The 53,120-nt window shown below is 67.1% G+C and carries 67 protein-coding genes (2 of these 67 running past the window's edge); 19 read left to right on the forward strand and 48 right to left on the reverse strand.

What is annotated here, in order from left to right:
• The 14 genes from BLP73_RS14910 to rplO all read right to left on the reverse strand — a co-directional run.
• On the reverse strand, window positions 1–549 hold the 5' portion of the coding sequence (locus BLP73_RS14910) for an ATP12 family chaperone protein (protein ID WP_090746387.1). The gene continues 165 nt to the left of window position 1, outside the view; the window shows 549 of its 714 coding nt (coding positions 1–549); it begins with the start codon at window positions 547–549; its stop codon lies beyond the left edge, outside the window.
• Window positions 546–1,202, reverse strand: coding sequence for an HAD-IA family hydrolase (locus BLP73_RS14915; protein WP_090746390.1), 657 nt, complete (start codon window positions 1,200–1,202; stop codon window positions 546–548). The genes BLP73_RS14910 and BLP73_RS14915 overlap by 4 nt, the downstream gene beginning before the upstream one ends.
• Entirely contained in the window at window positions 1,199–2,257 is a 1,059-nt protein-coding gene (locus tag BLP73_RS14920) for an RluA family pseudouridine synthase (protein WP_090746394.1), read from the reverse strand. The genes BLP73_RS14915 and BLP73_RS14920 overlap by 4 nt, the downstream gene beginning before the upstream one ends.
• Window positions 2,254–2,628 (reverse strand): fluoride efflux transporter FluC, encoded by a 375-nt coding sequence (locus BLP73_RS14925; protein WP_090746397.1) that lies wholly within the window; start codon window positions 2,626–2,628, stop codon window positions 2,254–2,256. The genes BLP73_RS14920 and BLP73_RS14925 overlap by 4 nt, the downstream gene beginning before the upstream one ends.
• Before the next feature lie 32 nt (window positions 2,629–2,660).
• A complete protein-coding gene (locus BLP73_RS14930; protein ID WP_090746399.1) occupies window positions 2,661–3,992 on the reverse strand; it encodes a replication-associated recombination protein A in 1,332 nt (443 codons plus the stop codon).
• A gap of 62 nt (window positions 3,993–4,054) precedes the next feature.
• The gene (locus BLP73_RS14935; RefSeq protein WP_090746404.1) at window positions 4,055–4,645 is read right to left on the reverse strand and encodes an acyl-homoserine-lactone synthase; all 591 of its coding nucleotides are present in this window, start codon (window positions 4,643–4,645) and stop codon (window positions 4,055–4,057) included.
• Between the two features lie 56 nt (window positions 4,646–4,701).
• Window positions 4,702–5,313 (reverse strand): helix-turn-helix transcriptional regulator, encoded by a 612-nt coding sequence (locus tag BLP73_RS14940; RefSeq protein WP_090746407.1) that lies wholly within the window; start codon window positions 5,311–5,313, stop codon window positions 4,702–4,704.
• Window positions 5,314–5,627: 314 nt separating this feature from the next.
• Window positions 5,628–6,047 carry a 50S ribosomal protein L17 gene (rplQ, locus tag BLP73_RS14945; protein WP_090746410.1) on the reverse strand — a complete coding sequence of 140 codons (420 nt, stop codon included), beginning with the start codon at window positions 6,045–6,047 and terminating at the stop codon, window positions 5,628–5,630.
• 109 nt (window positions 6,048–6,156) lie between these two features.
• Complete coding sequence (locus tag BLP73_RS14950; RefSeq protein ID WP_090746413.1) at window positions 6,157–7,173, reverse strand: DNA-directed RNA polymerase subunit alpha; 1,017 nt, start codon at window positions 7,171–7,173, stop codon at window positions 6,157–6,159.
• Window positions 7,174–7,287: 114 nt separating this feature from the next.
• Window positions 7,288–7,677, reverse strand: a complete 390-nt coding sequence (gene rpsK / locus BLP73_RS14955) for a 30S ribosomal protein S11 (RefSeq protein WP_090746416.1) — start codon at window positions 7,675–7,677, stop codon at window positions 7,288–7,290.
• A 12-nt stretch (window positions 7,678–7,689) separates the two neighbouring features.
• Window positions 7,690–8,058, reverse strand: coding sequence for a 30S ribosomal protein S13 (gene rpsM / locus BLP73_RS14960; RefSeq protein WP_090746419.1), 369 nt, complete (start codon window positions 8,056–8,058; stop codon window positions 7,690–7,692).
• 156 nt (window positions 8,059–8,214) lie between these two features.
• Entirely contained in the window at window positions 8,215–8,802 is a 588-nt protein-coding gene (locus BLP73_RS14965) for an adenylate kinase (protein WP_090746422.1), read from the reverse strand.
• A gap of 45 nt (window positions 8,803–8,847) precedes the next feature.
• Complete coding sequence (gene secY / locus BLP73_RS14970; RefSeq protein ID WP_090746425.1) at window positions 8,848–10,218, reverse strand: preprotein translocase subunit SecY; 1,371 nt, start codon at window positions 10,216–10,218, stop codon at window positions 8,848–8,850.
• Window positions 10,219–10,325: 107 nt separating this feature from the next.
• On the reverse strand, window positions 10,326–10,805 hold the full coding sequence (rplO, locus tag BLP73_RS14975) for a 50S ribosomal protein L15 (RefSeq protein WP_090746428.1): 480 nt from the start codon (window positions 10,803–10,805) through the stop codon (window positions 10,326–10,328).
• 235 nt (window positions 10,806–11,040) lie between these two features.
• Between rplO and BLP73_RS14980 the strand changes: the two genes are divergently transcribed.
• Window positions 11,041–11,652: a hypothetical protein gene (locus tag BLP73_RS14980; RefSeq protein ID WP_090746431.1), complete on the forward strand. Its 612-nt coding sequence runs from the start codon at window positions 11,041–11,043 to the stop codon at window positions 11,650–11,652.
• A gap of 58 nt (window positions 11,653–11,710) precedes the next feature.
• Here the strand turns inward: BLP73_RS14980 and rpmD are convergent, their stop codons facing one another.
• From rpmD to tuf, 21 genes are all read right to left on the reverse strand, one after another.
• Window positions 11,711–11,896: a 50S ribosomal protein L30 gene (gene rpmD, locus BLP73_RS14985; protein WP_090746433.1), complete on the reverse strand. Its 186-nt coding sequence runs from the start codon at window positions 11,894–11,896 to the stop codon at window positions 11,711–11,713.
• Between the two features lie 12 nt (window positions 11,897–11,908).
• A complete protein-coding gene (gene rpsE, locus BLP73_RS14990; protein ID WP_090746437.1) occupies window positions 11,909–12,475 on the reverse strand; it encodes a 30S ribosomal protein S5 in 567 nt (188 codons plus the stop codon).
• 125 nt (window positions 12,476–12,600) lie between these two features.
• Window positions 12,601–12,960 (reverse strand): 50S ribosomal protein L18, encoded by a 360-nt coding sequence (gene rplR, locus BLP73_RS14995; RefSeq protein ID WP_090746440.1) that lies wholly within the window; start codon window positions 12,958–12,960, stop codon window positions 12,601–12,603.
• A 12-nt stretch (window positions 12,961–12,972) separates the two neighbouring features.
• Window positions 12,973–13,506 (reverse strand): 50S ribosomal protein L6, encoded by a 534-nt coding sequence (rplF, locus tag BLP73_RS15000; protein ID WP_090746443.1) that lies wholly within the window; start codon window positions 13,504–13,506, stop codon window positions 12,973–12,975.
• Window positions 13,507–13,516: 10 nt separating this feature from the next.
• Window positions 13,517–13,909 (reverse strand): 30S ribosomal protein S8, encoded by a 393-nt coding sequence (rpsH, locus tag BLP73_RS15005; protein ID WP_090746446.1) that lies wholly within the window; start codon window positions 13,907–13,909, stop codon window positions 13,517–13,519.
• Window positions 13,910–13,925: 16 nt separating this feature from the next.
• Entirely contained in the window at window positions 13,926–14,231 is a 306-nt protein-coding gene (rpsN, locus tag BLP73_RS15010; RefSeq protein WP_090746449.1) for a 30S ribosomal protein S14, read from the reverse strand.
• Between the two features lie 18 nt (window positions 14,232–14,249).
• Window positions 14,250–14,810, reverse strand: a complete 561-nt coding sequence (gene rplE, locus BLP73_RS15015) for a 50S ribosomal protein L5 (RefSeq protein WP_090746451.1) — start codon at window positions 14,808–14,810, stop codon at window positions 14,250–14,252.
• Window positions 14,810–15,115: a 50S ribosomal protein L24 gene (rplX, locus tag BLP73_RS15020; protein WP_090746454.1), complete on the reverse strand. Its 306-nt coding sequence runs from the start codon at window positions 15,113–15,115 to the stop codon at window positions 14,810–14,812. The genes rplE and rplX overlap by 1 nt, the downstream gene beginning before the upstream one ends.
• Window positions 15,115–15,483, reverse strand: a complete 369-nt coding sequence (rplN, locus tag BLP73_RS15025; protein ID WP_090746457.1) for a 50S ribosomal protein L14 — start codon at window positions 15,481–15,483, stop codon at window positions 15,115–15,117. Before rplN ends, rplX begins: the two co-directional genes overlap by 1 nt.
• Before the next feature lie 77 nt (window positions 15,484–15,560).
• The gene (rpsQ, locus tag BLP73_RS15030; protein WP_090746459.1) at window positions 15,561–15,806 is read right to left on the reverse strand and encodes a 30S ribosomal protein S17; all 246 of its coding nucleotides are present in this window, start codon (window positions 15,804–15,806) and stop codon (window positions 15,561–15,563) included.
• 12 nt (window positions 15,807–15,818) lie between these two features.
• On the reverse strand, window positions 15,819–16,025 hold the full coding sequence (rpmC, locus tag BLP73_RS15035) for a 50S ribosomal protein L29 (RefSeq protein WP_090746462.1): 207 nt from the start codon (window positions 16,023–16,025) through the stop codon (window positions 15,819–15,821).
• Window positions 16,026–16,217: 192 nt separating this feature from the next.
• Window positions 16,218–16,631: a 50S ribosomal protein L16 gene (gene rplP / locus BLP73_RS15040; protein WP_090746465.1), complete on the reverse strand. Its 414-nt coding sequence runs from the start codon at window positions 16,629–16,631 to the stop codon at window positions 16,218–16,220.
• Window positions 16,632–16,644: 13 nt separating this feature from the next.
• Window positions 16,645–17,355 carry a 30S ribosomal protein S3 gene (rpsC, locus tag BLP73_RS15045; protein ID WP_090746468.1) on the reverse strand — a complete coding sequence of 237 codons (711 nt, stop codon included), beginning with the start codon at window positions 17,353–17,355 and terminating at the stop codon, window positions 16,645–16,647.
• Window positions 17,355–17,735, reverse strand: a complete 381-nt coding sequence (rplV, locus tag BLP73_RS15050) for a 50S ribosomal protein L22 (protein ID WP_042247864.1) — start codon at window positions 17,733–17,735, stop codon at window positions 17,355–17,357. The genes rpsC and rplV overlap by 1 nt, the downstream gene beginning before the upstream one ends.
• Before the next feature lie 5 nt (window positions 17,736–17,740).
• Window positions 17,741–18,019: a 30S ribosomal protein S19 gene (gene rpsS / locus BLP73_RS15055; protein WP_090746471.1), complete on the reverse strand. Its 279-nt coding sequence runs from the start codon at window positions 18,017–18,019 to the stop codon at window positions 17,741–17,743.
• Window positions 18,020–18,022: 3 nt separating this feature from the next.
• Window positions 18,023–18,862, reverse strand: coding sequence for a 50S ribosomal protein L2 (gene rplB / locus BLP73_RS15060; protein WP_090746473.1), 840 nt, complete (start codon window positions 18,860–18,862; stop codon window positions 18,023–18,025).
• A 94-nt stretch (window positions 18,863–18,956) separates the two neighbouring features.
• Entirely contained in the window at window positions 18,957–19,253 is a 297-nt protein-coding gene (locus tag BLP73_RS15065; protein WP_090746476.1) for a 50S ribosomal protein L23, read from the reverse strand.
• On the reverse strand, window positions 19,250–19,870 hold the full coding sequence (gene rplD / locus BLP73_RS15070) for a 50S ribosomal protein L4 (RefSeq protein ID WP_090746479.1): 621 nt from the start codon (window positions 19,868–19,870) through the stop codon (window positions 19,250–19,252). Before rplD ends, BLP73_RS15065 begins: the two co-directional genes overlap by 4 nt.
• A complete protein-coding gene (rplC, locus tag BLP73_RS15075; protein WP_090746481.1) occupies window positions 19,870–20,760 on the reverse strand; it encodes a 50S ribosomal protein L3 in 891 nt (296 codons plus the stop codon). The genes rplD and rplC overlap by 1 nt, the downstream gene beginning before the upstream one ends.
• Window positions 20,761–20,771: 11 nt before the next feature.
• Window positions 20,772–21,080, reverse strand: a complete 309-nt coding sequence (rpsJ, locus tag BLP73_RS15080; protein WP_090746484.1) for a 30S ribosomal protein S10 — start codon at window positions 21,078–21,080, stop codon at window positions 20,772–20,774.
• A 317-nt stretch (window positions 21,081–21,397) separates the two neighbouring features.
• Window positions 21,398–22,573: an elongation factor Tu gene (gene tuf / locus BLP73_RS15085; protein ID WP_090745876.1), complete on the reverse strand. Its 1,176-nt coding sequence runs from the start codon at window positions 22,571–22,573 to the stop codon at window positions 21,398–21,400.
• A 203-nt stretch (window positions 22,574–22,776) separates the two neighbouring features.
• On the opposite strand from tuf, the gene BLP73_RS15090 reads away from it, so the two are divergent.
• Window positions 22,777–23,631, forward strand: coding sequence for a DUF533 domain-containing protein (locus tag BLP73_RS15090; protein WP_090746487.1), 855 nt, complete (start codon window positions 22,777–22,779; stop codon window positions 23,629–23,631).
• Between the two features lie 91 nt (window positions 23,632–23,722).
• Window positions 23,723–24,631 carry an SDR family oxidoreductase gene (locus BLP73_RS15095; RefSeq protein ID WP_090746489.1) on the forward strand — a complete coding sequence of 303 codons (909 nt, stop codon included), beginning with the start codon at window positions 23,723–23,725 and terminating at the stop codon, window positions 24,629–24,631.
• On the opposite strand, the gene parC is transcribed toward BLP73_RS15095, so the two are convergent.
• Complete coding sequence (gene parC, locus BLP73_RS15100) at window positions 24,628–26,889, reverse strand: DNA topoisomerase IV subunit A (protein ID WP_090746492.1); 2,262 nt, start codon at window positions 26,887–26,889, stop codon at window positions 24,628–24,630. The two genes, BLP73_RS15095 and parC, sit on opposite strands and share 4 nt — an antisense overlap.
• A gap of 130 nt (window positions 26,890–27,019) precedes the next feature.
• Here parC and BLP73_RS15105 point away from each other — a divergent pair, with 130 nt between their 5' ends.
• From BLP73_RS15105 to betC, 9 genes are all read left to right on the forward strand, one after another.
• Window positions 27,020–27,562: an SH3 domain-containing protein gene (locus BLP73_RS15105; RefSeq protein WP_217630699.1), complete on the forward strand. Its 543-nt coding sequence runs from the start codon at window positions 27,020–27,022 to the stop codon at window positions 27,560–27,562.
• A complete protein-coding gene (locus BLP73_RS15110) occupies window positions 27,559–28,383 on the forward strand; it encodes an SDR family NAD(P)-dependent oxidoreductase (RefSeq protein WP_090746499.1) in 825 nt (274 codons plus the stop codon). The genes BLP73_RS15105 and BLP73_RS15110 overlap by 4 nt, the downstream gene beginning before the upstream one ends.
• A 25-nt stretch (window positions 28,384–28,408) precedes the next feature.
• A complete protein-coding gene (locus BLP73_RS15115) occupies window positions 28,409–28,609 on the forward strand; it encodes a twin transmembrane helix small protein (protein WP_090746502.1) in 201 nt (66 codons plus the stop codon).
• Window positions 28,609–29,181, forward strand: coding sequence for a cob(I)yrinic acid a,c-diamide adenosyltransferase (locus BLP73_RS15120; protein WP_090746505.1), 573 nt, complete (start codon window positions 28,609–28,611; stop codon window positions 29,179–29,181). Before BLP73_RS15115 ends, BLP73_RS15120 begins: the two co-directional genes overlap by 1 nt.
• A gap of 105 nt (window positions 29,182–29,286) precedes the next feature.
• Window positions 29,287–30,045: an electron transfer flavoprotein subunit beta/FixA family protein gene (locus BLP73_RS15125; RefSeq protein ID WP_090746508.1), complete on the forward strand. Its 759-nt coding sequence runs from the start codon at window positions 29,287–29,289 to the stop codon at window positions 30,043–30,045.
• On the forward strand, window positions 30,045–30,971 hold the full coding sequence (locus BLP73_RS15130; RefSeq protein ID WP_090746511.1) for an electron transfer flavoprotein subunit alpha/FixB family protein: 927 nt from the start codon (window positions 30,045–30,047) through the stop codon (window positions 30,969–30,971). The genes BLP73_RS15125 and BLP73_RS15130 overlap by 1 nt, the downstream gene beginning before the upstream one ends.
• A 166-nt stretch (window positions 30,972–31,137) precedes the next feature.
• Window positions 31,138–32,013, forward strand: a complete 876-nt coding sequence (locus tag BLP73_RS15135) for a 3-hydroxybutyryl-CoA dehydrogenase (protein WP_090746514.1) — start codon at window positions 31,138–31,140, stop codon at window positions 32,011–32,013.
• 79 nt (window positions 32,014–32,092) lie between these two features.
• Complete coding sequence (gene choX, locus BLP73_RS15140) at window positions 32,093–33,025, forward strand: choline ABC transporter substrate-binding protein (protein WP_090746517.1); 933 nt, start codon at window positions 32,093–32,095, stop codon at window positions 33,023–33,025.
• 3 nt (window positions 33,026–33,028) lie between these two features.
• A complete protein-coding gene (betC, locus tag BLP73_RS15145; protein WP_090746520.1) occupies window positions 33,029–34,519 on the forward strand; it encodes a choline-sulfatase in 1,491 nt (496 codons plus the stop codon).
• A 40-nt stretch (window positions 34,520–34,559) separates the two neighbouring features.
• Here betC and BLP73_RS15150 read toward each other — a convergent pair whose 3' ends face one another.
• From BLP73_RS15150 to BLP73_RS15175, 6 genes are all read right to left on the reverse strand, one after another.
• A complete protein-coding gene (locus tag BLP73_RS15150; protein WP_425415699.1) occupies window positions 34,560–34,976 on the reverse strand; it encodes a DUF2852 domain-containing protein in 417 nt (138 codons plus the stop codon).
• A gap of 84 nt (window positions 34,977–35,060) precedes the next feature.
• Window positions 35,061–35,672, reverse strand: coding sequence for a TetR/AcrR family transcriptional regulator (locus BLP73_RS15155; protein WP_090746526.1), 612 nt, complete (start codon window positions 35,670–35,672; stop codon window positions 35,061–35,063).
• Entirely contained in the window at window positions 35,672–35,950 is a 279-nt protein-coding gene (locus BLP73_RS15160) for an HPr family phosphocarrier protein (protein ID WP_090746529.1), read from the reverse strand. The genes BLP73_RS15155 and BLP73_RS15160 overlap by 1 nt, the downstream gene beginning before the upstream one ends.
• Window positions 35,947–36,369, reverse strand: a complete 423-nt coding sequence (locus tag BLP73_RS15165; protein ID WP_090746533.1) for a PTS sugar transporter subunit IIA — start codon at window positions 36,367–36,369, stop codon at window positions 35,947–35,949. The genes BLP73_RS15160 and BLP73_RS15165 overlap by 4 nt, the downstream gene beginning before the upstream one ends.
• A 31-nt stretch (window positions 36,370–36,400) precedes the next feature.
• Window positions 36,401–37,369, reverse strand: coding sequence for an RNase adapter RapZ (rapZ, locus tag BLP73_RS15170; RefSeq protein WP_090746536.1), 969 nt, complete (start codon window positions 37,367–37,369; stop codon window positions 36,401–36,403).
• A gap of 22 nt (window positions 37,370–37,391) precedes the next feature.
• Window positions 37,392–37,805 carry an HPr kinase/phosphorylase gene (locus BLP73_RS15175; RefSeq protein WP_090746539.1) on the reverse strand — a complete coding sequence of 138 codons (414 nt, stop codon included), beginning with the start codon at window positions 37,803–37,805 and terminating at the stop codon, window positions 37,392–37,394.
• A 206-nt stretch (window positions 37,806–38,011) separates the two neighbouring features.
• Here BLP73_RS15175 and BLP73_RS15180 point away from each other — a divergent pair, with 206 nt between their 5' ends.
• Entirely contained in the window at window positions 38,012–39,607 is a 1,596-nt protein-coding gene (locus BLP73_RS15180) for a phosphoenolpyruvate carboxykinase (protein WP_090746544.1), read from the forward strand.
• A 93-nt stretch (window positions 39,608–39,700) separates the two neighbouring features.
• Here BLP73_RS15180 and BLP73_RS15185 read toward each other — a convergent pair whose 3' ends face one another.
• The 4 genes from BLP73_RS15185 to BLP73_RS15200 all read right to left on the reverse strand — a co-directional run bounded on the left by BLP73_RS15185 (window position 39,701) and on the right by BLP73_RS15200 (window position 44,884).
• Window positions 39,701–41,692, reverse strand: a complete 1,992-nt coding sequence (locus BLP73_RS15185) for a PhoX family protein (RefSeq protein WP_090746547.1) — start codon at window positions 41,690–41,692, stop codon at window positions 39,701–39,703.
• Between the two features lie 170 nt (window positions 41,693–41,862).
• On the reverse strand, window positions 41,863–42,789 hold the full coding sequence (gene argF, locus BLP73_RS15190) for an ornithine carbamoyltransferase (protein WP_090746550.1): 927 nt from the start codon (window positions 42,787–42,789) through the stop codon (window positions 41,863–41,865).
• A 93-nt stretch (window positions 42,790–42,882) separates the two neighbouring features.
• Complete coding sequence (gene phbB / locus BLP73_RS15195) at window positions 42,883–43,608, reverse strand: beta-ketoacyl-ACP reductase (RefSeq protein WP_090746552.1); 726 nt, start codon at window positions 43,606–43,608, stop codon at window positions 42,883–42,885.
• A 103-nt stretch (window positions 43,609–43,711) separates the two neighbouring features.
• A complete protein-coding gene (locus BLP73_RS15200) occupies window positions 43,712–44,884 on the reverse strand; it encodes an acetyl-CoA C-acetyltransferase (RefSeq protein WP_090746555.1) in 1,173 nt (390 codons plus the stop codon).
• 370 nt (window positions 44,885–45,254) lie between these two features.
• Between BLP73_RS15200 and metG the strand changes: the two genes are divergently transcribed.
• On the forward strand, window positions 45,255–46,973 hold the full coding sequence (metG, locus tag BLP73_RS15205) for a methionine--tRNA ligase (RefSeq protein WP_090746557.1): 1,719 nt from the start codon (window positions 45,255–45,257) through the stop codon (window positions 46,971–46,973).
• A 71-nt stretch (window positions 46,974–47,044) separates the two neighbouring features.
• Entirely contained in the window at window positions 47,045–47,968 is a 924-nt protein-coding gene (rocF, locus tag BLP73_RS15210; protein WP_090746560.1) for an arginase, read from the forward strand.
• Between the two features lie 593 nt (window positions 47,969–48,561).
• Here the strand turns inward: rocF and BLP73_RS15215 are convergent.
• A complete protein-coding gene (locus BLP73_RS15215; protein ID WP_090746562.1) occupies window positions 48,562–49,113 on the reverse strand; it encodes a LabA-like NYN domain-containing protein in 552 nt (183 codons plus the stop codon).
• Between the two features lie 111 nt (window positions 49,114–49,224).
• Between BLP73_RS15215 and folK the strand changes: the two genes are divergently transcribed.
• The 4 genes from folK (at window position 49,225) to BLP73_RS15235 (ending at window position 53,108) form a co-directional block, all read left to right on the forward strand.
• Window positions 49,225–49,824: a 2-amino-4-hydroxy-6-hydroxymethyldihydropteridine diphosphokinase gene (folK, locus tag BLP73_RS15220; protein WP_090746565.1), complete on the forward strand. Its 600-nt coding sequence runs from the start codon at window positions 49,225–49,227 to the stop codon at window positions 49,822–49,824.
• Window positions 49,825–49,895: 71 nt separating this feature from the next.
• A complete protein-coding gene (gene rpoZ / locus BLP73_RS15225) occupies window positions 49,896–50,252 on the forward strand; it encodes a DNA-directed RNA polymerase subunit omega (protein WP_090746568.1) in 357 nt (118 codons plus the stop codon).
• Between the two features lie 40 nt (window positions 50,253–50,292).
• The gene (locus tag BLP73_RS15230; RefSeq protein ID WP_090746571.1) at window positions 50,293–52,407 is read left to right on the forward strand and encodes a RelA/SpoT family protein; all 2,115 of its coding nucleotides are present in this window, start codon (window positions 50,293–50,295) and stop codon (window positions 52,405–52,407) included.
• Between the two features lie 41 nt (window positions 52,408–52,448).
• Window positions 52,449–53,108, forward strand: a complete 660-nt coding sequence (locus BLP73_RS15235; RefSeq protein ID WP_090746574.1) for a DUF2062 domain-containing protein — start codon at window positions 52,449–52,451, stop codon at window positions 53,106–53,108.
• Here BLP73_RS15235 and BLP73_RS15240 read toward each other — a convergent pair.
• Window positions 53,102–53,120 carry the 3' portion of an NAD(P)-dependent oxidoreductase gene (locus tag BLP73_RS15240; RefSeq protein WP_090746577.1) on the reverse strand. 884 nt of this gene lie beyond the right edge of the window, so 19 of the gene's 903 nt are visible here — the last part of the coding sequence; its start codon lies off the right edge, out of view; the stop codon is at window positions 53,102–53,104. The genes BLP73_RS15235 and BLP73_RS15240 overlap by 7 nt on opposite strands.

Raw genomic sequence — 53,120 nt, forward strand, 5'->3', positions numbered from 1 at the left:
GATCACCCCGAGGCCGATCACGAGCGAGCCGGGCAGCGTCACCAGGTCATGCGCCGCGGTCAGCCCGAAAAGGTCCAGCGCCGCAAGGCGCGCTCGCAGCGCCGCCAGCGCCTCGGGATCCTGCGCGACCGGAATCACTCCCGCCGTCACCCGCAGCCGCGCGCCAAGCCGCGCCTCGGCCCAGTCCAGCAGCGGGTCCCATTCGGCCGCCTGGCGCGCGACCAGTTCGGCCGGCTCGGTTGCCCGGTAGGACAGCAGGTCCGTGCCGCCGTAGTCTGCCAGCATCGCCACAACCTCCGCGCGCTGCGGGGCCACCTTCTCGACCGCCGAGTTTGCGGCGCGCGTCAGCGGCATCTCCTGCGGCTTGATGACGTCGCCCTGCGCGTCCCATTCGGTCGCGACCGCCTCGGCAAGGGCGCGGGTCGGCAGGATCAGCGGCTGCTTGCCCGGCGTCATCAGGCGGCGCGTGTCCAGCATCACCTCCCAGCCCTCGTCCGTCTGGTTGATGCTGGACGCGGTCCAGAACCGCCGGGCCTTCCATTCGCTCATGCCGCCCAATCCTCGATGGCCTTGGTCAAACCGCTGAAGTCCCCGGCGATCAGCGCCGCGCCGGCCGCGTCCAGCGCGGCGGCCGGATGATAACCCCAGGAGACGCCGAAGCCCGGCATCCCGGCCGCGCGGGCCATGTCCATGTCGAAGCTGGTATCCCCGACCATTACCGCGCGATCCGCCGCGGCGCCCGCCTCGGCCAGCGCCGCCCAGAGCATCGCCGGATGCGGCTTCGAGGGATGCCCGTCCGCCGTCTGCAGGCTGACGAAATGCCCCTCGAGCCCGTGCGCCTCGAGCATCGCGTCCAGCCCCCGCCGCGACTTGCCGGTGGCGACCGCCAGCCGCAGGTCCGGCCGCCCCGCAAGCCGGTCGAGGCAGTCTCGCGCGCCGGGATAAAGCGGCGCCGTCTCCTGCATCCGCGCCTGCAGATAGGCGGCCCGGTATCCCTCGACGATGCGCGACTGAACCGGCAGATCGGCCAAGGGCGCCAGCTGCGCCACCGCGACGGGCAGGGACAGGCCGACAATGCCGAGCACCTCGGCCCGGGGAGGCGCGGTCAGCCCGGCCGCCGCGAAGCCCTCCGTCATCGCGCTGACGATGTGGTGCTGGCTGTCGACCAGCGTGCCATCCACGTCGAAGACGACGAGCCTCATTCCGCCTCCGAGAAGGGATCGTCGGGCACGTCGTTCTCGTGCCAGCCGAGCGACTTCCAGGTGCGGGCCATGTGTTCGGGCAAGGGCGCGGTCACTGTGACGCGCTTCTTCGTGATCGGATGCTCGAAGCTGATGCAGCGGGCGTGCAGGTGCAGCTTCTTGCTGATCTCGCCCCCGAGCTGCGCGCCCCAGCCATCCCCCAGGTTCTCCTGCCCCGAGCCGCCATACTTGCCGTCCCCGATGATCGGGTGGCCCAGCTCGGCCATATGGGCGCGCAGCTGGTGGGTGCGGCCGGTGATCGGCACCAGCGCGCACCAGCTGGCCCGGCTGCCGAGCGCGTCCAGCACGGCATAGTCGGTGGTGGCGCGCTTGGCGCCTTTGGTCGTGTCGATGTCGCGCGGGTGGACGGCCAGCATCTTCTCGCCCTCGCCGCCGCGGCCATGGCCCGGCGCCTTGACCAGCCCGTAGCGCACGGTGCCCATGCGCGGATGCGGCACGCCCGCGACCACCGCCCAGTAGATCTTGCGCGTGGTCTTGTCGCGGAAGGCGGCCGAGAGCGCCCGCGCCACCCGGTCCGTGCGGGCCAGCAGCAGGACGCCCGACGTGTCCTTGTCCAACCGGTGCACCAGCTTGGGCCGATCCTTGAAGCCGAACATCAGCGCCTCGGTCAGCCCGTCCACGTGCCGGCTGCCCTGCCCGCTGCCTCCCTGGCTCGGAAGGCCGGGCGGCTTGTTCAGCGCGATGACGTGCTCGTCCCGCCACAGCACCGCCGACTGGATCATCTGCACGTCGGCATCCACCAGCCGCGGCCCGAGCGGGCGGGCCGATTTCGCCGCGGCAGGCTGCGCTTCGGGCAGAGGCGGCACGCGCACCTCCTGCCCCGCCTCCAGCCGCGTCGCCGCCTTGACGCGCCCGCCATCGACGCGCAGCTGGCCGGTGCGGCACATCTTCTCGACCGCGCCCTGGGTCAGCTGCGGGAACTTCTTCTTCAGCCAGCGGTCCAGGCGCTGCTCGCCCTCGTCCTCGCCGATCCGGATCGTCTGAACGCCGCTCATGCCCACAGCCCCCTGCCAAGTGCCAGTCCCGCGACCACGGCCAGCAGCGACAGCGTGACCGACCCCAGAATGTAGAGCGACGCCGCCAGCGCCTGCCCCCGCTCCCACATGCTGAGAACGTCCAGCGAGAAGGCGGAGAAGGTGGTGAACCCGCCCAGGATGCCCGTCATCAGGAAGGGCGCCCAGGCATTGCCAAGCCGCAGCGCCAGAAGCGCGGCCAGCACGCCCATCACGAAGCTGCCGGCGACATTCACCAGCAGCGTGGCGACGCCGTAGCTGCCCCATTGCAGCGGCACCGCGCGGTAGACGGCAAAGCGGCAGACCGCGCCGATGGCGGCGCCCGCGGCGACCTGGAGATACGGATACATCATGGGCCGGGGTGTGTGGCGGGCGCGGGTCAAAGTCAACCGCCCCGCTTCAGGCGCTGGCTGACGAACCAGTCGAGCCGCTTCTTCAGCTCGCGCTCGAAGCCCCGCTCGACCGGGACATAGAGGACCGGGCGCTTGACCCCGTCGGGGAAGTAGTTCTGCCCGCTGAATGCGTCCTCGGCGTCGTGGTCATAGGCGTAGCCTGCGCCGTAGCCCTGGTCCTTCATCAGCTTGGTCGGGGCGTTCATGATATGGGCGGGCGGCATCAGGCTGCCGGTCCGCCGCGCCTCGGCCCGCGCGGCCTTGTAGGCAACATAGCCGGCGTTCGACTTGGGCGCGAGGGCGAGATAGAGCACCGCCTGCGCCAGCGCCAGCTCGCCCTCGGGGCTGCCGAGCCGCTCGTACATCGCCCAGGCATCGAGGCAGTGACGCGCGGCCGCCGGATCGGCGAGGCCGATGTCCTCGATCGCCATGCGGGTGATGCGGCGAGCCAGGTAGCGCGGGTCCTCGCCGCCTTCCAGCATCCGCGCCAGCCAGTAGAGCGCGGCGTCCGGGTCGCTGCCGCGCACCGACTTGTGCAGCGCCGAGATGAGGTTGAAATGCTCGTCCCCCGACTTGTCGTATTTCGCCGCGCGGCGCATGAGCCGCTGCGCCATCGCGTCGGTCTCCAGGGGCGCGGCGACCTTCCAGGCGGCGACCTGCTCGATCAGGTTCAGGCAGGCGCGACCGTCCCCGTCCGACATCTCGAGCAGCGCCTCGCGCGCCTCGGGTGTCAGGGGCAGCTTGCGGCCCAGCTCGGCCTCGGCGCGCTGCGCCAGCAGTTCCAGTTCCGCGAGGCTCAGGCGCTCCAGCACCAGGACCTGGGCACGGGACAGCAGCGCGGCATTCAGCTCGAACGACGGGTTTTCGGTCGTGGCGCCGACCAGAAGGATCGTGCCGTCTTCCATGTGCGGCAGGAAGCCGTCCTGCTGCGCCTTGTTGAAGCGGTGGATCTCGTCCACGAAGAGCAGCGTCCCCTGCCCCTGCCGGCAGCGCAGCTTGGCGGCGTCGAAGACTTTCCGCAGCTCGGGCACGCCGGTGAAGATGGCGCTGATCTGGACGAAGGCCAGATCGGTCGCGTCGGCCAGAAGCCGCGCGATGGTCGTCTTGCCGACCCCCGGCGGACCCCAGAGGATCAGCGAGGACAGGCTGCCCGCCTCCAGCATCGCACCAAGCGGCCCCTCGGGTCCAAGGATGCGGGTCTGGCCGATGACCTCGGACAGGCGGCGCGGCCTGATCCGGTCGGCAAGCGGGCGCGGTGCGCCGCCGACCGGGTCTGGCTGGGCGGTGACATTCGGATCAGGCAGGTCGTCGAACAGATCGGGCATGGCGCGGCCATCCTAAGGCCGCGCCCGCTGCCGGAACAGCCCCCTCTCTGTCCATGGCCGCCTCAGTGCATTTTCGAGGACAGGTCGATCGAGACGCACTGGAAATCACCGTCATCGATCCACATCACCGGCCCGAGCGCCTCGGCGGTCAGCCCGCAGCGCCCGTACCACCGCGGCCAGTTGGCCCCGGTCAGCGCGATCAGCCGCGTCGCCCCCTGCTCGCGCGCCGAAGAGGTCATGGCCTCGACCATCTTGAAATGCACCTTGCGGCGGTACATCTGCGGGATCGAGTGGCTGACGAACACGCGCGAGCATTCCCATGTCTGCGCGTCGACCGGCGCCGGTCCCCAGAGCAGGTTCTGCGGGATCGAGCCGCCCAGCAGCCCCTGCTGCGCGTCGCGAATCATGTAGCTGTAGACGCCGCATTTCGCCGTGGTCGGGGTCAGCCGGATGCCGGCCAGGACCTCGCCCATGTCATGGATCGCGATCCACCGGCTCTGCGGCGTGTCGTACTGGTCGAACTCCATGTCGTCGACCTCGGGGAGGTCCCAGTTCTTCTGGACGATGAAGCTCTGCTTGCGTGCGCGAAAGAGGTTCGCGAACAACTCGCCATGGTTGTGAAGGTTGGCAAAAGAGAGAGTGGTTGTCTGCATGACTTGCTCCTGGGTTGAGGGACCCTCCACCGCTCGCGTCTTATGACGGCGACGCCCTACAGCAGTCGGTACTCCTTAGCCCTCTGCAACGCCTCGGCAGTCGTCCGCGCGTTCAACCGCTCGCGGACCGAGATCAGTCTTGCCTTGAACGCGCTTTCGGTAATGCCGAGCTTGGCAGCCGCTGCCGCATGACGATCGCCCTCCGCGATACAGCGCAGGGCTTCTTTCTGAGCCTTCGTGAGGCTCGCAGGCGGCTCCGTGATGTCATGGAGATGCCTGACCGTTGCCTCGATCTCCTCGATCTCGGCATTCGTTAACTCGCGGTCATCCCGCGCGAAGCTGCAGATTGTCCTGGAACTGATCAGCCCATGCGCCACCGTCAGCCCGTATGTCAGGCCGTGGGCCGCGGCCTCACGCAGGATGTTGAACGGGTCCGGGATCGGCAGCGCCGACCAGCGGCAGGACCCGGTGGTGGAAAAGCCCCAGGCAATCGTGGGATCGCGCAGCGCATAACCGTTCCGGACGTAGAATTCCGCCCAATCCTCGCGATACGTCTGAAATTGCATGAGCGGCGCGGCGAAACGGATGTGCAGGCCGACGAAATAGCCGGATGGGGCGAACTTCCCCAGCTTGCGCAACCCTGCATTGATGTCGGCTCTGGATGACATGACCTAATAGACAAATTGATCTGGTGACTTGATACACGGAAAATAGCTGTGCGCTGATAATGTTTCCAGCCTGTTAATAGTGGTAGGGTTTTGTGTCGCGACGTCCAGAAAAAGACGCCGAACTTGCGCGTGCAAACCAACAATTGTTGAAGATGTTGCAGAAGGGCCTGCTGACACCCGAAGAGCACGAGGCCGCGCAGCGCGCGCTCCGCCGCCTTCTGGACCCCAAGACCGACGATTCCGAGCCATGAAAAAGGCCTTGCCGCGCAGCGCGGCAAGGCCCGATTCGCAGGCAGCCCGTCACGGGCGGCCGCTCATTCCTCGGCGGCAGCCTCGGCGTCCAGGCGCGCGCGGTCGGCGGCGCCCTTCGCGGCCGGATCGCGGTCCACCAGTTCGATGATCGCCATCGGCGCCATGTCGCCATAGCGGAAGCCGGCCTTCAGCACGCGGCTGTAGCCGCCCTGACGGTCCTTGTAGCGCTCGCCCAGCACGTCGAAGAGCTTGGCGACATGCATGTCCTGCTTCAGCTGCGCGTCGGCCTGACGGCGCGCGTGCAGATCGCCGCGCTTGGCCAGCGTGATCAGCTTTTCGATGATCGGACGCAGTTCCTTGGCCTTTGGCAGGGTCGTCTTGATCTGCTCGTGCTCGATCAGCGAGCCGGCCATGTTGGCGAACAGCGCCTTGCGGTGTTCATGGGTGCGGTTGAGGCGGCGATAGCCGCGGGCGTGACGCATGGTAATCTCCTACAGCGTGTTTTGCTTTGTCCGGCAGCCCATGCGTGCGGGCCGCTCTCCTTGGGGCAGATGCCCATCGTGCGGCGGGGGCCAGGGCCCCCACCGAAACTCAGAACTGGTCGTCGAAGCGCTTCGCGAGGTCCTCGATGTTCTCCGGCGGCCAGTCGACCACGTCCATCCCGAGATGCAGGCCCATGCCCGAAAGCACTTCCTTGATCTCGTTCAGCGACTTGCGGCCGAAGTTCGGGGTCCGCAGCATCTCGGCCTCGGTCTTCTGGATCAGATCGCCAATATAGACGATGTTGTCGTTCTTGAGGCAGTTGGCCGAACGGACCGACAGCTCCAGCTCGTCGACCTTCTTCAGCAGGCGCGGGTCGAACTCCAGACCGTCGTCGCTGTCCTGACGGGTCGCCGATTCCGGCTCGTCGAAGTTGACGAAGACCGACAGCTGGTCCTGGACGATGCGCGCGGCGTAGGCCACGGCGTCTTCCGGGGTCAGCGAGCCGTCCGTCTCGATCTTCATGGTCAGCTTGTCATAGTCCAGCACCTGGCCCTCGCGGGTCGGGGTGACTTCGTAGCTGACGCGCTTGACCGGCGAGAAGATCGCGTCGATCGGAATGAGGCCGATGGGCGCGTCCTCGGGACGGTTCTTGTCCGCGGCGACGTAGCCCTTGCCGGTCTGGACGGTCAGTTCCATGTTCAGCTCGGCGCCGTCATCCAGATGGCAGATCACGTGCTCGCGGTTGAGGACAGTGATGCCGGCGGTCTCCTGGATGTCGCCCGCCTTCACCTCGCCCGGACCCTTGGCCGACAGCGTCAGGCGCTTTGGCCCGTCGACGTCCATCTTCAGCGTGACGCCCTTGAGGTTCAGCACGATGTCCGTCACGTCCTCGCGGACGCCGGCGACGCTGCTGAACTCGTGCAGGACGTTGTCGATCTGCACCGAGGTGATGGCGCCGCCCTGCAGCGAGGACAGCAGCACCCGGCGCAGCGCGTTGCCGAGCGTCAGGCCGAAGCCCCGCTCCAGCGGCTCGGCGATCAGCGTCGCAGTTCGCGTCGCGTCCGCACCCGGCTTGACGACCAGCTGCGTCGGCTTGATCAGTTCGGCCCAGTTCTTGTGGATCATGGACTTGCCTCCATACCTGTCCCCGACCCATGTCCAAGGTCGGAAACGCCCGAGGTGAAATGCGAATACCCGGACCGCGCCGTCAGGCGCGATCCGGTGAAGTGTGATCCAGGATCAGACGCGGCGACGCTTCGGCGGGCGGCAGCCGTTATGGGCGATCGGGGTCACATCACGGATGCCCGTGATGTTGAAGCCGACGGCGGCCAGGGCGCGCAGCGCGGATTCGCGGCCCGAGCCGGGGCCCTGGACTTCGACTTCCAGCGTGCGGACGCCGTGTTCCTGCGCCTTGCGGCCAGCGTCCTCGGCAGCCATCTGGGCAGCGTAGGGCGTCGACTTGCGCGAGCCCTTGAAGCCCATCGTGCCGGCCGACGACCACGAGATCGCGTTGCCCTGGACGTCCGAGATCAGGATCTTGGTGTTGTTGAACGAGGAGTTCACATGAGCAACGCCGGTGGCGATGTTCTTGCGTTCCTTGCGTTTCATGCGGGTCTTGTCACGTGCCATGTCGCTGCCCCCTTACTTCTTCTTGCCGGCGATCGGCTTCGCCGGGCCCTTGCGGGTGCGGGCGTTGGTGTGGGTGCGCTGGCCGCGGACCGGAAGGCCGCGACGGTGACGCAGACCGCGATACGACCCGAGATCCATCATGCGCTTGATGTTCATCTGGACTTCGCGGCGCAGGTCGCCCTCGACGGTCAGGTTCGCATCGATGTATTCGCGGATCGAGAGAACTTCGGCATCCGACAGGTCGTTGACGCGGCGCGTGCGGTCGATGCCGACGCTGTCGCAGATCTGTTCGGCGAACATGTCACCGATGCCGTGGATATAGGTCAGTGCGATGGGGACGCGTTTCCCCGTCGGAATGTTGACGCCAGCAATACGTGCCACGCGTTTTCCTTTTCTGTTGCGGATCCGTAACGCCGGAACCTTTTTTCACAACGCAAGGCCCGAAAGCTGCGCCTCCGGGCCAACCGATGGTCCACTCGCGTGAAGCAAGTGATTCTCTTGCGAGATGCCGACCGTTAATGCGTGAGGGCGCAGTCGTCAACCCTGGCGGTCGAGGATGGCCGCGATCTGGCCTGCGACCTCGTCCATGGCCGCCATGCCGTCCACCTGCTTCAGATCGCCCTTGGCGTAGTAGTAGCCCAAAAGCGGCGCCGTCTTCTTGTAATACTCGCGCAGGCGGTCGGCGAAGACCTCGGGCGTGTCGTCGCGGCGGACGGCCTGACCGGCCGCCATCGCCTCTTCGGCGCGCTTCACGATGCGCCCGACCAGCGCTTCGTCATCCACCTGCAGCTCGATCACCGCGTCCAGCTGCATGTCCGTCTCGGCCAGCAGATGCCCGAGCGCGTCGGCCTGGGCCAGCGTGCGCGGGAAACCGTCGAAGATGAAGCCCTTGCCGCCCTCGGCCAGCTTCTCGCGGATGAGGCCGATGACGATCTCGTCCGTGACCAGCTCGCCCCGGTCCATCACCTCGGCGACGCGGCGGCCCATCTCGGTGCCCGACGAGCGGGCGGCGCGCAGCATGTCGCCGGTCGAAAGCTGCACCAGCCCGCGTTCGGCCACCAGCCGGGCGGCCTGAGTTCCCTTGCCCGCACCCGGAGGCCCGAGCAGAATGATGTTGATCGTCATGGCGACTGTCCCCCTCAGCTGACCACTCCGGGCCGTTGTGCTGTCTCAGCGACGCGACGGTGCTCGCCGCGGCTTTGCCGTTCCCGGCTTACGCTTACCACGCAGCTGGGATTTCTCAATGAGACCCTCGTATTGGTGCGCAAGCAAGTGGCTCTGGACCTGGTTGATCGTGTCCATGGTCACCGACACGACGATCAGGACCGAGGTGCCGCCCAGATAGACCGGGATCGAGAACTGGTCGCGCAGGATCTCGGGCATGAGGCAGACGAGCGCCAGATAGCCCGAGCCGATCACCAGGATGCGGTTCACCACGTAGTCGAGGTAGTCCTGCGTCCGCTTGCCCGGCCGGATGCCCGGAATGAAGCCGCCCTGGTTCTTGAGGTTCTCGGCCACGTCATCCGTCTTGAACGACACGTTCTGCGTGTAGAAATACGTGAAGAAGATGATCATCGCCGCGAAGAACAGCAGGTAGAGCGGCTGGCCCGGACCGAAATAAGCCAGGATCAGCGACATCACCGGGCCCGTCTCGTTGCCCGAGAAGGTCGAGATCGTGATGGGCAGCAGCAGAAGCGAGCTGGCGAAGATCGCCGGGATGACGCCCGCCGGGTTGACCTTGACCGGCAGGTGGCTCGACTGGCCGTCATAGACCTTCATGCCGACCTGGCGCCGGGGATACTGGATGCGGATCTTCCGCAGCGCCCGCTCCATGAAGACCACGAAGGCGATGATCGCGACCAGCATGACGATCACGAACAGGATCACCGGGGTCGAGATGACGCCCGTCCGGCCCTGCTGGAAGAAGGTCGCCAGCGCGGCCGGGATCTCGGCCAGGATGCCGACGAAGATGATGAGGCTGATGCCGTTGCCGACGCCGCGGGCGGTGATCTGCTCGCCCAGCCACATCAGGAACATGGTGCCGCCGACCAGCGTGATGACGACCGACGCCTGGAAGAACAGGCCCGGATCATGGGCCAGTCCGCCAGCCTCGAGGCTGCGCGCGAGGCCGTAGGCCTGGAACAGCGCCAGCGCGACGGTGCCGTAGCGGGTGTACTGGTTGATCTTCTTGCGGCCCTGCTCGCCCTCTTTCTTCAGCTGCTCCAGCGTCGGGACCATCGAGGTCAGAAGCTGCACGATGATCGAGGCCGAGATGTAGGGCATGATGCCAAGGGCGAAGACGCCCATCCGGCCAAGCGCGCCGCCGGTGAACATCGACAGCATCCCCCCGATGCCGGTCGAGGCCTGCTCCATGAAGTTCCGCAGGGCGGCGCCGTCGATGCCGGGGACCGGGATATAGGTCCCGACCCGGTACATGATCAGCAGCCCGATCGTGAACCAGATCCGCTGGCGAAGTTCCGTGGCCTTGCCAAGCTGCCCCCAGGAGAGGTTAGCGGCCATCTGTTCTGCGGCTGACGCCATGTGAGTCCGTCCCGTGTCATGACAGCGCCGCCGACCCATTTCCGGGGACCGGCGGCGCCAGAAAACCTGTCTGCTATCTATGGACCGCGCGGGCCCCGATCAACAGCTTATTCCGCCGCCACGGCCTCGGCTGCCGGCAGCTGCACCTTGCCGCCCGCCTTCTCGACCGCGTCCACGGCCGCCTTTGAGGCGCCGGTGACGGTGATGGTCAGGCCGGCCTTCAGCTCGCCCTTCGCCAGCAGGCGGATGCCGTCCAGCTTGCGGCGCACGAGGCCCGACGCGACCAGCGCGTCCTCGGTCAACTCGGCCGAGGCGTCGATCTTGCCGGCGTCGATGAAGGTCTGGATCTGGCCCAGGTTCACCACCGCGAAGCTCTTGGCGTTCGGCTTGTTGAAGCCGCGCTTCGGCAGGCGGCGGTAGAGCGGCATCTGGCCACCCTCGTAGCCGTTCAGCGCAACGCCCGAACGCGATTTCTGGCCCTTGATCCCGCGGCCGGCGGTCTTGCCCTTGCCCGAGCCCGGGCCGCGCGCGACGCGTTTCTTCTTGCGGTTCGCGCCGTCGTTGTCGCGGATTTCATGCAGTTTCATGTCGCTTCTCCTTGCCGGACACACCCTCGAAGCGAAACAGGGGGACACGGCTTTTCTTGGTTCGATGTGACTCGTGCCCGAAAGCACCGGGCGGCTATACGCCCAAACCCGCCGGCGTTCAAGCGATGCGGGCCACAGCGCCTCAAGAATGCGCGCCTCACACGTCGATGTGTGTTGAGCGTCGCGCCTCCGTTGCTAGGGGATAGGGACGAGCAACCGAAGAGCGATAGCCGAAATGCGCCGCATCCTGACCCTGACCGCTGCCCTCACCGCCCTCTCGGCCCTGCCTGCCTTGGCCGAGGCGACCTTCTGCACCGCCCGGATCAACGACCGCGACGTGGTGCTGGGCTATGACACGGCCGAGCCGGGGCTGGACAAGAACTTCAGCCGGCGCGAGCGGATCGCGGCCCGGTGGGGCGAGCATGACTGCCCCAGCTACGTCGTCCTGCGCGCCCTGACGCCCGAGCTGACCGACGATCAGCGCGGCCCCTTCTGCCTGCGCCATGACGAGGCCACGAAGTCCGTGATCGGCTACGACCTGGGAGAGCGGGATGCCTGGGGCCAGTGCCGCCAGCGTTCAGCCTCGGTCTGCGAGCGCGTGAACGCCACGCGCTCGGCGGCGGGCGCCATGACCTCGGCGGCCGCGCGGGGCACGCTCAACGGGCTGCGCGCCCTGCCGGACGGCTCGGGCGCCGTCATCATGAGCGGCTCGGGCAGCGTGATCTCGAGTGCGCTCGGCTCGCTCGGGACGGCCGCCGCGACCGTTGCGGCCTCGCCGGCGCTGGCGGCGGGCGCGGCCGTCAGCGTCGTCGCCGTGGGCGGCGCCGTCTATGCCTGCAGCGACTGAGACCAAATGAAAAAGGCGGGGCTAAACGCCCCGCCTTCCCCCTGCCCGTCCCGAAGGATTAGGCGCGTTCTTCGATGATCGTCACCAGATGCGGGATCTTGGCGACCATGCCGCGGACGGAGGGCGTGTCCTCCAGCTCGCGGGTGCGGTTCATCTTGTTCAGGCCCAGGCCTTTCAGCGTCTCGCGCTGGATGGCGGGGCGGCGGATCGGAGAGCCGATCTGCTTCACGACGATCGTGGCCATCTGCTGATCTCCTTAGGCTTCGACGGCTTCGGGAGCCGGCTTGTTTTCCTGCGGCAGGATGTCGGCCACCTTCTTGCCGCGACGCTGCGCGACCGAACGGGGGCTCGATTCCTTCTTCAGGCCATCCAGCGTCGCACGGATCATGTTGTAGGGGTTCTGCGAACCCTGCGACTTGGCGACGACGTCCTGGACGCCCAGCATCTCGAACACGGCGCGCATCGGGCCGCCGGCGATGATGCCAGTCCCCGGAACGGCGGTGCGCATGATGACCTTGCCGGCACCGTGACGACCTTCGATGTCGTGGTGCAGGGTGCGGCCGTCACGCAGTGGGACGCGGATCAGGGCGCGCTTGGCCTGCTCGGTCGCCTTGCGGATGGCTTCCGGCACTTCCTTGGCCTTGCCCTTGCCGAAGCCGACGCGGCCGCGCTGGTCGCCCACGACGACCAGAGCCGCAAAGCCGAAGCGCTTGCCGCCCTTCACGGTCTTCGAGACGCGGTTGATCGCGACAAGGCGATCCTGGAATTCCGGGTTCTCTTCGCGCTCTTCGCGGCGACCCCGGCGGTTGTCACGTTCTGCCATGAGGCATTCCTTGTATCTCTGCGCTCATCCGCGCCAGTTGTCTCAATCCTGGTGGAGCCGCACGGCGGCGGCTCCCCGGATCATCGGGGCGGCCCATCCGGTGAAGGAATGCGCCGCCCGCAGGATCAGAACTTCAGCCCGCCTTCGCGCGCCGCGTCGGCCAGAGCCTTGACCTTGCCGTGGAAGATGAAGCCGCCGCGGTCGAACACGACCTCTTCGACGCCCGCAGCCTTCGCACGCTCGGCAATCGCCGAGCCAATCTTGGCTGCCACTTCGACGTTGTTCTTGCCGACCGCGCCGAAGTCCTTCTCGAGCGTGCTGGCCGAGGCCAGGGTCACGCCGTTCACATCGTCGATGATCTGAACCGAGATGTTCTTCGACGAGCGGTGCACGGACAGCCGCGGACGGCCGTTCGACATCGCCTTCAACTTGTTCCGCACGCGCAGGCGGCGCTTCTGGAACAGCTCTTGCTTTTTCAGTGCCATTTCATGCGCCCCTTACTTCTTCTTGCCTTCCTTGCGGAAGACGAACTCGCCCTTGTAGCGGATGCCCTTGCCCTTGTAGGGCTCGGGCTTGCGCCACTCGCGGATGTTCGCGGCGACCTGACCAACGAGCTGCTGGTCGATGCCTTCCACAACGATTTCGGTCTGCTTCGGCGCCGTGATCGTGACGCCTTCCGGCACCTCGAAGTTCACGTCGTGCGAGTAGCCCAGAGCCAGCTTCAGGACGTTGCCCTGCATGTTGGCGCGGTAACCCACGCCCTGGATCTCGAGCTCTTTCTTGAAGCCCGTCGAGACGCCCGTCGCCAGGTTCTCGACCATCGAGCGGGTCATGCCCCACTGCTGGCGCGCACGCTTGGTCGTGCCGCGCGGCTTCACCGCAACCGAACCCTCTTCGAGGACCAGGTCCACATCGTCGGTCGCCGTGAAGCTGCGGGTGCCTTTCGGCCCCTTCACTTCGATGGTCTGACCCTTGATCTCGGCCGTCACGCCCTTGGGCAGTTCGACCGGCTTCTTACCAATCCGAGACATTCCGCCCTCCTTAGAACACGGTGCAGAGGACTTCGCCGCCAACATTGGCGTTGCGAGCCGCTGCATCCGACATGACGCCCTTGGGGGTCGAGACGATGGAGACGCCCAGACCCTGACGGACCTGCGGGATTTCCTTGGCGCCGGCGTAAACGCGGCGACCAGGCTTCGAGACGCGCGACAGCTCGCGGATGACCGGCGTGCCGTCGTGGTACTTCAGACCGATTTCCAGCTCCTTGTGGCCTTCGTCGGTCGTCACTTCTTCATAGCCGCGGATGTAGCCTTCGGACTGAAGGACATCCAGGACCCAACCGCGCAGTTTGCTGGCCGGGGTGCGGACGGTGGATTTGCCGCGCATCTGAGCGTTGCGGATGCGGGTCAGCATATCACCGAGAGGATCGTTCATCATCTTGTGTGCCCCCTTACCAGCTGGACTTGACCAGGCCGGGGATCTGACCTTGCGAGCCGAGCTCGCGCAGCATGATCCGCGACAGTTTCAGTTTGCGGTAGTACGCGTGCGGACGGCCGGTCAGTTGGCACCGGTTGTGCAGACGCGTCGCCGACGAGTTGCGCGGCAGCTCGGCCAGCTTCAGCGAAGCCTTGAACCGCTCTTCCATCGGCAGGGACTGGTCGTTGATGACCTCTTTCAGCGAAGCGCGCTTCGCTGCGAACTTCTTGACAAGGTGCTCGCGCTTCTTCTCGCGCTCGACCATGGATTTCTTAGCCATATCTCTTTCCCTCCGCGATCAGGCGCTAAACGGCATGTTGAAATGCTTCAGCAGCGATTTCGCTTCCGCGTCGGTCTTCGCGTTGGTGCAGATGATGATGTCCATCCCCAGAACTTCGTCGACCTTGTCGAAGTTGATCTCCGGGAACACGATGTGCTCCTTCAGGCCCATCGCGTAGTTGCCGCGACCGTCGAACGAGGTCGCCTTCACGCCGCGGAAGTCGCGGACGCGGGGCAGCGCGATGTTGATCAGGCGGTCCAGGAACTCGTACATGCGGTCGCCGCGCAGGGTCACCTTGCAGCCGAGCGGCATCTCTTCACGGACGCGGAAGCCGGCGATCGACTTCTTGGCGTGGGTGATGACAGCCTTCTGACCGGCGATCAGCGACAGCTCTTCAGCGGCCTGCTTGACCTTCTTGGTGTCCTTGACGGCCTCGCCGACGCCCATGTTCAGGACGATTTTGTCCAGACGTGGGATCTGCATGTCGTTCTTGTAGCCGAACTCTTCCTTGAGCGCGGCCTTGATCGTGTCGCGGAACTGCTGGCGCAGGCGCGGCGTGTATTTGGTGGCGTCCAGCATCAGATCACGTCTCCCGTGGTCTTGGCGAAGCGCACTTTCTTGCCGTCTTCCTCGCGGAAGCCGACGCGCGTCGCTTTGCCGTTTGCATCGATCAGCGCCAGGTTCGACAGGTCGATCGGCATGGCCTTCGGCACACGCCCGCCCTGGCTGTTCTGCGACTGCTTGGTGTGGCGGATGGCAACGTTCACGCCGTCGACGACGGCCTTGTTGTCCTTGGGCATGACAGCGGCGATCTCGCCCTGCTTGCCCTTGTCCTTGCCCGCCAGAACGACGACCTTGTCGCCTTTTTTCAGCTTGGCAGCCATCACAGCACCTCCGGCGCAAGCGAGATGATCTTCATGAAGTTCTTCGCCCGCAGCTCGCGCACGACCGGACCGAAGATCCGGGTGCCCACCGGCTCGCCCTGGTTGTTCAGGATGACGGCGGCGTTGCGGTCGAAGCGGATCGAGGTTCCGTCTTCACGGGTGACTTCTTTCGCGGTGCGGACGACGACAGCCTTGCGGACGTCGCCCTTCTTGACCCGGCCCCGCGGGATGGCTTCCTTGACGGACACGACGATGATGTCGCCCACCGACGCATAGCGACGGTGCGAACCACCCAGGACCTTGATGCACTGAACTCGGCGTGCGCCGGAGTTGTCAGCAACATCCAGATTGGTCTGCATCTGGATCATTTGGTTTCTCCCGACCTTTGGGGACTGACACGTGCAGCCCCAGGGTTTCGATCATTTCTGATCTGTGATGATGGACTTCAGGCGGTGACCGCTTCGTCCGTCAGGACAGTCCAGCGTTTCGTCTTCGAGATCGGCGCGCATTCGACGATGCGGATGAGATCGCCCACCTTGAACTGGTTCTGCGCGTCATGCGCGCGGTATTTCTTCGTCGAACGGACGGTCTTGTGCAGCAGCGGGTGCTTGAAGCGACGCTCGACCAGGACGGTGACGGTCTGTTCGTTCTTGTCACTGACGACGCGGCCTTGCAGGATGCGTTTGGGCATGGGCCAGGCTCCTTAGTTCGAGGCCGCGGCTTCCGCCGCTTTCTGGTTCAGAATCGTCTTCACGCGGGCAACGTCGCGACGAACGACGCGCATGCGCGCGGTGTTCTCGAGCTGGCCGGTGGCGGCTTGGAAGCGCAGGTTGAACGCTTCCTTCTTCAGCGCAACCAGCTGATCCTTCAGCTGGTCAGGCGTCTTCGACTTCAGTTCTTGCGCGTCCATGACGGCAGTTCCTTTCAACATCACCGGAGAGCCCCTGTCACCCAGGGCCACCCTGATTCCGGTGGAGTTTCGTGATGAAGGCCGTCCCATACAGGCTGGAACGCCCTTTGGCAACCCCGTTCTGGCCGGGTGGAAAGCCGAAGCCCCGCCAGTCGCCGGGCGGGGCTTCGTGTCAGCTTGTGGCGACCGGGCTTACCAGTCTTCGCGCGCCACGATCCGCGTCTGGACCGGCAGCTTCATCGCGCCGAGGCGCAGCGCCTCGCGGGCGATGACGTCGTTGACGCCGTCGATCTCGAACATGATCCGGCCGGGATGGACGCGAGCAGCCCAGAAATCGACCGAGCCCTTGCCCTTACCCATCCGCACTTCCGTCGGCTTCGAGGAAACCGGCACGTCCGGGAAGATCCGGATCCAGACCCGGCCCTGACGCTTCATGTGGCGGGTGATCGCGCGGCGGGCCGCCTCGATCTGCCGCGCGGTCACGCGCTCGGGCTCGGTGGCTTTCAGGGCGAACGAGCCGAAGTTCAGGTCGAAACCGCCCTTCGCCTCGCCGTGGATCCGGCCCTTGTGCTGTTTGCGGAACTTCGTCCGTTTCGGTTGCAGCATCTTTTTCTACTCCTTACCGGGCGTCGCGACGCGGGCCGCGGGGGGACGGACCTTCCTGAGCCTCGGCGGTGCGGCGATCATGGGCTTGCGGATCATGTTCCATGATCTCGCCCTTGAAGATCCACACCTTGACGCCGATGATCCCGTAGGGGGTCGTGGCTTCGGACAGCGCGTAGTCGATGTCGGCCCGCAGCGTGTGCAGCGGAACGCGGCCCTCGCGGTACCATTCGGTCCGCGCGATCTCGGCGCCGCCGAGACGGCCGCCGACGTTCACGCGGATGCCCAGGGCACCCATGCGCATGGCGTTCTGAACGGCGCGCTTCATCGCGCGGCGGAACGAGACCCGACGCTCGAGCTGCTGCGCGATCGACTCGGCCACCAGCTGCGCGTCGACTTCCGGTTTCCGGACCTCGACGATGTTCAGGTGCAGCTCGCTGTCGGTGAAGTTCGCCAGCTTCTTGCGCAGCGTCTCGATGTCCGCGCCCTTCTTGCCGATGATGACACCGGGGCGGGCAGCGTGGATCGTGACGCGGCACTTCTTGTGCGGACGCTCGATGATGACGCGGCTGACGCCGGCCTGCTTGGCTTCCGTGTGGATGAAGTCCCGGATCTTCAGGTCTTCAAGCAGCAGATTGCCATAGTCCTTGTCGTCGGCGTACCAGCGGCTGTCCCAGGTGCGGTTGACCTGGAGGCGCATGCCGATCGGATTGACCTTCTGACCCATTACGCTTGCTCCTCGACTTGGCGCACCTTGATGGTGATTTCCGAAAACGGCTTCATGATCTTGCCGAACCGGCCACGCGCCCGCGGACGGCCGCGCTTCATCACCAGGTTCTTGCCGACCCAGGCTTCCGCGACGACCAGGTTGTCGACGTCGAGGCCGTGGTTGTTCTCGGCGTTCGCGATGGCGGACTGAAGGCATTTCTTCACGTCGCCGGCGATGCGCTTGTGCGAGAAGGTCAGGTCGGCCAGAGCCTTGTCGACCTTCTTGCCGCGGATCAGCTGGGCCACCAGGTTCAGCTTCTGCGGCGAGGTGCGAAGCATCTTCGTCTTGGCGAAGGCCTCGTTCTCCGCCACGCGGCGCGGATTGTTTTCCTTACCCATGACGATTACTTCCTCTTGGCTTTCTTGTCCGCAGCGTGACCGTAATAGGTGCGCGTGGGCGAATATTCACCGAACTTCTGGCCGATCATCTCTTCGGAGACGTTCACCGGGATGTGCTTCTGCCCGTTGTAGACGCCGAAGGTCAGGCCGACGAATTGCGGCAGGATGGTCGAGCGACGCGACCAGATCTTGATGACATCGGATTTGCCCGACTCGCGAGCCTTCTCCGCCTTCTTGAGCACATAGGCGTCAACAAAGGGGCCTTTCCAAACAGAACGTGCCATAGGTCAGCGCCCCTTCTTCTTCGCGTGACGCGAACGCAAGATGTACTTGTCGGTCGCCTTGTTGCTGCGGGTCTTCTTGCCCTTGGTGTCCTTGCCCCAGGGCGTGACCGGCGTGCGGCCACCCGACGTGCGGCCCTCACCACCACCATGAGGGTGGTCGATCGGGTTCATCGCGACGCCGCGGACGCTCGGGCGGATGCCCTTGTGGCGGTTGCGGCCGGCTTTCCCGAGGTTCTGGTTCGAGTGGTCCGCGTTCGACACGGCGCCGATCGTGGCCATGCACTCCTGCCGGACCAGGCGCAGCTCGCCCGAGCTGAGGCGGATCTGGGCGTAGCCGCCGTCACGGCCGACGAACTGGGCGTAGGTGCCCGCCGAGCGCGCGATCTGGCCGCCCTTGCCGGGTTTCAGCTCGACGTTGTGGACGATCGTGCCGATCGGCATGCCGCTGAAGGGCATGGCGTTGCCGGGCTTCACGTCGACCTTGGCGCCGGCGACGACCTTGTCACCCACCGCAAGACGCTGCGGGGCCAGGATGTAGGCCTGCGTGCCGTCCTCGTACTTCACCAGGGCGATGAAGGCGGTGCGGTTGGGGTCGTACTCGATCCGCTCGACCGTGGCCGAGATGTCGAACTTCGTGCGCTTGAAATCGACGATGCGATACAGGCGCTTCGCCCCGCCGCCTTGGCGGCGCATGGTGATCCGTCCGGTGTTGTTCCGTCCGCCCTTCTTCGTCAGACCCTCGGTGAGGGACTTGACCGGGCGGCCTTTCCAAAGCTCCGAACGGTCGATCAGAACCAGCCCGCGCTGGCCAGGCGTCGTCGGTTTATACGACTTCAATGCCATCTTTCTGTCTTCCGTTGCTTTGGACCAGGATGGTCCGTTTCAGTCAAATGATGCGGCCCCGGACAGGCCGGGGCCGCAGATTCGCGCTCACCTATCAGAGACCGGTGGTCACGTCGATGGTGTTGCCCGCTTCCAGCGTGACATAGGCCTTCTTGACGTCGCTGCGACGGCCGGGCTGGCCGCGGAAGCGCTTGGTCTTGCCCTTGGTGATGGTCGTGTTGACCGCCTTCACCTTGACGCCGAACAGGGCCTCGACCGCATCCTTGATCTGCGGCTTGGAGGCGTCCTTCGACACCTGGAAGACGACACCGTTGTTCTCCGAGGTCAGCGTGGCCTTCTCGGTGATGATCGGCTTGACGATCACGTCGTAATGTTCAGCTTTCGCGCTCATTTCAGGCGAGCCTCCAGAGCTTCGACCCCTGCGCGCGTGATCACCAGCGTGTCACGCTTGAGGATGTCATACACGTTGGCGCCCATCGACGGCAGGATGTCCACGCCCTCGATGTTGCGGGCGGCGCGGGCGAAGCCTTCGTTGACTTCGGCACCGTCGATCACCAGCACGCGCTTCCAGCCGTTTTCCTTGACGGCCTTGGCGACGGCCGAGGTCTTGGCATCGGCGAGGTTCAGATCCTCGATGATGACCAGCTCACCCGCCGTGGCTTTCGCCGACAGCGCGTGACGCAGACCCAGGGCGCGGACCTTCTTGGGAAGATCGAACGCATGGCTGCGCGGGGTCGGACCCTTGTAGACGCCGCCGTGACGGAAGATCGGGGCCTTCTTGGAGCCGTGGCGTGCGCCGCCGGTGCCCTTCTGGCGATAGATCTTCTTCGTCGAGTAGCTCACGTCCGACTTGCCCAGGACCGAGTGCGTCCCGGCCTGCGCCTTGGCGCGCTGCCAGCGGACGACGCGCTGCAGGATGTCGCCGCGCGGCTCCAGCCCGAAGATGTCGTCGGCCAGCTCGATCGACCCGGCAGTGCCGGAATCCAGCTTGATCACATCAAGTTTCATCACTTGTCTCCTTCCGGCGCGTCGTCGTTTCCGGCCGGAACGTCCGCGTTGGGATCGGCAGCTTCCTTGTCGGACTGGATCGACGCCTCGGCCTCGGCCAGGGCGGCGGCTTCCTGCTCGGCGGCAAGGCGAGCGGCCTCTTCACGCGCGGCTTCCTCGGCGGCGGCCGCGGCGGCGGCGGCTTCCTCGGCCAGGCGCTTGGCTTCGTCGGCGGCCGAGCGCAGCGCGGCCGGGTAGATCACGTTCTCGGGCGTCGCCTTCTTGACGGCGTCCTTGATCGTGACCCAGCCACCCTTCGAGCCCGGAACCGAACCCTTGACCATGATCAGGCCGCGGTCGGCGTCGGTGCGGACGACCTGCAGGTTCTGCGTGGTGACGCGAACGGCACCCAGATGACCCGCCATCTTCTTGCCCTTGAACACCTTGCCGGGGTCCTGGCACTGGCCGGTCGAGCCGTGCGAGCGGTGGCTGATCGACACGCCGTGCGAGGCGCGCAGGCCGCCGAAGTTGTGACGCTTCATGGCGCCCGCAAAGCCCTTACCGATCGAGGTGCCGGCGATGTCCACGTACTGACCCGCGAAGTAGTGGTCAGCGGTGATCTCTTCACCGACATTGATCAGGTTCTCTTCGGCGACGCGGAACTCGGCGATCTTGCGCTTGGGCGCGACCGAGGCCTTGGCGAAGTGGCCGCGCATCGCGGCGGTCGTGCGCTTGGCCTTGGCAACGCCGGCGCCCAGTTGGACGGCGGTGTAGCCATCGGTCGCGGCGGTGCGCTGCGCGATGACCTGAAGGCCGTCCAGCTGCAGGACGGTGACGGGAACCTGACGGCCATCCTCGAGGAACAGACGCGTCATGCCCAGTTTCTTGGCGATAACACCAGTACGCAACATGTCGTGCCTCCTCAGACCTTGATCTCGACATCCACGCCGGCGGCGAGGTCGAGCTTCATGAGGGCGTCAACGGTCTGCGGGGTCGGATCGACGATGTCCAGCAGACGCTTGTGCGTGCGGATCTCCCACTGGTCGCGCGACTTCTTGTCGATGTGCGGACCACGGAGAACCGTGAATTTCTCGATCTTGTTCGGCAGCGGAATCGGGCCGCGGACGGTCGCGCCGGTGCGCTTGGCCGTGTTCACGATCTCCTGCGTGCTGGATTCCAGGACGCGGTAATCGAAGGCCTTTAGCCGGATGCGGATATTCTGGCTTTGCATAGTCATCCCTCTGGCGGGGAGTTCCAGTTGAGAGGCTGACAGCGCACCATGCCCCGCCAGCGTCGAACCGTCTAAATAAGAGCAGGCCGCCCGAATGATGGCGGCCCTGCACAAAGCGACCGAATCCCTCGTGCGAAGGACGGCGGCGATGCGGGCTTTTCCTCGATTGGCGGCCGGGTGTCAAGGGCAAGGCGGCCAAGGTATGCGGCTTCCGGTCCCGTCGGCCTGCATGGCGCCGTCAAGGCGCCCCGCACCCTTCCGCCAAGGAAAAAGGCCGCCCCGTGGGGCGGCCTTTCGCGTGGTCGCTGTGGCTCAGATCACTTGATGATCTTCGAGACGACGCCGGCGCCGACGGTGCGGCCGCCTTCGCGGATGGCGAAGCGCAGCTTCTCTTCCATCGCGATCGGGGCGATCAGCTCGACCTCGAACTTCAGGTTGTCGCCCGGCATCACCATCTCGGTGCCTTCCGGCAGCTTCACGGTGCCCGTCACGTCCGTCGTGCGGAAGTAGAACTGCGGGCGGTAGTTCGCGAAGAACGGCGTGTGGCGGCCGCCCTCTTCCTTGGTCAGGATGTAGGCCTCGGCCTCGAACTGCGTGTGCGGCGTCACCGACTTCGGCTTGACCAGGACCTGGCCGCGCTCGACGCCGTCACGGTCGATGCCGCGCAGCAGGACGCCCACGTTGTCGCCCGCCTCGCCGCGATCCAGCAGCTTGCGGAACATCTCGACGCCCGTGCAGGTCGTCTTCTTGGTGTCGCGGATGCCCACGATCTCCAGCTCGTCGCCGACGTTGACGGCGCCGCGCTCGATCCGGCCGGTCACCACCGTGCCGCGGCCCGAGATCGAGAACACGTCCTCGATCGGCATCAGGAACGGCTGGTCGATGGCGCGCTCGGGGGTCGGGATGTACTCGTCCACCGCGGCGATCAGCGCGCGGATCGAGTTCTCGCCGATCTCGGGATCGCGGCCTTCCATCGCGGCCAGCGCCGAGCCCTTGATGATCGGGATGTCGTCGCCCGGGTAGTCGTAGGAGGACAGCAGCTCGCGCACCTCCATCTCGACCAGTTCGAGCAGCTCCTCGTCATCCACCTGGTCGACCTTGTTGAGGTAGACTACCATGTAGGGGATGCCGACCTGGCGGCCCAGCAGGATGTGCTCGCGCGTCTGCGGCATCGGGCCGTCGGCGGCGTTCACGACCAGGATCGCGCCGTCCATCTGCGCCGCGCCGGTGATCATGTTCTTGACGTAGTCGGCGTGGCCCGGGCAGTCCACGTGGGCGTAGTGGCGCGCCTCGGATTCGTATTCCACATGCGCGGTCGAGATCGTGATCCCGCGGGCCTTCTCTTCGGGCGCGCCGTCAATCTGGTCATAGGCGCGGAACTCGCCGAAATACTTCGTGATCGCTGCCGTCAGGGTCGTCTTGCCGTGGTCAACGTGGCCGATCGTGCCGATGTTGACGTGCGGTTTCGTCCGTTCAAACTTTGCCTTTGCCATGTGGGCCTCCTGGATACCGCGGGGCATGGCGTGACGGCCCCGGATTTGACGTGCGCTGCGATCTATAAGGGCGGCGGGGAAAAATCAAGGGCGCGCCGACGCCTGCCGCTGTTTGCCCCGGCGCCGGAACCGCGGGGCGGAACGCACGTTCGGTCGCGGTGCCGCGGACGCCGGACGTCCGCGCGGACAGAGGAGGAATCCCGATGAGTTTAATGAAGAGCCTCGTGCGAGTCGCAGCCGGCGTGGCGCTGGCCAAGGGCCTCGGCTCGGCCATGCGCCAGCATCAGGGCCAGCAGCCCGGGCAGGCCCCGCGGCAGGGCGGCGGCCTGCTGAACGACATTCTTGGCAACAACACCACCGGCCAGGGCGCTGGTCTCGGTGACCTGCTGGGCCGGCTCGGCGGCAGCTTGGGCGGCGGCGGCATGGATAGCGGCACGGGCACGGGCACAGGCACTGGCATGGGCGGCGGCCTGAGCGGCGGCCGCGGTCGTGGCGGCCTTGGCGGGTTGCTGGACGGGCTCGGCGGCGGCGGCGGAAGCTCGGGTGGCGGCCTGCGGGACATCCTGGCAGGCGCGCTCGGCGGCAGCATGGCGGGGGGCCTCGCGCAGAAGGACTCGCAGCCTGCCAACGACGCCAGCTTCGGCCAGGTTCTCGACGACGCGGTCGAGCATGGCGGCGAGCCGACGATCGCGCCCACGCCCGAGCAGAACGCGCTGGCCGGTCTGATGCTGCGCGCCATGATCCAGGCCGCCAAGGCCGACGGCCGGATCGACGAGGGCGAGCGCGCGCGCCTGACCCAGCATATCGGCGAGGATCTGGACGCGGACGAGCAGCAGTTCATCCGCACGCAGATGGCCGCGCCCGTCGATGCGGCGGCGCTGGCCGCCGACGTGCCGCGGGGTCTTGAGGCGCAGGTCTACCTGATGTCGCTTCTGGCCATCGAGCTGGAGGACGAGGCTGAGAAGACCTATCTGCGCGAGCTTGCGAGCCATCTGCGTTTGGACGCCGCACGGGTTGATGCGCTGCACCGCCAGGTCGGGGCGCCCACGCTGAACTGAGGCCGAAGACCGGCCGCGGCAGGCTGCACCCGGCCTGCCGCACACCACGCCCCGCGCCGACGGCGACAGGGCCGTCAACGAAAGAGATCCGATGTCCGACACACCTCCGAACCCGCCCTTCCGCAGCGGCGCGCTGGACCAGCCGCGCATGATCCATCCCGACTTCCCCGAGCAGCACCAGCCCGCGCCGGGCCTTGCCACGCGCATGGACCCGCTGCCCGACCACGGCGAGGAAAGCTATCGCGGCTCGGGCCGGCTGAAGGGCAAGCGGGCGCTGATCACCGGCGGCGACAGCGGCATCGGCGCCGCCGCCGCCATCGCCTTTGCCCGCGAGGGCGCGGATGTTGCCATCAGCTACCTGCCTGACGAGCAGGAGGACGCCGACCGCGTGATCGCCGCCATCGAGGCGGAGGGCCGGCGCGCCGCCGCCCTGCCCGGCGACATCCGCGACGAGGGTTTCTGCAAGGAGATGGTGGAAAGCGCCGTCTCGCAGCTGGGCGGGCTGGGCGTTCTGGTGAACAATGCCGGGCGCCAGCAGTACTGCCACCGGCTCGAGGATCTCGCATCCGAGGATTTCGACGCGACGATGAAGGTGAATGTCTATGCGCCCTTCTGGATCACCAAGGCGGCGCTGCCGCATATGGGCACGGGCGGGTCGATCATCATCACCTCGTCGGTGCAGGCCAAGTCGCCGGCCGGGCATCTCTTCGACTATGCGCAGAGCAAGGCGGCCAACGTCGCCTTCGCGCAGTCGCTGGCCAAGCAGCTGGCCCCGCGCGGCATCCGCGTGAACGCCGTATGTCCCGGCCCGTTCTGGACGCCGTTGCAGATCAGCGGCGGGCAGACCCCCGAGAAGGCGCAGCAGCACGGCGCCAGCCAGCCGCTCGGCCGTCCCGGCCAGCCGGTGGAAATCGCGCCGATCTACGTCCTGCTGGCTTCGGACGAGGGCAGCTATCTGACCGGCGAGTTCTTCGGCGCGGTCGGGGGCAGCGGCCTCTAGTCCTGCGGGAAGCGGTTGTCGCGCGGGAAACCGCGCGGCGCCATCCGGCCGGCGCTGCCGCGCTTGCCCAGCCACTCGGTCAGGTCGGTCTCGGTCCGGGTCTTGCCGCCGCCCATCGGCCAGCTGAGCCCCTGCGCCAGCGTCAGGCAGACCGCGTCGCGCATCTGCTCGTCGCGCAGAAGACCGCCGCCCTTGCCGTAGCGCTGCAGCCGCACGCCCTTGCCGCGCGCCATCTCGGGCAGCTCGGCCAGCGGGAAGACCAGCATCTTGCGGTTCTCGCCGATGACCGCGACATGGTCGCCGTCCACGGCCCGGCACAGCAGCGCCTCGCCGTTCAGCACCTGCTTGCCCGTCTTCGTCTGCGCCAGGATGTCGCCGGCGCCGACGATGAAGCCGTCGCCCGATTTCGAGCCCACCAAATAGCGGCTCCCTTCGCGCCAAGGGAACATGGCGATGATCTCGGCCTCGTTCGGCAGGTCGATCATCAGGCGCAGCGGCTCGCCCATGCCCCGCCCGCCGGGCAGGTTGACGGCAGGCAGGGTGTAGAAGCGCCCGTTCGAGGCGAAGAGCATCAGCTTGTCGGTCGTCTCGGCATGGATCGCCCGGCCGGGGCCGTCGCCGTCCTTGAACTTCACCTCGGCGTCCAGCGGCTGGTGGCCCTTCATCGCCCGGATCCAGCCCATCTTCGACAGGATCACCGTGACCGGCTCGCGCTCGATCATGGCATCGAGGTCGATCACCGGCGCATCCGCCGCCGCCTCAGCGATGGTGGTGCGGCGCTGGCCCTCGGGCTTGGACTTGCCGAAGGCGTTGCGCACCGCCTTCAGCTCGGCGGCGATGCGGTCCCATTGCGCGGCCGGATCGTCCAGCATGGCCTGCAGGCCCGCCCGCTCGTCCAGAAGCCCGTCCCGCTCGGCCCGCAGCTCGATCTCTTCCAGCTTGCGGAGCGCGCGCAGGCGCATGTTCAGGATCGCCTCGACCTGCACCTCGGTCAGCGCGAACTCGGCCATCATCACGGCCTTGGGCTCGTCCTCGTGGCGGATGATCTCGATCACCCGATCGAGGTTCAGGTAGGCGATCAGGTAGCCTTCCAGCACCTCGAGCCGGGCGGCGATCTTGTCCAAGCGGTATTGCGAGCGGCGGACCAGCACCTCGCGCCGGTGGTCGAGGAAGGCGCGCAGCACCTCCTTGAGCGAGCAGACCTTGGGCACGCGGCCGTCGATCAGCACGTTCATGTTCAGGTTGAAGCGGATCTCGAGATCGCTCATCCGGAACAGCGCACCCATCAGCTGGTCGGGATCGACCGTGCGGGCCTTGGGTTCCAGCACGATGCGGATGTCCTCGGCCGATTCGTCGCGAACATCGGCAAGGATCGGGACCTTGCGGGTCTGGATCAGCTCGGCCAGGCGCTCGATCAGCTTGGACTTCTGGACCTGGTAGGGAATCTCGGTAACGACGATCTGCCAGAGGCCGCGGCCGAGGTCCTCGACCGACCAGCGCGCGCGCAGGCGAAAGGCGCCGCGGCCGGTGCGGTAGGTTTCGGCGATGCTTTCGGGACTTTCGACCACCACGCCGCCGGTCGGGAAGTCCGGCCCCTTGATCAGCGTCGCCAGCGTGTCGTCCCGCGCCTCGGGCGTCTTGATCAGGTGAAGACAGGCATCCACGACCTCGTGCAGGTTGTGGGGCGGGATGTTGGTCGCCATGCCGACCGCGATCCCGGACGCGCCGTTGGCCAGCAGGTTCGGGAAAGCCGAGGGCAGCACGATCGGCTCGGTCAGCGTGCCGTCGTAATTGGGGCGGTAATCGACCGCGTCCTCGGCCAGCCCGTCCATCAGCACCTCGGCCGTCGCGGCAAGGCGGGCCTCGGTGTAGCGGGCCGCCGCCGGGTTGTCGCCGTCGATGTTGCCGAAGTTTCCCTGCCCGTCCACCAGCGGGTAGCGCATGGCGAAGTCTTGGGCGAGCCGCGCCATCGCGTCGTAGATCGCCGCGTCGCCATGTGGGTGGTAGTTGCCCATCACGTCGCCGGTGATCTTCGCCGACTTGCGGAACGGCCCGTTCGGCGACAGGCGCAGCTCGCGCATGGCATAGAGGATGCGGCGATGCACCGGCTTCAGCCCGTCCCGCGCGTCGGGCAGCGCCCGGTGCATGATCGTCGACAGCGCATAGGTCAGGTAGCGCTCGCCGATGGCGCGGCTGAGCGGTTCGGAATGCGTGCCGGTGGTCGCGGCGGCGGGGTCGGGAAGCAGATCGTCGGACATGGCGTCTGGATAGGGTGCGGCGATGCATCGGTCCAGATGCAAATGCGGCCGGCCGGAACGGGCGCGGCGGCCATGCGTTGGGCGCTCAGGGACCTGCCCGGCTTCGGGCGACACGACATTCGGGGGCAAGATGTTGAGACTGCCGGTTCTATTGCTGGTGACGATGGCCGGGATCATCGGCGCCATGCTCATCTGGGGCGACGGCGACCTGCGCGCCGACCGCAGACCCGCCCCCGCCCCGACCGTCGCCGCCGCGCCCGAAGCGGAGGCCGTGCCCGAGCCGCAACAGGACCTGACCGCCGCGGCCGCCGCGGACGAGATCGCCGCCGTGCCCGAGGACGCGCCGCCCCCTGAGACGGCAGAGGCACCGCCCGCCGAGCAGGCCGGGGGGATCGAGCGTTTCGCCGGCCCCACGCTTCAGGTCTCGCCCGAGTTCGCGGACCAGACGGACGCCCCGGCCGAAGCGGGCGAGGCGTCGCTCTGGGTGACGGCGACGCGCCTCAACATGCGGGCAGCGCCCAGTTCCGGCGCGAGCGTCGTCACCGGCCTCGACGGCGGCACCGGGCTGGTGCCCCTCGGCCCGACGGACGGAGACTGGGTCGAGGTCCGCGCCCCCTCCGGCCAGACCGGCTACGTCTCGAGCCAGTTCGTCACCACCGCCCCGCCGCAATGACGCCGAAAGGCCGCGTCCTTGTCACCGGCTGCTCGTCCGGGATCGGTCTCGATGCCGCGCGCCGCCTAACGGCCGAGGGCTGGAGGGTCGTCGCCACCTGCCGCCGCCCCGAGGACATCGCGGCGCGGCAGGCCGAGGGGATGGATTGCCTGCATCTGGACCTGGCGGATGAGGCAAGCGTCACCGCCTGCGCCGAGGCCGCGCTGGCCGCCGGCCCCGTGGACGCGCTGGTCAACAACGCCGCCTTCGCCCTGCCCGGCGCGGTCGAGGACATGCCCCGCGGCGCCCTGCGCGCGATCTTCGAGGTGAACCTCTTCGGCACCCACGACCTGACCCGCCGGCTGATCCCGCAGCTGCGCCAGCGCGGCGGGCGCATCGTCAACATCAGCTCGGTCCTCGGCCTCGTCGGCATCCCCTGGCGCGGACCCTATGTCGCCACGAAGTTCGCGCTGGAGGGGCTGACCGACGTCCTGCGGCTGGAGATGCACGGCACCGGCGTCGAGGTCGTCCTGATCGAGCCCGGTCCGATCACCAGCCGCATCCGCGAGAACGCCATTCCCCATTTCGAGCGATGGGTGGACTGGCGCGGCAGCCCGCGCGCCGAGCAATACTGCGCGAGCCTGCTGAAGCGCCTCTATGAGCCCTCCGGCAAGGACCGGTTCGAGCTGCCGCCCTCGGCCGTGTCGGACCGCATCCTGGCGGCCCTGACGGCGGCCAGGCCGGCCCCGCGCTACTATGTCACGGCCCCCACGCGCATTTCCGGCGTGGCGCGGCGGCTTCTTCCGACCCGCGCTCTGGACTGGTTCGCGCGGCGCAACTAGGTTCACCCGCGAAAGGCGGTCCCTGATGCAAGACAGAACCCTCATGATCCTCAGCATGGTCCTGATCGGCGGGGTCATCGCGATCCTGCTGACCGGCATCGGAGGCTTCGCCAAGGGCGGCGAGTTCAACCGCAAGCACGGCAACCGGATGATGCGCTGGCGGCTCTACGCCCAGGCCTTCGCCATCGTGGTGATGCTGGGCTATGTCTGGTGGAGGGCGAACTGATGGTCGTCCTGAACCGCATCTACACCCGCACCGGCGACAAGGGCGACACGGCGCTGTCGGATGGCAGCCGCGTCGCCAAGCACGATCCGCGCGTCGAGGCCTATGGCACGGTGGACGAGTTGAACGCGACCCTCGGCCTCTGCCGCCTGCACGCGGACGGCGATCTGGCCGCGCAGCTCTCGGTGATCCAGAACGACCTGTTCGATCTGGGCGCGGACCTCTCGCGCCCGAACATGGCGGCGGACGACGAGGCCGGCTACCCGGTCCTGCGGATCATCGACGCGCAGGTGGACCGTTTGGAGGCCGAGATCGACGCGATGAACGCCCGCCTGACGCCGCTTCGCAGCTTCATCCTGCCCGGCGGCAGCGCGCTGGCCGCTCATCTGCACCTTGCCCGCACCGTCTGCCGCCGCGCCGAGCGGCGCGCGACCGAGCTGCTGGCCGGGGGCGACGTGAACGCGGCGGCCATCCGCTACCTCAACCGGCTGTCCGACTGGCTCTTCGTCGCGGGCCGCATCGCCAACGAGGACGGGGCGTCGGACATCCTCTGGGTGCCGGGCGCCAGCCGCTGAACGGCGCAAACGCTGCGTCGCCGTGACGCTTTTGTTCTGTCGCTCGGGTCCGGCTCTGGCTAACGTCCCGAACCGAAAGATGACGCAACCAAGGGAGAGAGGCGCATGAAAGTCCTCGTGCCAGTCAAGCGCGTGATCGACTACAACGTGAAGGCCCGCGTGAAGGCGGACGGGTCGGGGGTCGATCTGGCCAACGTGAAGATGTCGATGAACCCCTTCGACGAGATCGCCGTCGAAGAGGCGATCCGGCTGAAGGAAAAGGGCGTGGCGACCGAGATCGTCGCCGTGTCCATCGGCGTGAAGCAGGCGCAGGAAACGCTGCGCACGGCACTGGCCATGGGCGCGGACCGCGCGATCCTGGTCATCGCCGCCGACGACGTCCACCAGGACATCGAGCCGCTGGCCGTCGCCAAGATCCTCAAGGCCGTGATCGCCGAGGAGGCGCCGCAGCTGGTCATCGCCGGCAAGCAGGCCATCGACAACGACATGAACGCGACCGGCCAGATGCTCGCCGCGCTGCTCGGCTGGAGCCAGGCGACCTTCGCCAGCAAGATCGAGATCTCGGGCGAGACGGCTCAGGTCACGCGCGAGATCGACGGGGGCCTGCAGACCATCGAGGTCAAGCTGCCCACCATCGTCACCGCCGACCTGCGCCTGAACGAGCCGCGCTACGCCTCGCTGCCGAATATCATGAAGGCGAAGAAGAAGCCGCTGGATGAGAAGACGGCCGCCGACTACGGCGTCGACGTGACGCCGCGCCTGACGATCGTGAAGACGCGCGAGCCCGAGGGCCGCAAGGCCGGGATCAAGGTCGGCTCGGTGGACGAGCTGGTGACGAAACTGAAAGAAGCGGGGGTGGTGTGATGGCAGTTCTTCTTCTGGCCGAAGTCATGAACGGCGAGCTGGGCGTTGACGCGACCGCGAAGGCCGTTGCCGCCGTGAAGCCGCTCGGCGACGTGACCGTCCTCTGCGCCGGCGCCTCGGCCCGCGGCGCGGCCGCGACCGCCGCCACCATCGAGGGCGTCGCGAAGGTCCTCGTCGCCGAGGATGCGCGCTACGGACACCGACTGGCCGAACCGACCGCGGCGCTGCTGGCGCAGCTCGCTTCGAACTACAGCCACATCGCGGCGCCCGCGACGACCGACGCCAAGAACATCATGCCCCGCGTCGCCGCGCTTCTGGACGTGATGATCATCTCCGAGGTATCGGCCGTCATCGACGCTGACACGTTCGAGCGCCCGGTCTATGCCGGCAACGCGATCCAGACGGTGAAATCCGCCGACAGCGTGAAGGTCATGACCATCCGCAGCGCCAGCTTCGACGCCGCCGGCACCGGCGCCGGCGCCCCGGTCGAGGACGCGACGCTGGCCGACGATCCCGGCCTCTCGAGCTGGCTGAACGACGAGGTCGCCGCCTCCGACCGCCCCGAACTGGGCTCGGCCAAGCGCATCGTCTCAGGCGGCCGCGCGGTCGGCTCCAAGGAGCAGTTCGCGATGATCGAGACCCTCGCCGACAAGCTGGGTGCGGCCGTGGGCGCGTCCCGCGCGGCGGTCGACTCGGGTTACGCGCCGAACGACTGGCAGGTCGGCCAGACCGGCAAGGTCGTCGCCCCCGACCTCTACGTGGCCGTCGGCATCTCGGGCGCGATCCAGCACCTCGCGGGGATGAAGGACAGCAAGGTCATCGTCGCGATCAACAAGGACGAGGAGGCCCCGATCTTCCAGGTCGCCGATTACGGCCTGGTCGGAGACCTCTTCCAGATCGTCCCGGAACTGACCGAGAAGCTCTGACTCTCTCCTGTGCGCAAATATCCCGGGGGGGAGTCGCGGCACGCGACGGGGGGCAGCGCCCCCCTCCCCGGCAGCCCCACCGCCCCCGCCTCCGGCAGGGGCGGTTTTGCATTGCGGCACCCTGCGGCCCGCCCTATCGTCCGCCCGAGGAAAAACGGAGGACATCATGGCGATCCAATCTGTGGGCGTGGTCGGTGCGGGCCAGATGGGCAACGGGATTGCCCATGTCTTCGCGGTGGCGGGCTATGACGTGCTCCTGAGCGATGTCAGCCGCGACGCGCTCGACAAGGCCGTCGCGTTGATCGACAAGAACCTCGACCGCCAGGTCAGCCGCGAGAAGATCTCGGCCGAGGACAAGGCTGCTGCGATGGGCCGCATCCGCACCACCATGACCATCGCCGACCTCGGCGCGAGCGACCTCGTGATCGAGGCCGCGACCGAGCGCGAGGCCGTCAAGCACGAGATCTTCGCCCAGCTTCTGCCGCATCTGAAGCCGACGACCATCCTGACCTCGAACACGTCCTCGATCTCGATCACGCGGCTGGCCAGCCGCACCGACCGGCCCGAGAAGTTCATGGGCTTCCACTTCATGAACCCCGTCCCGGTCATGCAGCTGGTCGAGCTGATCCGCGGCATCGCCACCGACGACGAGACCTACCAAGCCCTGCTGGCGGTCGTGGAGAAGCTGGGCAAGACCTCGGCCACGGCCGAGGATTTTCCGGCTTTCATCGTCAACCGCATCCTCATGCCGATGATCAACGAGGCGGTCTACACGCTCTACGAGGGCGTCGGCTCGGTGAAGTCGATCGATCTCGCAATGAAGCTCGGCACCAACCATCCGATGGGCCCGCTGGAACTGGCCGACTTCATCGGCCTCGACACCTGCCTCGCGATCATGAACGTGCTGCATGACGGGCTGGCGGACACCAAGTACCGGCCCTGTCCGCTTCTGACGAAATATGTCGAAGCCGGCTGGCTGGGGCGCAAGACGGGCCGCGGCTTTTACGACTATCGCGGCGATACCCCGGTTCCGACACGCTGAATGTCGCTTTCGGGCGGGCATGGCGCGGCGCGCGGTCGTTGACTGAGCGGATAATCAACAAACCCGACAGGAGAGAGACATGACGTCAAGACCCCTGACCGCCGCCTTGGCGCTGAGCCTTCTTGCGGCCCCCGCCCTGGCCCAGGACCCGGCAGAGTGCAGCACCGTGCGCCTGTCCGATCCGGGCTGGACGGACATCACCGCCACCAACGGCGTCGCAGCGGTTCTTCTGGATGCGCTCGGCTACCAGGCCGACATCGCGACCCTTTCGGTTCCGGTGGGCTACGAGGCGCTGAAGGGCGCGCAGACCGACGTCTTCCTGGGCAACTGGATGCCCGCGCAGCAGCGCTTCCGCGACGACCTCGACGCGTCGGGCACCGTGACCGAGCTGGTGCGGAACCTCGAGGGCGCCAAGTTCACCCTGGCCGTCAACCCCGCCGCCGCCGAGCTGGGCGTAACCGACTTCGCCGACCTCGACGCTCATCGCGACGCCTTCCAGGGCCGCATCTACGGGATCGAGCCGGGCGCGCCGGCGAACCAGTCGATCCAGGCGATGATCGATTCGGACGAGTTCGGCCTCGGCGATTGGGAGCTCGTCGAAAGCGGCGAGCAGGCGATGCTGGCGCAGGTCACGCGCAACAGCGGCACGCCGACCGTCTTTCTGGCCTGGGCGCCCCATCCGATGAACGAGGCGATCGACATCACCTATCTCTCGGGCGGCGACGCGCAGTTCGGGCCGGACTTCGGCGGCGCGACCGTCCACACCCTCGCCCGCAGCGCATGGACCGAGAGCTGCCCCAATGCCGCGCGTCTCTTCAGCCAGCTCGTCTTCGACGTGCCGATGGAGAACCAGCTGATGGGCAAGATCCTCGACGACGGCGCGGACGCGCAGGAGGCCGCCCGCGAATGGCTGGCCGAGAACCCGCAGGCGATGGAGCCGTGGCTCGACGGCGTCACCACGCTGGACGGGCAGCCCGGTCTCGAGGCGGTGCAGGCGGCGGTCGCCGGCTGACGCATGACGCCGAACATCCTGATCCTGATGGCGGATCAGCTGTCGGGGGTGCTTTTCCCCGACGGCCCCGCCGACTTCCTGCACGCCCCGAACCTGAAGCGCCTGGCCGAGCGTTCGACCCGCTACGCCAACGCATATACCGGCAGCCCGCTCTGCGCGCCGGGGCGGGCCAGCTTCATGTCGGGCCAGCTGCCAAGCCGCACGCGGGTCTACGACAACGCGGCCGAGTTCGCCTCGGACATCCCGACCTATGCCCATCACCTGCGCCGGGCGGGCTGGCACACCTGCCTGTCCGGCAAGATGCATTTCGTCGGCCCCGACCAGCTGCACGGCTTCGAGGAGCGGCTGACGACCGACATCTACCCCGCCGACTTCGGTTGGACTCCGGATTACCGCAAGCCGGGCGAGCGGATCGACTGGTGGTATCACAACCTCGGCTCCGTCACCGGTGCCGGGGTCGCCGAGATCACCAACCAGCTCGAATATGACGACGAGGTCGCCTATCACGCCTGCCGCAAGCTCTATGACCTCGCGCGCGGCAAGGACGAGCGGCCCTGGTGCCTGACGGTCAGCTTCACTCATCCGCATGATCCGTTCGTGGCCCGGCGCAAGCACTGGGACCTCTACGAGAACGCGCCCGAGTTGGCCGCCCCCGCGCCGATCCCCTACGAGGATCAGGACCCCCATTCGCAGCGCCTGATGGATGCCTGCGACTTCCGCGCGCTTGAGATCACGGACGAGCACATCCGCCGCGCCCGGCAGGGCTACTTCGCCAATATCAGCTATGTCGACGACAAGATCGGCGAGATCTTGGACGTGCTGGAGGCGACGCGGCAGGAGGCGATCATCCTGTTCCTGTCCGACCACGGCGAGATGCTGGGCGAGCGGGGGCTGTGGTTCAAGATGAACTTCTTCGAGGGCTCAGCCCGCGTGCCGCTGATGATCGCCGCGCAGGCGTTGGCGCCCGGCCGGGTGGATCAGCCGGTCAGCACAATCGACGTGCTGCCGACGCTCTGCGATCTGGCGGGCCTGCCGATGGACGAGATCGCACCCTGGACCGATGGCGTGTCACTGGCGCAGGGCGGCGAACGCGGCCCGGTGCCGATGGAATACGCAGCCGAGGGCAGCGTGGCGCCGCTGGTCGCGCTGCGCGATGGGCGGTGGAAATACGTCCAATGTGCCGCCGATCCCGAGATGCTCTTCGATCTGGAGACCGATCCGGACGAGCGGGTGAACCTGGCCGCCGATCCGGCCCATACGGACACCCTGGCGCGGCTGCGGGGAATGGCGGGGGGCCGCTGGAACCTCGATGCCTTCGACGCCGAGGTGCGGCAGAGCCAGGCGCGGCGCTGGATCGTCTACGAGGCGCTGCGGAACGGCGCTTACTACCCTTGGGACCACCAGCCGCTTCAGAAGGCGTCCGAGCGCTACATGCGCAACCACATGGACCTGAACGTGCTGGAGGACAGCCAGCGCTTTCCGCGCGGCGAGTGAGAGAAGGCGGGGCCGGTCGTGCCGGCCCCGGTCTTGCTGGTCAGGCCAGGTCGTGCGTCTCGGCCTTTTCGCCGCGCTTTTCCATGAACTGGTCGAATTCGGCCTTGTCCTTGGCCTCGCGCAGCTTCGCGAGGAAGTCGTTGAACTCGCGATGCTCGTCCTCGAGCCGCTTCAGCGTCTGCTCGCGATAGGCGTCGAAGGCGCTGTTGCCGGTGGTGGGCGCGTAATAGCGGGGCGCGTGGCTGCGCTTGCTGCATCCGAACATGCGTTTGCTCCAGATCATGTAGACAAGAAGGGCCAGGCCAACCGGCCAGACGAAGACGAAGCCGAGGATCATGGCGATGATCCAGGCGAACTTGCCGCGCTCATCCAGCCAGTCGCGGCCCGAGGCGAGGATCTGACCCACCCCCATCTTGCCGCTGCGGACCGGACCAAGCTCTTGCGAGGCTGTCTGCATTCCCGTGTCTCCCTATGTTAATGTTAATCACATTTACATAGATGGATGACAAAGGCGCGCGGTCAAGAGCCTCGTGCAGATTTTTCAGTCGATCAGGCCCAGCCCGCGCAGATAGACGATGACGCCGCTCTCCAGCATCTCGGCCGGCGCCACGGGACTGCGACTGCCAGGCTTGCCGCGGCCGAACAGCTCAACCACGCCGTGGCTCATCGCCCAGACATGGTTCGCCACCATCCGCACCGGCGGGCGCCGGTCCGCGGGCAGGCGCTCGAACAGCACCTCGGCAGCGTCCACCAGCGCGCGCTGCGCGCGCTCGGAGGCGGCGGCGAGATCGGCATTGCCCGCGATCGAGATCCCGCTTTCGAACATCGCCATGTAATAGCCCGGCCGGTCGCGGGCGAAATCCAGATAGGCCTGGCCCATCCGCAGGAAGGCGGTCAGCGCCCGCGGGTTGCCGCCGTCGAAGGCGGCCTCCAGCCGGCCGGCAAACTCGATGAAGCCTTGGCCCGCGACCTCTTCCAGCAGGTCCTCGCGGCCCTTGAAATGGCGGTAGGGCGCGGCGGCCGAGACGCCGGCGCGGCGGGCGGCCTCGGTCAGGGTGAAGGCCTGCGGGCCCTGTTCCTCGATCAGCGCGGCGGTGGCTTCCACAAGCGCCTGACGCAGGTTGCCGTGGTGGTAGGTCTTGCGCTCGGCCACTACATGCCTTCGCCGAAGTAATCCCCGACCAGCGCCTCGATGGCCTCGGCCAGCGCCGCGGCTTCCGGCCCCGAGGTGGTGACGGTGATGCAGCTGCCCCGCGGCGCGGTGAGCATCAAGAGACCCATGATGGAATCGCCCGACACGCTCATCCCGTCCTTCTCGACCTGGGCATGGGCGTCGAAGCGCTCGACCACGTCGACGAACTTGGCGCTGGCGCGCGCGTGCAGCCCCTTGACGTTGATGATCGTCAGCTCTTTCGTGACGGACCCGCTCATCGCACGCGCGATCCGGCGTCCATCGCGGCCTCCAGCGGCACGTTGTAGGAGTTGATGTATTTTCGCCCGGCCTCCTTGGCGAAGGCCACGGCATCCGGCACCGGCAGGTGGCGCGACTTGGCCAGCTTCACCAGCATCGGCAGGTTCGCCCCATAGAGGATCGCCCGGTCGCGCATGGCGCAGGCCGGCAGCGACAGGTTCGAGGGCGAGCCGCCGAACAGATCGGTCACCACCACGACACCCTCGCCGGTGTCCACGGCATTCGCCGCATCCTTGATCTCGGCCGTCTTGGCGGCACGGTCATGGTCATCCTCGATCGCCACGGCGGCGATCCCGGCCTGCGGGCCGACGACATGCTCGACCGCCGAGAGATACTCTCTCGCCAGACCACCATGCGCTACGATCACAATCCCAATCAACGCGTTCCACCACGTCCAAAACAGGGTGCCATCACGACGCCTCTCGCGCGGTCGCCTCTGCCTTGCCCTTGGGCTCGGCCTCGGTGCCGGCGGGCAGCAAGTTGATGCGCCGCTCAAGTTCCCTGTGCCTTATTGACACCGGCCAGCCATCCTTCGCAAGCGCGACGGCCATCATTTCCACCAAAGTGACGGAACGGTGTTTGCCGCCGGTGCAGCCGAAGCCAACCGAAAGATGCGACTTGCCTTCCTCCATATGGGCGGGCAGCACGAATCGAACAAGATCCCGCGTCCGCTGGAAGAACTCGTCGAAGCGCGGGTCGGCGCGAACATGGGCCTGCACGGCGGCGTCCTGCCCGGTCATGGGGCGCAGCGTCTCGTCCCAGTGCGGGTTGTTCAGGAAGCGGCAGTCGAACATCATGTCCAGCCCGCGCGGCACCCCCCGCTTGTAGCTGAAACTGTGCAGCGACAGGCTGAGGCGGTTGTCCGGCCGCATGTCGAACCATCGCGTCAGCTCGGCCTTCAGGTCGTGCGGCGACAGCTCGGACGTGTCGAGCAGCACGTCCGCCCGGTCGCGGATGGGCGCAAGGATGTCGATCTCGGTCAGCACCCCCGACAGCGGCTCGCGGTTCGGGGACAGCGGATGCCGGCGGCGGGTCTCGTTGTAGCGGCGCACCAGCACGTCGGCAGCGCAGTCGAGATACAGCACCTCGGGGGCGAAGTCCGGGCGGCGGGTCAGTCGGTCGATCAGCTCGATCACGCTGGTCGCGGCGAAGTCGCGGTTACGGACGTCGAGGCCAAGGGCCAGCGGCATCGGGCGCGGCGGGCCGTCCAGAAGGCGCGGGATCAGCGAGAGGGGCAGGTTGTCGATGGCCTCGAAGCCCAGATCCTCGAGCACGTTGATCGCCGTCGAGCGCCCCGCGCCCGAGGGGCCGGTCACCAGCACCAGCCGCTGCACATCCTGGCCGATGCCGTCTGTGATGGACCCCTCGCCTCTGGTCATCCCACCTCCGGGCCGATGTCGATCAAGCATGCCGCGCGCCCAGCAGCATTTGCCGCAGCGCCGCGTAAAGATGCGGGCGATGGGGACCGAGGACAAGAGGCAGGCGCATGTCCATTAGGGTAGTGTGGCGCATCGGCGGCAGGCGCTGATCCTCCACCTGCCCGAGATCGCAGACGAGCGAGACCGTGACGGTGGGAACGAAGTCGGCGTTCAGGATGCCGACGCTGCGCGCTTCGATCCGCCCCTCCAGTTCTTTCGGAACCGATGCGGTCAACGCCGACCCCTCAAGACGCAGATCCGTGCGGTCGTCCGCCACCAGCGCAGCCCCGACGGCCATCAGCTCCAGCGCCAGCGTCGACTTGCCGGCGCCGGACGGGCCGAGGATCACGAGGCCCCGTCCATCAAGGGCCACCGTCGTCGCGTGAAGCTGGATCATGCGAATCACCTCCCCTCGCCCATCATGCCTGGACATGGTTAACACGAGGTCAAATCAGCCGTCGATTGCGGCTGTTGGCGATAACATACCCTGTTAGCGCAAACCGTTAGCGGCCTCTGCTTCCGCGACGTTTGGTGCGTGTTATAGCCGATGAACATCGCCGCATCCGCCGGCGTCAATCTTGTCCCGAGTTACGGAGCCCAGACATGAACACGCGCGTGAACCCCGATTGCCGTCTTGAAGATCAAGGGATCGAGGGTCTGGGCCGGGTCTACTACAACCTCCTCGAGCCGGCGCTGATGACCGAGGCGGTCGCGCGCGGCGAAGGCCGCATCGGTCTTGGGGGCGCTTTCCTCGTCACCACGGGCAGCCATACCGGACGCTCGCCCAAGGACAAGTTCGTCGTCCGCACGCCCGCCGTGCAAGACAAGATCTGGTGGGACAACAACAAGCCGATGACCACCGAATCCTTTGATCGCCTGCATGCCGACATGCTGGCCCATATGAAGGGCCGCGACTACTTCGTGCAGGATCTCTTCGGCGGCGCCGATCCCGCGACGCGGCTCGACGTGCGCGTGGTGACCGAGCTTGCTTGGCACAACCTCTTCATCCGCCACCTGCTGCGCCGTCCCGCGGCGTCCGAGCTGGCCACCTTCGCCCCCGAATTCACCATCATCAACTGCCCCAGCTTCACCGCCGATCCCGAACGCCACGGCTGCCGCTCGGGCACGGTCATCGCGCTGAACTTCGAGAAGAAGCTGATCCTGATCGGCGGCACCGCCTATGCCGGCGAGAACAAGAAGTCGGTCTTCACGCTCTTGAACTACCTTCTGCCCGAGAAGGGCATCATGCCGATGCACTGCAGCGCCAACCACGCGCCGGGCAACCCGGACGACAGCGCGGTCTTCTTCGGCCTGTCGGGCACCGGCAAGACGACCCTCTCGGCCGACCCCTCGCGCGTGCTGATCGGCGATGACGAGCATGGCTGGTCGGACACCGGCATCTTCAACTTCGAGGGCGGCTGCTACGCCAAGACCATCAGCCTCTCGCCCAAGGCCGAGCCCGAGATCTACGCCACCACCAGCCGATTCGGCACCGTGATCGAGAACATGGTCTTCGACGCCGACACGCTAGAGCTGGATTTCGAGGACAACTCGATCACCGACAACATGCGCTGCGCCTATCCGCTGGAGGCGATCTCGAACGCTTCGAACACCAGCCTCGGCGGGCACCCGAAGAACGTGATCATGCTGACCTGCGACGCCTACGGCGTGCTGCCCCCCATCGCGCGGCTGACCCCGGCGCAGGCAATGTATCACTTCCTGTCGGGCTTCACCTCAAAGACCCCGGGCACCGAGGTCGGCGTGACCGAGCCGATCCCCACCTTCTCGACCTGCTTCGGCGCCCCCTTCATGCCGCGCCGCCCCGAGGTCTACGGCAAGCTGCTGCAGGAGAAGATCGCCCAGCACGGCGCCTCGTGCTGGCTGGTCAACACCGGCTGGACCGGCGGCGCCTTCGGGACCGGCACGCGCATGCCCATCGCCGCGACCCGCGCGCTGCTGGCGGCGGCCCTCGACGGTAGCCTGGGCGACGTGCAGTTCCGCAAGGATCCGAACTTCGGCTTCGAGGTGCCGGTCAGCGTGCCGGGCGTCGAGGACAAGCTTCTGGACCCGCGCCAGACCTGGGCCGATCCGGCCGCCTATGACGCGCAGGCCCGCAAGCTGGTGCAGATGTTCTGCGACAACTTCGCGCAATACGAGAACGCCATCGACGACGAGGTCCGCGCCGCCGCCATTGGCTGAGCGCAGGCGCCCCGCACGAACAAACCCGCGCCGAAAGGCGCGGGTTTTTCACATCGCGTCGGGCGGCCGGCGGCCGCCCGTCAATTTGACAGCTCAGCCGATGCGGCCGCCGTCCTGCTTGGTGATCGCCACGACCGAGGGCCGCGTCGGCATGTCGTCGCGGAAATCCGGCCAGCGGGTCGAGAGGTCCTCGTAATGCGAGATGCGGCCGAAGCCCTCCCAGTCATCGCCGCCATCCGCCGGGTGCTGCACCGCGACGAATAAGGTGGTCATGTCCGGCGTCATGCAGGGCCCGCACATCTCCGCCCCCACCGGTACGCGGTAGAACAGCTTCGAGGTGCCCCGCGCCTCGCCTTCCGTGTCCAGTGCCCACAGCCCGTCCGTGCGCCCCGTCTCGGACGGCGAGTTCCCGTCCGTCGAGATCCAGAGCCGCCCGTCCGCATCCACCGCGCAGTTGTCCGGCATCCCGAACCAGCCGTTCTCGGTCGTCGCGGTCGAGAAGGTGGCGCCAACCTCGGCGATCGAGGGATCGCCGCACTGGACCAGGATTTCCCAGGTGCCGCGGGTGGCGGTCAGGTCGCCGCCGTCCTCCACGATTTCGATGATATGGCCGAAGGCATTCTCGGCGCGCGGGTTGGCGCCATCCGCCTCGGTCCGGCGGGTGTTGTTGGTCAGCATGACATAGACATGGCCGTTCTCGGGGTTCGGCTCGACATCCTCGGGCCGGTCCATCGGCGTCGCTCCCAGCAGGTCGGCGGCCCGCCGCGCCTCGATCACGATGTCCGCCTGGCTCTCGAAGCCGTTCTCGGCCGTCAGCGGCCCCTCGCCATGGACCAGCGGCAGCCATTCCATGCTGCCATCCTCGTCGAAGCGCGCCACGTACAGCGTCCCTTCGTCCAGAAGGTCCATGTTCGCCGCGCGGTCGTCGGGGTTGTAGGTGCCGGCGGTGACGAACTTGTAGACATAGTCGAAGCGCTCGTCGTCGCCCATGTAGAAGACGACGCGGCCGTCCTTGGCCACCGCGCTCTCGGCGCCCTCGTGCTTGAAGCGGCCGAGCGCGGTGCGCTTCTTCGGCACCGAGTTCGGGTCCATCACGTCGACCTCGACGATCCAGCCGAAGCGGTTCGGCTCGTTGGACTCTTTCGAGACGTCGAAGCGATCGTGGAAGCGGCCCCAGTCATAGTTCGCGGCGGGCAGGCCCACGCGCTCGTAGTTGGCGGCTTCCGGGTGATCGGCCGGCAGTTCGCCCAGGAAGTAGCCGTGGAAGTTCTCCTCGGCCATGATGTAGGTGCCCCAGGGCGTGACGCCGCCGGCGCAGTTGTTGATCGTGCCCAGCACCTCGGTGCCCGAGGGATCGGCGGCCGTCTGCAGGCGCGCATGACCCGCGGCAGGGCCGGTCAGTTGCATCGGCGTATTGGCCGTGATGCGGCGGTTCATCGTCCCTTCGGGGATCGTGCGCCACTTGCCGGCCTCCTTGCGGATCTCGATCACCGTGCCGCCATGCGCGGCCATCTCGATGTTGACGCGATCCTCGGTCGCCTCGGCCACCACCGCCTCGCCATCGGCAATGGTCACGATGCCGGGGAACATCAGCTCCTCGTTGGTGTATTCGTGGTTCACCACCAGAAGGCCGTGATCGTCCGCCCCGTCCAGCGGGATGAAGCCGACATAGTCGTTGTTGTAGCCGAACTGCTTTTCCTGCGCCTCGGCGGTCTGGTTCTCGGGGTCGAACTCGGGCGCGTCGGCCAGGACCTTGTCGCCCCACCGGATCAGCACGTCGGCGTCATAGCCCTCGGCGACGTGGTGATCCTGATCCACGCCCGCCGTCACCTCGGCAAAGTCGAAGGCCGAGCCGGCGACCCGGGTCTGCGCATGGGCCTCGCCCGCCGACAGCAGCGCGATCGGGCTGACCGTGGCAGAAATCGCGGTGACGGCCATAGAGCCCTTGAGGAACCCCCGGCGCGAGAAGCGCGCGGCGATGATCTCGCCCATGGTCGGGTTCTTGGTGGGGTTGAGCCCCGGCCCGTCGGCCCGCTCAAGCTGGCTGTTGCGGAAAACCTGACGGCTTGGCTGCATGTCATTCATGACGCGCGCTCCTTGCTGAATCGAAGATCCGCCAGACCCGGCGGATACGTCAGCGGGAGGTAGCCCCGGCATGTGAAACGCCCGTCACGCTTCGATGAAGCTTGGGTGACAGGCCCTATCGTCTTCGCCGCGCCCTATCTCGGGCGCGCCCCCAGCAGCGGGACGCGATCCTACACCCCGAGGCAGAAGCGCATGATCGCCTTCTGCGCGTGCAGCCGGTTCTCGGCCTCGTCCCAGATGACCGAGTTCGGCCCGTCCATCACCGCGCTCGTCACCTCGTCCTCGCGATGGGCGGGCAGGCAGTGCATGAACAGCGCGTCGGGCTTGGCGCGGGACATCAGCGCCTCGTTGATCTGGTAGCCGCGCAGCTGGTTGTGGCGCCGCTCCTTGGCCGATTGCGGATCATGCATGCTGACCCAGGTGTCGGTGACCACGAGGTCAGCCCCCTCGACCGCCTTCTGCGGGTTGCGCTCGATGGTGACCGGGTGGCCCTTGGCGGCGGCCCAGTCCAGCCATTCCCGTTCCGGGTCCAACGGCGGAGGGCCGGTGAAGGTCAGATCGAAGCCAAACTGCCCCGCCGCATGGGCGAAGCTGGCGAAGACGTTGTTGCCGTCGCCCGACCAGACCACCTTCTTGCCAGCGATGGGGCCGCGATGCTCCTCGAAGGTCATGATGTCGGCCATGATCTGGCAGGGATGGGTGCGGTTGGTCAGGCCGTTGATCACCGGCACCGTCGCATGCTCGGCCATCTCCTGCAGCGTCGCCTCCTCGAAGGTGCGGATCATGATCAGGTCCACGTAGCGCGACAGCACCCGCGCCGTGTCGGCGATGGTCTCGCCATGGCCCAGTTGCATCTCCGAGCCCGACAGCACCATGGTCTGCCCCCCCATCTGCCGCACGCCGACGTCGAAGCTGACGCGGGTCCGGGTCGAGGGCTTCTCGAAGATCAGCGCCACCATGCGGCCCTTCAGCGGCTGCTCGTCATCGGGCGTGCCGCGCGGGCGGCTCTGGCGGGCGGTCTTCATGGCCCGCGCATTGTCGATGATCGACCGCAGGGCGGTCTGGTCGGTGGTGTGGATGTCGAGGAAATGCGTCATTTTCTTGGCTCTCGGCGGTGTCGCGCAAGGAAGCCCTGCGCCGCCTGCCGGGTCAAGGGGGCAGGGCGCGAAACGCCCCGCCCGCCCCGCGTCTCAGGTGAAGTACTGCCCGCCATTGGCGCTGATCGTCGCGCCGGTGATGAAGCCGGCGTCCTCGGCCGCCAGGAAGACGACGCAGCGCGCGATCTCCTCGGGCTCGCCGAGGCGCCCCACGGGGATCTGCGGGATGATCCGCTCGTTCAGCACCTTCTCATCGATGGCGCGCACCATCTCGGTCCCGATATAGCCCGGGGTGATGGCGTTGACGGTGATCCCGGCCCGCGCACCCTCCTGCGCCAGGGCCTTGGTGAAGCCCAGATCGCCGGCCTTGGCGGCAGAGTAGTTCGCCTGTCCGGCTTGGCCCTTCTGCCCGTTGATCGAGCTGATGTTGATGATCCGTCCGAACTTGCGGTCGCGCATCCCCGACCAGACCGGGTGGGTCATGTTGAAGACGCCCGTCAGATTGGTGTCGATCACCTCTTTCCACTGCTGCGGCGTCATCTTGTGGAACATCGCATCGCGGGTGATGCCGGCATTGTTGACCAGCACCGCGACCGGGCCAAGCTCGGCCTCGACCTGCTCGACACCCGCCTTGCAGGCGTCGTAGTCGGCGACCGACCACTTGTAGGTCTTGATCCCCGTCTCCTCGGTGAAGGCGCGGGCCGCGTCGTCATTGCCGGCATAGTTCGCCGCGACGGTGTAGCCGGCATCCTTGAGCGCCCTCGAGATGGCCGCGCCGATCCCGCGCGAACCCCCTGTCACCAGAGCCACTTTCGACATCAGATCCCCCCTCATCATCCAATAAACTGTGCAACAAAGGCTAAGTTGGCGGCAGAAGGCGCGCAACCAAATTGCGCGCCCTGTCAGCGTTAACGGTCGCGCCTCAGCGCTCGAGGCACATGGCAACGCCCATGCCGCCGCCGATGCAGAGGGTCGCGAGCCCTTTCTTCGCGTCGCGGCGCTTCATCTCGAAGAGCAGCGTGTTGAGGACGCGGCAGCCCGAGGCGCCGATGGGATGGCCGATGGCGATGGCGCCGCCGTTGACGTTCACGATGGACGGGTCCCAGCCCATGTCCTTGTTCACCGCGCAGGCCTGGGCGGCGAAGGCCTCGTTCGCCTCGACGAGGTCCAGATCGCCGACGGACCAGCCGGCCTTCTCCAGCGCCTTGCGGCTGGCCGGGATCGGGCCGGTGCCCATAATCGCCGGATCGAGACCGGCGGTGGAATAGGAGGCGATGCGCGCCAGGGGCGTCAGCCCGCGCCGCGCGGCCTCCTCCTCGGTCATCACCATCACTGCCGCCGCGCCGTCATTGAGGCCCGAGGCGTTGGCCGCCGTCACCGAGCCATCCTTGGCGAAGGCCGGGCGCAGCTTCTGCATCCCCTCGATGGTCGCGCCGTGGCGGATATACTCGTCCTTGTCGATCACCGTGTCGCCCTTGCGCGACTTGACGGTGTAGCCGACGATCTCGTCGTCGAAGCGGCCTTCCTTCTGCGCGGCTTCCGCCTTGTTCTGCGAGGCCAGCGCGAACTCGTCCTGCTGCTCGCGCGAGATCTGCCACTTCTGCGCGACGTTCTCGGCGGTCTGGCCCATGTGATAGCCGTTGAAGGCGTCCCACAGACCGTCGCGGATCATCGTGTCGATGAACTGCATGTCGCCCATCTTCTGGCCGGCCCGCAGATAGGCCGCGTGCGTGGCCAGCGACATGCTTTCCTGCCCGCCGGCCAGAACGACGCGCGCATCGCCCAGGATGACCTGCTGCGCCGCCAGCGCCACCGCCCGCAGCCCCGAGCCGCAGACCTGGTTGATGAGCCAGGCCGAGGATTCCTGCGGCAGGCCCGCCTTGATATGCGCCTGGCGGGCGGGGTTCTGGCCCTGCGCGGCGGTCAGCACCTGCCCGAGGATCGTCTCGTCGACCTCGGCCGCATCGACGCCCGCCCGCGCCAGGACCTCCTTCAGGACGGCGGCGCCCAGATCATGTGCCGGGACGTTGGCGAACGCGCCCATGAAACTGCCCACAGGCGTTCGCGCGGCAGAGACGATAACAGCTTTTGTCATGACGGGCTCCTTCTCCCACTGGCCGGCAGGGACCGGCGGATCAGGGTCAGGATGCTGTTTCAGGACGCAACGTCAAGTCGATGGCGGGCCGGTGGCGCCAACAGGGCGGCTTTCGCACCGAACCGGCGCCTCACCCCTCCCCTTCCACGGCCGCGGCCGCCTCGTCATCCTCGGGGCCGGCCTTCCGCATCCAGACCAGGGGCACGATGGGCGCCACGCCGTGGCGGAGGGAGAGCCGTGCCGCGCGCCATGATCCCTCCGTCGCCGCTGTGCCGATCCTTGGCAGCCGGCCCGCCCGAGCGCAAGCGCCGCGCTTTTCATCATCGCGCAACGGGGCTAGAGATGCGCGACCCCGAAAGGACGCACGCGCATGGCCCGCCACCTGATTACCTCTGCCCTGCCCTATATCAACGGCATCAAGCACCTGGGCAACCTTGTCGGCTCGCAGCTGCCGGCGGATCTCTATGCCCGCTATCTGCGGGCGCGGGGCCACGAGGTGATGTTCATCTGCGCCACCGACGAGCACGGCACCCCGGCCGAGCTGGCGGCTGCGAAAACCGGCGAGGCGGTGGCCGATTACTGCGCCCGGATGCATGACGTGCAGGCCGAGCTGGCGGCGGGCTTCGGCCTCAGCTTCGATCACTACGGCCGCTCCTCCTCGGACCGCAACCGCCGCTTGACGCAGCATTTCGCGGGACGCCTGGCCGATGCAGGCTACATCCGGGAAGTGTCCGAACGTCAGGTCTATTCCCATGCCGACGGCCGCTTCCTGCCCGACCGCTACATCGAGGGCACCTGTCCCAATTGCGGCTATGACAAGGCGCGCGGAGACCAGTGCGAAAACTGCACCAAGCAGCTCGACCCGACCGACCTGATAGATCCGCGCAGCGCCATCAGCGGCTCGACCGATCTGGAGGTGCGCGAGACCAAGCATCTCTACCTGCGCCAGTCGGCGCTGAAGGGCCAGATCGCCGAATGGATCGACGGCAAGACCGACTGGCCGATCCTGACGACCTCGATCGCGAAGAAATGGCTGAACGACGGCGACGGCCTTCAGGACCGCGGCATCACGCGCGATCTGGACTGGGGCGTGCCGGTCCGGCGCGGCGATGAGGACTGGCCAGGGATGGAGGGCAAGGTCTTCTATGTCTGGTTCGACGCCCCCATCGAATACATCGCCGCGACCGCCGAATGGGCCGACGCCTCGGGCGCGGACGATGCCGCCTGGCGCCGCTGGTGGCGGCTGGACGAGGGGGCCGGGGACGTGACCTACACCCAGTTCATGGGCAAGGACAACGTGCCCTTCCACACCCTGTCCTTCCCGGCGACGCTGATCGGCTCGGGCGAGCCGTGGAAGATGGTCGACTACATCAAGTCCTTCAACTACCTCACCTATGACGGCGGGCAGTTCTCGACCAGCCAGGGGCGCGGCGTCTTCATGGACCACGCGCTGGAGATCCTGCCGGCCGATTACTGGCGCTGGTGGCTCTTGTCCCACGCCCCCGAAAGCGGCGACAGCGAGTTCACCTGGGAGAACTTCCAGCAGTCGGTGAACAAGGACCTCGCCGACGTGCTGGGCAACTTCGTCAGCCGCATCACCAAGTTCTGCCGCAGCAAGTTCGGCGAGACGGTGCCCGAAGGCCCGGCCTACGGACCCGAGGAGCAGGCCCTGACCGAGGCGATCGCCGGCCGCCTCAAGGCCTATGAGGCCAGCATGGAGGCGATGGAGGTCCGCAAGGCGGCCGCCGAGTTGCGCGCCATCTGGGTGCTGGGCAACGAGTACCTGCAGGCCGCCGCGCCCTGGTCGGTCTTCAAGACCGATCCGGAGAAGGCGGCGATGCAGGTGCGGATGGGGCTGAACCTCGTGCGGCTCTACGCGGTGCTGTCGGCGCCCTTCATCCCCTTCACCGCCGCCGGGATGCTCGAGGCGATCAACGGCACCGGCGCGGCATGGCCGGACGATCTGCAGGCGGCTCTCTCCGCGCTGTCCGCCGGCCACGCCTTCACCGTCCCCGAAGTGATGTTCGCCAAGATCACCGACGAGAGCCGGGCCGAATGGGCCGAGCGCTTCAAGGGCGTGCGCAGCTAGGCCCGCGCGGCGGCCGGTGGACAATCCGGCTGCGGACGGCTTTGATCCGGCCCATCAGCAAGGAGACCCGGATGACCCATTGCATCCTGATCGGAGCCCCGGTGGACGAGGGCCAGCGCCGGCCCGGCTGCCTCATGGGGCCTGCCGCCTATCGCACCGCCGGTCTTGCCGGCACGCTGGCCGCGCTCGGCCACGGGGTCGAGGATCGCGGCGACGTACAGCCCCACGGCATCGGCACCGAGACCTGCGGCAATCCGGCCGTCCACCACCTGCCCGAGATGATCGCCTGGACGCGCGCGCTGGCCGAGGCCGCCAGGACGGCCATGCCCGACGGGCTGCCGATCATCATGGGGGGCGATCATTCCCTGGCGCTCGGCACGCTGTCGGGCGTCGCCTCCCACGCCGCCGAGGCGGGGCGCCCGCTCTTCGTGATCTGGCTGGACGCGCATAGCGATTTCCACACGGTCGAGACGACGACCTCGGGGAACCTGCACGGCACGCCGATGGCCTATGCCTCGGGCCTGCCGGGCTTCGCGCCCTTCCCCCCCTTCCCCGCTCCGATCCCCGGCGAGAACATCTGCATGTTCGGCATCCGCAGCGTCGATCCGGCGGAACATGCCGCGATGGAGCCGACCGAGATCACGGTGAACGACATGCGCGCGCTGGACGAGCATGGCATCGTGGCGCCGCTTCGGGCCTTCCTCGACCGGGTCCGGGCCGCCGATGGGCTGCTGCATGTCAGCCTCGACGTCGACTTCCTCGACCCGTCCATCGCACCGGCCGTCGGCACCACCGTCCCGGGCGGCACCACCTTCCGCGAGGCGCATCTGGTGATGGAGCTGCTGCACGAATCGGGCCTCGTCACCTCGCTCGACCTGGTGGAGCTGAACCCCTTCCTCGACGAGCGGGGCCGCACCGCCAAGCTGATGGTCGATCTGGTCGCCAGCCTCATGGGGCGCAAGGTCTTCGATCGCCCGACGCGCAGCTACGGGTGACGGCTTTTCCTGTCGCATCGCGCAAGCCGATATGGCATCACCGGGGCCAGTGCGGACGTGGCGAAATCGGTAGACGCAACAGACTTTGATTTGGAGTGCCCGCGGGGAAACCCGCGGTGTAGAACCGCTCAAATTCGGGGAAAGCTGTGGGAGGTTTCTCCCGTGCCGATCCCGAGCCAAGCCCCTCAGCGGGGAAGGTGTAGAGACTAGACGGGCGGCGCCTAAAGCCGGAAGGCCATGGCGAAGGGATAGTCCAGACCACGAACGCGGGCATCAGCCCGCGGCGGCGAAAGCCGAAGTGGTACGAAAATCTGGTTCCTTCGGGAGTGCGGGTTCAAGTCCCGCCGTCCGCACCACTCGGCCGTCTGCCGTTCCGGCCCGGCGGCTTGCCCGACCCCCAGGGGGTCGGGCCTGCCGGCCGGCCGAACGTTCGAGCGAAGCAACAAGGGACAAAAACAACACGCAAAAAGTCGCCCGTTCGTTGTATGCCTTCTCGCTGATGCACGTATGGAAGTCAGCCTGTCCTTTTGGGCAAGTAAATGTAAAGCCCGCAACCTGAGGGCTGTCTGGCCCCCCGGACAGGCCTTGCCGGCTCAGGTTTCGACCGGCTGCGGCTCGCGCGGGGGGCGGCCGATGATGTCGCGCAATGCATCAAGTTCGATGAAGTTGTCGGCCTGCCGGCGCAGGTCGTCGGCGATCATCGGCGGCTGGCTGCGGATGGTCGAGACGACCGAGACGCGCACGCCCTGCCGTTGCAGCGATTCGACCAGCGGGCGGAAGTCGCCGTCCCCCGAGAAGAGGACCGCGTGATCCAGCCGCGGCGCCAGTTCCATCGCGTTGACCGTCAGCTCGATGTCCATGTTGCCCTTGATCTTCCGCCGGCCCATCGCGTCGGTGAACTCCTTCGCCGCCTTCGTGACGACGCAGAAGCCGTTGTAGTGCAGCCAGTCGACCAGCGGCCGGATCGGCGAGTACTCCTCGCCGTCCAGAAGCGCGGTATAGTAGTAGGCGCGCATCAGCTTGCCTCGCCGGTCGAATTCCTGCCGCAGAAGCTTGTAGTCCACGTCGAAGCCCAGGGCCCGCGCGGCGGCATAGAGGTTGGCGCCATCGATGAAGATGGCCAATCGGTCGTCTTTGTAAAACATCCGGGTGTTGCCTTTTTTAGGTCTTGCTGTTTTCAAAGCCCGGTTCGCGCCAAGGTGAGGGCCCTGGCATGCTGCGCCCCTTGCCTAAGGTTTTAGAACGGGAAGGAAAACTTGGTTAACCTGTCTTTTGGTATTGTCGCACTTGGGGCAAACCTCCCGTCGTCGGCGCAGTCTCCCGCAGGGACGCTGCGCCAAACGCTCGGCATTGTGCACAGTCGCCCCGCCATTACAATATCGGCCCTTAGCCGGATCTGGTGGACCCCCGCGGTGCCGGCGGGTTCTGGCCCGGACTTCGCCAACGCCGTCGCGCTGATCCGCACCTCGCTCGGCCCCGAGGCCCTGCTGTCCTGCCTGCACGAGATCGAGGCCGAGGCCGGCCGCGACCGCAGCGGGGGGCGCTGGTCGGCACGGGTGCTGGATCTGGACCTCATCGCGCTGGACGATCGGGTGCTGCCGGACGCCGCCACCCTGCGCGGCTGGATCGACCTGCCGCCCGCCGAGCAGGCGCGGCGCGCGCCGGCGCATCTGCTGCTGCCCCATCCCCGGATGCAGGATCGTGCCTTCGTGCTGGCCCCCCTCTGCGAGATCGCGCCGTTCTGGCGTCACCCGCTGACGGGGGCAAGCGCGGCGCAGATGCTGGTGGATCTCGGTCCCGACGCGCTGGCCGGGATGCGGCCTCTTCCCTGGCCGCCAGCGGTTCCTGCGGCTTGACAAAGGCGCCCCGCGCGCCCACTAGTCCGGTTTCGCCCCGAACGTCCGATTCGCAACTGCACAGGTGATCCATGGCCCGCGTAACCGTTGAAGACTGCGTCGACAAGGTTCCCAACCGGTTTGATCTGGTTCTGCTCGCCGCCCATCGCTCGCGCGAGATCGCAGCCGGCAGCCCGGCGACGGTGGACCGCGACAACGACAAGAACCCGGTCGTCGCCCTGCGCGAGATCGCGGAAGAGACGCAGCAGGTGGACGACCTGCGCGAGCGCATGATCGAAAGTACGCAGACCCAGATCGAGGTTGACGAGCCGGAAGAGGACGCGATGGCGCTGCTTCTGGGCGCCGAGGTGGATCGTCCCAAGCCCGCCGACGAGGAGTCGGAAGAGCGGATGCTGCGGATGATGCTGGAAGCGAACCAGCGCGGCTGACGACAACGGCACGACCAGGAACAGCGGGGTCTTCGGCATCATGATCGACGTCGAAGACCTTTTGGCATTGGTGCGCAACTACAACCCGCGCTGCAATGCCCAAGCCATCCGCGACGCCTATGAATACGGGATGCGGATGCACGAGGGGCAGTTCCGCCACTCGGGCGAGCCCTACTTCACCCACCCCATCGCCGTCGCCGCCATCCTGACCGAGATGCGGCTGGACGACGCGACGATCATCACCGCCCTGCTGCACGACACGATCGAGGACACCCGCTCGACCAAGTCCGAGGTCGCGGCGATGTTCGGCGACGAGATCTCGGACCTGGTGGACGGCGTCACCAAGCTGACCAATCTCGAGCTGTCCTCGACCCAGTCCAAGCAAGCCGAGAACTTCCGCAAGCTGTTCATGGCCATGTCGCGCGACCTGCGCGTGATCTTGGTCAAGCTGGCCGACCGGCTGCACAACATGCGGACCATCCGGTCCATGCGGCCGGAAAAGCAGGTCAAGAAGGCGCGCGAGACGATGGACATCTATGCCCCGCTGGCGGGCCGGATGGGCATGCAGTGGATGCGCGAGGAGCTGGAGGATCTGGCCTTCAAGGTCATCAACCCCGAGGCGCGCAACTCGATCATCCGCCGCTTCGTCAGCATGCAGCGCGAGAGCGGCGACATCATCGGCCAGATCACCGCCGACATCCGCGCCGAGCTGGAGCGGCAGGGGATCGAGGCCGACGTCTTCGGCCGCGCGAAAAAGCCCTTCAGCGTCTGGCGCAAGATGCAGGAAAAGCAGCTTGCCTTCTCGCGCCTGTCCGACATCTACGGCTTCCGCATCATCACCCGGTCGGAAATGGACTGCTACCGCGCGCTCGGCGTGATCCACCACCGCTGGCGGGCGGTGCCGGGGCGGTTCAAGGACTATATCAGCCAGCCGAAATCGAACGGCTACCGCTCGATCCATACGACGGTGTCGGGGCGCGACGGCAAACGGGTCGAGGTGCAAATCCGCACCCGCCAGATGCACGAGGTCGCCGAGGCCGGTGTCGCCGCGCACTGGGCCTATCGCGACGGCGTGCGGGCGCGGAACCCCTTCGCCGTCGATCCGGGCGAATGGATTGCCAGCCTCACCGACCGCTTCGGGAACGAGGACCACGACGAGTTCCTCGAGCATGTGAAGCTCGAGATGTATCAGGATCAGGTCTTCTGCTTCACGCCCAAGGGCGACGTGATGCAGCTGCCCAAGGGCGCGACGCCCATTGACTTCGCCTATGCGATCCACACGCGGCTCGGCAATTCCTGCGTGGGCGCCAAGGTCGACGGCATCCGCGTGCCCCTGTGGACGCGGCTGAAGAACGGCCAGTCGGTCGAGGTCATCTCGGCCTCGGGCCAGCGCCCGCAGGCGACCTGGCTCGACATCGTCGTGACCGGCCGCGCCAAGGCCGCCATCCGGCGCAGCTTGCGCGAGGAGGACCGTGACCGCTTCATCCGCCTTGGCCGCGAGCTGGTGCGCGTCAGCTTCGAGCATGTGGGCCGCAAGGTCACGGACAAGGCGCTGCGCACGGCCGCGCGGCAGCTGCGCCTGCCCTCGGCCGAAGAGCTGCTGGCCCGCATCGGCAGCGCCGAGAACTCGGCCAAGGAAGTGCTCGACATCCTTTATCCCGAGCTGGCCGAGCATCAGGACGAGATCGACTTCCGCCGCCCCATCGCGGGGCTCGAGGCCGACGCCAACTTCAAGCGCGCTCCCTGCTGCGCGCCCCTGCCGGGCGAGAGGATCGTCGGCATCACCTATCGCGGCGCGGGCGTCGTGATCCACGCCATCGACTGCCCGGTCCTGGCCGAGTTCGAGAACGCGCCAGAGCGGTGGGTGGACCTGCAATGGCGCGAGGGGCGGCATCCGGCGGCCTATTCGACTGTGCTCAGCCTGACGATCCGGCACGATTCCGGCGTGCTGGGGCGAATCTGCTCCTTGATCGGCACGCAGGGGGCGAATATCTCGAATCTGGAGTTCATCGACCGCAAGCCCGACTTCTACCGGATCGAGGTCGAGGTCGAGCTGCGCGATCATGAGCATCTGCACAACCTGCTGACCGCCCTCGAGGCGGAAAGCGATGTGGCGCAGGTCGCGCGCGTGCGCGATCCGGCGCTGAAGCCTTAGCCAGCCGCCTGTGCGCGGTGCAGAACAACCACGGGTGAGCCTTGTTCAAGCGCCGCAAACCGCGCAGCTACGGCCAGATCGCCAGCGAGTTCATCTATCCCCGCGGCGGCTGGCGCCGGGCCGGCACCTATGTGATGTACCGCCTGCGGCGCTTGCCCGACCGGCCGCACCGCATCGGGCGCGGCGTCGCGGCGGGGGTCTTCGTCTCGTTCACGCCGCTCTTCGGCTTTCACTTCCTGTCCGCCGCGCTGGTCGCCTGGATCATCCGCGGCAACATCCTGGCCGCGCTGCTGGCGACCTTCGTCGGCAACCCGGTCACGCTGCCCTTCATCGCGGTGGCCTCGGTGACGCTCGGGCGGCACCTGCTGAACATTCCGGGCGAGCTGACGCCGCACCGCATCTTCCGCGAGTTCAGCGACGCCACGGGCGAGCTGTGGCACAACATCGGGTCCGTCTTCGGGCCCAGCACCGCGCATTGGGACCGGCTGGCCGACTTTAACCAGCACATCTTCCTGCCCTACTGGGTGGGCGGGCTGATCCTGGGCATTGCCGTCTCAGTCGCGACGCATTACCTGACGGTGCCGATCTTCAACGCCTACCAGCGCCGGCGCGAGAAGAAGATGGAGGAGCGCATCGCCCGCGCCGCAGCCCGCATCGCCGCGATGAAGGCCGAGGCGCCGAAGGACCCGCCCGCTCAGTAACCACGGCTGCGG

It is taken from the genome of Paracoccus tibetensis, assembly GCF_900102505.1.
GTDB classification, from domain to species: Bacteria; Pseudomonadota; Alphaproteobacteria; order Rhodobacterales; family Rhodobacteraceae; genus Paracoccus; species Paracoccus tibetensis.

Bases quoted from the DNA above. Each gene is read 5' to 3' on its own strand.
- rplE (WP_090746451.1), bottom strand. From the start codon at position 14,810: ATGCTGGACGCCACCAAATACACGCCGCGCCTGCGCCAGCAGTTCCGC.
- BLP73_RS15090 (WP_090746487.1), top strand. From the start codon at position 22,777: ATGAGTTTAATGAAGAGCCTCGTGCGAGTCGCAGCCGGCGTGGCGCTG.
- phbB (WP_090746552.1), bottom strand. From the start codon at position 43,608: ATGTCGAAAGTGGCTCTGGTGACAGGGGGTTCGCGCGGGATCGGCGCG.
- rpsE (WP_090746437.1), bottom strand. From the start codon at position 12,475: ATGGCAGAACGTGACAACCGCCGGGGTCGCCGCGAAGAGCGCGAAGAG.
- rpsC (WP_090746468.1), bottom strand. From the start codon at position 17,355: ATGGGTCAGAAGGTCAATCCGATCGGCATGCGCCTCCAGGTCAACCGC.
- rapZ (WP_090746536.1), bottom strand. From the start codon at position 37,369: ATGACCAGAGGCGAGGGGTCCATCACAGACGGCATCGGCCAGGATGTG.
- betC (WP_090746520.1), top strand. From the start codon at position 33,029: ATGACGCCGAACATCCTGATCCTGATGGCGGATCAGCTGTCGGGGGTG.
- rplD (WP_090746479.1), bottom strand. From the start codon at position 19,870: ATGAAACTTGATGTGATCAAGCTGGATTCCGGCACTGCCGGGTCGATC.
- rpsS (WP_090746471.1), bottom strand. From the start codon at position 18,019: ATGGCACGTTCTGTTTGGAAAGGCCCCTTTGTTGACGCCTATGTGCTC.
- rpsK (WP_090746416.1), bottom strand. From the start codon at position 7,677: ATGGCACGTGACAAGACCCGCATGAAACGCAAGGAACGCAAGAACATC.
- BLP73_RS14920 (WP_090746394.1), bottom strand. From the start codon at position 2,257: ATGAGCGGCGTTCAGACGATCCGGATCGGCGAGGACGAGGGCGAGCAG.
- BLP73_RS14925 (WP_090746397.1), bottom strand. From the start codon at position 2,628: ATGATGTATCCGTATCTCCAGGTCGCCGCGGGCGCCGCCATCGGCGCG.
- tuf (WP_090745876.1), bottom strand. From the start codon at position 22,573: ATGGCAAAGGCAAAGTTTGAACGGACGAAACCGCACGTCAACATCGGC.
- rpsN (WP_090746449.1), bottom strand. From the start codon at position 14,231: ATGGCTAAGAAATCCATGGTCGAGCGCGAGAAGAAGCGCGAGCACCTT.
- rpsJ (WP_090746484.1), bottom strand. From the start codon at position 21,080: ATGCAAAGCCAGAATATCCGCATCCGGCTAAAGGCCTTCGATTACCGC.
- BLP73_RS15215 (WP_090746562.1), bottom strand. From the start codon at position 49,113: ATGTTTTACAAAGACGACCGATTGGCCATCTTCATCGATGGCGCCAAC.
- BLP73_RS15115 (WP_090746502.1), top strand. From the start codon at position 28,409: ATGCAAGACAGAACCCTCATGATCCTCAGCATGGTCCTGATCGGCGGG.
- parC (WP_090746492.1), bottom strand. From the start codon at position 26,889: ATGTCCGACGATCTGCTTCCCGACCCCGCCGCCGCGACCACCGGCACG.
- BLP73_RS14930 (WP_090746399.1), bottom strand. From the start codon at position 3,992: ATGCCCGATCTGTTCGACGACCTGCCTGATCCGAATGTCACCGCCCAG.
- BLP73_RS15175 (WP_090746539.1), bottom strand. From the start codon at position 37,805: ATGATCCAGCTTCACGCGACGACGGTGGCCCTTGATGGACGGGGCCTC.
- choX (WP_090746517.1), top strand. From the start codon at position 32,093: ATGACGTCAAGACCCCTGACCGCCGCCTTGGCGCTGAGCCTTCTTGCG.
- BLP73_RS14950 (WP_090746413.1), bottom strand. From the start codon at position 7,173: ATGATCCACAAGAACTGGGCCGAACTGATCAAGCCGACGCAGCTGGTC.
- rpmC (WP_090746462.1), bottom strand. From the start codon at position 16,025: ATGGACGCGCAAGAACTGAAGTCGAAGACGCCTGACCAGCTGAAGGAT.
- rpsQ (WP_090746459.1), bottom strand. From the start codon at position 15,806: ATGCCCAAACGCATCCTGCAAGGCCGCGTCGTCAGTGACAAGAACGAA.
- BLP73_RS15150 (WP_425415699.1), bottom strand. From the start codon at position 34,976: ATGCAGACAGCCTCGCAAGAGCTTGGTCCGGTCCGCAGCGGCAAGATG.
- BLP73_RS15200 (WP_090746555.1), bottom strand. From the start codon at position 44,884: ATGACAAAAGCTGTTATCGTCTCTGCCGCGCGAACGCCTGTGGGCAGT.
- BLP73_RS14980 (WP_090746431.1), top strand. From the start codon at position 11,041: ATGCGCCGCATCCTGACCCTGACCGCTGCCCTCACCGCCCTCTCGGCC.
- BLP73_RS15065 (WP_090746476.1), bottom strand. From the start codon at position 19,253: ATGAGCGCGAAAGCTGAACATTACGACGTGATCGTCAAGCCGATCATC.
- BLP73_RS15135 (WP_090746514.1), top strand. From the start codon at position 31,138: ATGGCGATCCAATCTGTGGGCGTGGTCGGTGCGGGCCAGATGGGCAAC.
- rplV (WP_042247864.1), bottom strand. From the start codon at position 17,735: ATGGGTAAGGAAAACAATCCGCGCCGCGTGGCGGAGAACGAGGCCTTC.
- rplN (WP_090746457.1), bottom strand. From the start codon at position 15,483: ATGATCCAGATGCAGACCAATCTGGATGTTGCTGACAACTCCGGCGCA.
- rplR (WP_090746440.1), bottom strand. From the start codon at position 12,960: ATGGCACTGAAAAAGCAAGAGCTGTTCCAGAAGCGCCGCCTGCGCGTG.
- rpmD (WP_090746433.1), bottom strand. From the start codon at position 11,896: ATGGCCACGATCGTCGTGAAGCAGATCGGCTCTCCGATCCGCCGCCCC.
- BLP73_RS15105 (WP_217630699.1), top strand. From the start codon at position 27,020: ATGTTGAGACTGCCGGTTCTATTGCTGGTGACGATGGCCGGGATCATC.
- BLP73_RS15230 (WP_090746571.1), top strand. From the start codon at position 50,293: ATGATCGACGTCGAAGACCTTTTGGCATTGGTGCGCAACTACAACCCG.
- BLP73_RS15125 (WP_090746508.1), top strand. From the start codon at position 29,287: ATGAAAGTCCTCGTGCCAGTCAAGCGCGTGATCGACTACAACGTGAAG.
- metG (WP_090746557.1), top strand. From the start codon at position 45,255: ATGGCCCGCCACCTGATTACCTCTGCCCTGCCCTATATCAACGGCATC.
- BLP73_RS14915 (WP_090746390.1), bottom strand. From the start codon at position 1,202: ATGAGGCTCGTCGTCTTCGACGTGGATGGCACGCTGGTCGACAGCCAG.
- rplX (WP_090746454.1), bottom strand. From the start codon at position 15,115: ATGGCTGCCAAGCTGAAAAAAGGCGACAAGGTCGTCGTTCTGGCGGGC.
- rplQ (WP_090746410.1), bottom strand. From the start codon at position 6,047: ATGCGTCACGCCCGCGGCTATCGCCGCCTCAACCGCACCCATGAACAC.
- rplC (WP_090746481.1), bottom strand. From the start codon at position 20,760: ATGTTGCGTACTGGTGTTATCGCCAAGAAACTGGGCATGACGCGTCTG.
- secY (WP_090746425.1), bottom strand. From the start codon at position 10,218: ATGGCGTCAGCCGCAGAACAGATGGCCGCTAACCTCTCCTGGGGGCAG.
- BLP73_RS15160 (WP_090746529.1), bottom strand. From the start codon at position 35,950: ATGAGCGGGTCCGTCACGAAAGAGCTGACGATCATCAACGTCAAGGGG.
- BLP73_RS14965 (WP_090746422.1), bottom strand. From the start codon at position 8,802: ATGACGATCAACATCATTCTGCTCGGGCCTCCGGGTGCGGGCAAGGGA.
- rplO (WP_090746428.1), bottom strand. From the start codon at position 10,805: ATGAAACTGCATGAAATCCGCGACAACGACGGCGCGAACCGCAAGAAG.
- rpoZ (WP_090746568.1), top strand. From the start codon at position 49,896: ATGGCCCGCGTAACCGTTGAAGACTGCGTCGACAAGGTTCCCAACCGG.
- rplF (WP_090746443.1), bottom strand. From the start codon at position 13,506: ATGTCTCGGATTGGTAAGAAGCCGGTCGAACTGCCCAAGGGCGTGACG.
- BLP73_RS14935 (WP_090746404.1), bottom strand. From the start codon at position 4,645: ATGCAGACAACCACTCTCTCTTTTGCCAACCTTCACAACCATGGCGAG.
- BLP73_RS15130 (WP_090746511.1), top strand. From the start codon at position 30,045: ATGGCAGTTCTTCTTCTGGCCGAAGTCATGAACGGCGAGCTGGGCGTT.
- argF (WP_090746550.1), bottom strand. From the start codon at position 42,789: ATGACGCATTTCCTCGACATCCACACCACCGACCAGACCGCCCTGCGG.
- BLP73_RS15185 (WP_090746547.1), bottom strand. From the start codon at position 41,692: ATGAATGACATGCAGCCAAGCCGTCAGGTTTTCCGCAACAGCCAGCTT.
- rplP (WP_090746465.1), bottom strand. From the start codon at position 16,631: ATGCTGCAACCGAAACGGACGAAGTTCCGCAAACAGCACAAGGGCCGG.
- BLP73_RS15095 (WP_090746489.1), top strand. From the start codon at position 23,723: ATGTCCGACACACCTCCGAACCCGCCCTTCCGCAGCGGCGCGCTGGAC.
- BLP73_RS14940 (WP_090746407.1), bottom strand. From the start codon at position 5,313: ATGTCATCCAGAGCCGACATCAATGCAGGGTTGCGCAAGCTGGGGAAG.
- BLP73_RS15180 (WP_090746544.1), top strand. From the start codon at position 38,012: ATGAACACGCGCGTGAACCCCGATTGCCGTCTTGAAGATCAAGGGATC.
- BLP73_RS15110 (WP_090746499.1), top strand. From the start codon at position 27,559: ATGACGCCGAAAGGCCGCGTCCTTGTCACCGGCTGCTCGTCCGGGATC.
- rocF (WP_090746560.1), top strand. From the start codon at position 47,045: ATGACCCATTGCATCCTGATCGGAGCCCCGGTGGACGAGGGCCAGCGC.
- rpsH (WP_090746446.1), bottom strand. From the start codon at position 13,909: ATGAACGATCCTCTCGGTGATATGCTGACCCGCATCCGCAACGCTCAG.
- rplB (WP_090746473.1), bottom strand. From the start codon at position 18,862: ATGGCATTGAAGTCGTATAAACCGACGACGCCTGGCCAGCGCGGGCTG.
- BLP73_RS15120 (WP_090746505.1), top strand. From the start codon at position 28,609: ATGGTCGTCCTGAACCGCATCTACACCCGCACCGGCGACAAGGGCGAC.